This window comes from Streptococcus cristatus, from assembly GCF_001578775.1.
Classification (GTDB): Bacteria; Bacillota; Bacilli; order Lactobacillales; family Streptococcaceae; genus Streptococcus; species Streptococcus cristatus_A.
The window spans coordinates 1,479,933-1,537,603 of record NZ_KQ969062.1 but is presented as its reverse complement, the minus strand read 5'-3'; the positions used below and the strand labels follow the sequence as shown (position 1 = coordinate 1,537,603).

Annotated in this window: 50 protein-coding genes (1 of these 50 only partly in view); 39 read left to right on the top strand and 11 right to left on the bottom strand. The window is 42.9% G+C overall.

The genetic code is table 11. The features are described from left to right. The 3 genes from SCRDD08_RS07515 to SCRDD08_RS07505 form a co-directional block, all read left to right on the top strand. Nucleotides 1-53, top strand: the 3' portion of a protein-coding gene (locus tag SCRDD08_RS07515; RefSeq protein ID WP_061423084.1) for an HAD family hydrolase. It extends 709 nt beyond the left edge of the window; 53 of the gene's 762 nt are visible here — the last part of the coding sequence; the start codon falls outside the window, past its left edge; it ends in the stop codon at nucleotides 51-53. A gap of 158 nt (nucleotides 54-211) precedes the next feature. Next, nucleotides 212-970 (top strand): triose-phosphate isomerase, encoded by a 759-nt coding sequence (gene tpiA / locus SCRDD08_RS07510; RefSeq protein WP_061423083.1) that lies wholly within the window; start codon nucleotides 212-214, stop codon nucleotides 968-970. 64 nt (nucleotides 971-1,034) lie between these two features. Further along, nucleotides 1,035-4,550, top strand: a complete 3,516-nt coding sequence (locus SCRDD08_RS07505) for a GBS Bsp-like repeat-containing protein (RefSeq protein ID WP_061423082.1) — start codon at nucleotides 1,035-1,037, stop codon at nucleotides 4,548-4,550. A 32-nt stretch (nucleotides 4,551-4,582) separates the two neighbouring features. On the opposite strand, the gene SCRDD08_RS07500 is transcribed toward SCRDD08_RS07505, so the two are convergent. From SCRDD08_RS07500 to SCRDD08_RS07485, 4 genes are read right to left on the bottom strand one after another with little or no spacing between them, the layout of a single operon-like run. Further along, nucleotides 4,583-5,818 carry an aminoacyltransferase gene (locus tag SCRDD08_RS07500; RefSeq protein WP_061423081.1) on the bottom strand — a complete coding sequence of 412 codons (1,236 nt, stop codon included), beginning with the start codon at nucleotides 5,816-5,818 and terminating at the stop codon, nucleotides 4,583-4,585. Between the two features lie 14 nt (nucleotides 5,819-5,832). After that, nucleotides 5,833-7,047, bottom strand: coding sequence for an aminoacyltransferase (locus tag SCRDD08_RS07495; protein WP_061423080.1), 1,215 nt, complete (start codon nucleotides 7,045-7,047; stop codon nucleotides 5,833-5,835). Continuing rightward, entirely contained in the window at nucleotides 7,047-7,856 is an 810-nt protein-coding gene (gene yidA / locus SCRDD08_RS07490; RefSeq protein WP_061423079.1) for a sugar-phosphatase, read from the bottom strand. The genes SCRDD08_RS07495 and yidA overlap by 1 nt, the downstream gene beginning before the upstream one ends. 1 nt (nucleotide 7,857) lies before the next feature. Further along, on the bottom strand, nucleotides 7,858-9,159 hold the full coding sequence (locus tag SCRDD08_RS07485) for an HD domain-containing protein (protein WP_061423078.1): 1,302 nt from the start codon (nucleotides 9,157-9,159) through the stop codon (nucleotides 7,858-7,860). Nucleotides 9,160-9,288: 129 nt separating this feature from the next. Here SCRDD08_RS07485 and SCRDD08_RS07480 point away from each other — a divergent pair, with 129 nt between their 5' ends. The 3 genes from SCRDD08_RS07480 (at nucleotide 9,289) to SCRDD08_RS07470 (ending at nucleotide 13,449) form a co-directional block, all read left to right on the top strand. Then, on the top strand, nucleotides 9,289-9,681 hold the full coding sequence (locus SCRDD08_RS07480; protein ID WP_414162610.1) for a YwiB family protein: 393 nt from the start codon (nucleotides 9,289-9,291) through the stop codon (nucleotides 9,679-9,681). Nucleotides 9,682-9,872: 191 nt separating this feature from the next. After that, nucleotides 9,873-12,569: a cation-translocating P-type ATPase gene (locus tag SCRDD08_RS07475; RefSeq protein WP_061423076.1), complete on the top strand. Its 2,697-nt coding sequence runs from the start codon at nucleotides 9,873-9,875 to the stop codon at nucleotides 12,567-12,569. Between the two features lie 88 nt (nucleotides 12,570-12,657). After that, nucleotides 12,658-13,449, top strand: coding sequence for a DUF2785 domain-containing protein (locus tag SCRDD08_RS07470; protein ID WP_061423075.1), 792 nt, complete (start codon nucleotides 12,658-12,660; stop codon nucleotides 13,447-13,449). On the opposite strand, the gene SCRDD08_RS07465 is transcribed toward SCRDD08_RS07470, so the two are convergent. Continuing rightward, entirely contained in the window at nucleotides 13,443-14,303 is an 861-nt protein-coding gene (locus tag SCRDD08_RS07465; RefSeq protein ID WP_061423074.1) for a metallophosphoesterase, read from the bottom strand. The two genes, SCRDD08_RS07470 and SCRDD08_RS07465, sit on opposite strands and share 7 nt — an antisense overlap. Before the next feature lie 280 nt (nucleotides 14,304-14,583). Between SCRDD08_RS07465 and prfB the strand changes: the two genes are divergently transcribed. The 3 genes from prfB (at nucleotide 14,584) to ftsX (ending at nucleotide 17,345) form a co-directional block, all read left to right on the top strand. After that, nucleotides 14,584-15,679 (top strand): peptide chain release factor 2 gene (gene prfB / locus SCRDD08_RS07460; protein WP_155719770.1). Its coding sequence is split into 2 segments (ribosomal slippage): nucleotides 14,584-14,655 and nucleotides 14,657-15,679, totalling 1,095 coding nucleotides; the frame shifts between segments, so codons are not numbered across the junction. A gap of 54 nt (nucleotides 15,680-15,733) precedes the next feature. Continuing rightward, nucleotides 15,734-16,426, top strand: a complete 693-nt coding sequence (gene ftsE, locus SCRDD08_RS07455) for a cell division ATP-binding protein FtsE (protein WP_005589698.1) — start codon at nucleotides 15,734-15,736, stop codon at nucleotides 16,424-16,426. Continuing rightward, entirely contained in the window at nucleotides 16,419-17,345 is a 927-nt protein-coding gene (gene ftsX / locus SCRDD08_RS07450; RefSeq protein ID WP_061423072.1) for a permease-like cell division protein FtsX, read from the top strand. The genes ftsE and ftsX overlap by 8 nt, the downstream gene beginning before the upstream one ends. 89 nt (nucleotides 17,346-17,434) lie before the next feature. Here ftsX and SCRDD08_RS11675 read toward each other — a convergent pair whose 3' ends face one another. Next, nucleotides 17,435-17,632, bottom strand: a complete 198-nt coding sequence (locus SCRDD08_RS11675; RefSeq protein ID WP_081104290.1) for a hypothetical protein — start codon at nucleotides 17,630-17,632, stop codon at nucleotides 17,435-17,437. A gap of 186 nt (nucleotides 17,633-17,818) precedes the next feature. Beyond that, on the bottom strand, nucleotides 17,819-18,454 hold the full coding sequence (locus SCRDD08_RS07440) for an MBL fold metallo-hydrolase (RefSeq protein ID WP_061423071.1): 636 nt from the start codon (nucleotides 18,452-18,454) through the stop codon (nucleotides 17,819-17,821). Nucleotides 18,455-18,586: 132 nt separating this feature from the next. Between SCRDD08_RS07440 and SCRDD08_RS07435 the strand changes: the two genes are divergently transcribed. The 9 genes from SCRDD08_RS07435 to SCRDD08_RS07395 all read left to right on the top strand — a co-directional run bounded on the left by SCRDD08_RS07435 (nucleotide 18,587) and on the right by SCRDD08_RS07395 (nucleotide 30,302). Further along, nucleotides 18,587-21,031, top strand: coding sequence for a bifunctional DnaQ family exonuclease/ATP-dependent helicase (locus tag SCRDD08_RS07435; RefSeq protein ID WP_061423070.1), 2,445 nt, complete (start codon nucleotides 18,587-18,589; stop codon nucleotides 21,029-21,031). Nucleotides 21,032-21,146: 115 nt separating this feature from the next. Next, on the top strand, nucleotides 21,147-22,121 hold the full coding sequence (locus tag SCRDD08_RS07430; protein ID WP_061423069.1) for a YeiH family protein: 975 nt from the start codon (nucleotides 21,147-21,149) through the stop codon (nucleotides 22,119-22,121). 12 nt (nucleotides 22,122-22,133) lie between these two features. Further along, nucleotides 22,134-23,366 (top strand): FtsW/RodA/SpoVE family cell cycle protein, encoded by a 1,233-nt coding sequence (locus tag SCRDD08_RS07425; RefSeq protein WP_061423068.1) that lies wholly within the window; start codon nucleotides 22,134-22,136, stop codon nucleotides 23,364-23,366. Between the two features lie 36 nt (nucleotides 23,367-23,402). Continuing rightward, nucleotides 23,403-23,951: a DJ-1 family glyoxalase III gene (locus SCRDD08_RS07420; protein ID WP_061423067.1), complete on the top strand. Its 549-nt coding sequence runs from the start codon at nucleotides 23,403-23,405 to the stop codon at nucleotides 23,949-23,951. 122 nt (nucleotides 23,952-24,073) lie between these two features. Then, nucleotides 24,074-24,652 carry an HAD-IA family hydrolase gene (locus SCRDD08_RS07415; protein WP_061423066.1) on the top strand — a complete coding sequence of 193 codons (579 nt, stop codon included), beginning with the start codon at nucleotides 24,074-24,076 and terminating at the stop codon, nucleotides 24,650-24,652. Nucleotide 24,653: 1 nt separating this feature from the next. Beyond that, complete coding sequence (gyrB, locus tag SCRDD08_RS07410; RefSeq protein ID WP_061423065.1) at nucleotides 24,654-26,603, top strand: DNA topoisomerase (ATP-hydrolyzing) subunit B; 1,950 nt, start codon at nucleotides 24,654-24,656, stop codon at nucleotides 26,601-26,603. 85 nt (nucleotides 26,604-26,688) lie between these two features. Next, on the top strand, nucleotides 26,689-28,413 hold the full coding sequence (gene ezrA / locus SCRDD08_RS07405) for a septation ring formation regulator EzrA (protein ID WP_061423064.1): 1,725 nt from the start codon (nucleotides 26,689-26,691) through the stop codon (nucleotides 28,411-28,413). A gap of 99 nt (nucleotides 28,414-28,512) precedes the next feature. Beyond that, a complete protein-coding gene (gene serB, locus SCRDD08_RS07400; RefSeq protein WP_061423063.1) occupies nucleotides 28,513-29,160 on the top strand; it encodes a phosphoserine phosphatase SerB in 648 nt (215 codons plus the stop codon). Between the two features lie 8 nt (nucleotides 29,161-29,168). Further along, nucleotides 29,169-30,302 (top strand): glycerate kinase, encoded by a 1,134-nt coding sequence (locus tag SCRDD08_RS07395; RefSeq protein ID WP_061423062.1) that lies wholly within the window; start codon nucleotides 29,169-29,171, stop codon nucleotides 30,300-30,302. Nucleotides 30,303-30,432: 130 nt separating this feature from the next. On the opposite strand, the gene SCRDD08_RS07390 is transcribed toward SCRDD08_RS07395, so the two are convergent. Beyond that, complete coding sequence (locus tag SCRDD08_RS07390) at nucleotides 30,433-30,783, bottom strand: nuclear transport factor 2-like protein (protein WP_061423061.1); 351 nt, start codon at nucleotides 30,781-30,783, stop codon at nucleotides 30,433-30,435. After that, nucleotides 30,780-31,238 (bottom strand): DUF1694 domain-containing protein, encoded by a 459-nt coding sequence (locus SCRDD08_RS07385; protein ID WP_061423060.1) that lies wholly within the window; start codon nucleotides 31,236-31,238, stop codon nucleotides 30,780-30,782. The genes SCRDD08_RS07390 and SCRDD08_RS07385 overlap by 4 nt, the downstream gene beginning before the upstream one ends. A gap of 184 nt (nucleotides 31,239-31,422) precedes the next feature. On the opposite strand from SCRDD08_RS07385, the gene eno reads away from it, so the two are divergent. Next, nucleotides 31,423-32,727, top strand: coding sequence for a surface-displayed alpha-enolase (gene eno / locus SCRDD08_RS07380; RefSeq protein WP_015604660.1), 1,305 nt, complete (start codon nucleotides 31,423-31,425; stop codon nucleotides 32,725-32,727). Nucleotides 32,728-32,802: 75 nt separating this feature from the next. Continuing rightward, the gene (locus tag SCRDD08_RS07375) at nucleotides 32,803-33,387 is read left to right on the top strand and encodes a hypothetical protein (RefSeq protein WP_061423059.1); all 585 of its coding nucleotides are present in this window, start codon (nucleotides 32,803-32,805) and stop codon (nucleotides 33,385-33,387) included. A gap of 60 nt (nucleotides 33,388-33,447) precedes the next feature. Here SCRDD08_RS07375 and SCRDD08_RS07370 read toward each other — a convergent pair whose 3' ends face one another. Both SCRDD08_RS07370 and SCRDD08_RS07365 read right to left on the bottom strand, forming a co-directional pair. Continuing rightward, a complete protein-coding gene (locus SCRDD08_RS07370) occupies nucleotides 33,448-33,633 on the bottom strand; it encodes a hypothetical protein (RefSeq protein ID WP_061423058.1) in 186 nt (61 codons plus the stop codon). A 31-nt stretch (nucleotides 33,634-33,664) separates the two neighbouring features. After that, nucleotides 33,665-34,675 carry a lactonase family protein gene (locus SCRDD08_RS07365; protein WP_061423057.1) on the bottom strand — a complete coding sequence of 337 codons (1,011 nt, stop codon included), beginning with the start codon at nucleotides 34,673-34,675 and terminating at the stop codon, nucleotides 33,665-33,667. Nucleotides 34,676-34,912: 237 nt separating this feature from the next. Here SCRDD08_RS07365 and SCRDD08_RS07360 point away from each other — a divergent pair, with 237 nt between their 5' ends. The 19 genes from SCRDD08_RS07360 to SCRDD08_RS12220 all read left to right on the top strand — a co-directional run. Next, nucleotides 34,913-35,179 (top strand): hypothetical protein, encoded by a 267-nt coding sequence (locus SCRDD08_RS07360; protein WP_005592220.1) that lies wholly within the window; start codon nucleotides 34,913-34,915, stop codon nucleotides 35,177-35,179. 45 nt (nucleotides 35,180-35,224) lie between these two features. Further along, the gene (locus SCRDD08_RS07355) at nucleotides 35,225-36,472 is read left to right on the top strand and encodes an efflux RND transporter periplasmic adaptor subunit (protein ID WP_061423056.1); all 1,248 of its coding nucleotides are present in this window, start codon (nucleotides 35,225-35,227) and stop codon (nucleotides 36,470-36,472) included. Then, a complete protein-coding gene (locus tag SCRDD08_RS07350) occupies nucleotides 36,459-37,133 on the top strand; it encodes an ABC transporter ATP-binding protein (RefSeq protein ID WP_005589728.1) in 675 nt (224 codons plus the stop codon). The genes SCRDD08_RS07355 and SCRDD08_RS07350 overlap by 14 nt, the downstream gene beginning before the upstream one ends. 11 nt (nucleotides 37,134-37,144) lie before the next feature. Further along, nucleotides 37,145-38,362, top strand: a complete 1,218-nt coding sequence (locus tag SCRDD08_RS07345; protein WP_061423055.1) for an ABC transporter permease — start codon at nucleotides 37,145-37,147, stop codon at nucleotides 38,360-38,362. A 21-nt stretch (nucleotides 38,363-38,383) separates the two neighbouring features. Then, nucleotides 38,384-39,040, top strand: coding sequence for a response regulator transcription factor (locus SCRDD08_RS07340; protein WP_061423054.1), 657 nt, complete (start codon nucleotides 38,384-38,386; stop codon nucleotides 39,038-39,040). Continuing rightward, entirely contained in the window at nucleotides 39,037-40,413 is a 1,377-nt protein-coding gene (locus SCRDD08_RS07335) for a sensor histidine kinase (RefSeq protein ID WP_061423053.1), read from the top strand. Before SCRDD08_RS07340 ends, SCRDD08_RS07335 begins: the two co-directional genes overlap by 4 nt. Nucleotides 40,414-40,762: 349 nt before the next feature. Then, nucleotides 40,763-40,963: a F0F1 ATP synthase subunit C gene (locus SCRDD08_RS07330; RefSeq protein WP_061423052.1), complete on the top strand. Its 201-nt coding sequence runs from the start codon at nucleotides 40,763-40,765 to the stop codon at nucleotides 40,961-40,963. A gap of 33 nt (nucleotides 40,964-40,996) precedes the next feature. Next, nucleotides 40,997-41,710 (top strand): F0F1 ATP synthase subunit A, encoded by a 714-nt coding sequence (gene atpB / locus SCRDD08_RS07325; RefSeq protein ID WP_061423051.1) that lies wholly within the window; start codon nucleotides 40,997-40,999, stop codon nucleotides 41,708-41,710. 22 nt (nucleotides 41,711-41,732) lie between these two features. Continuing rightward, nucleotides 41,733-42,227, top strand: a complete 495-nt coding sequence (atpF, locus tag SCRDD08_RS07320) for a F0F1 ATP synthase subunit B (RefSeq protein WP_061423050.1) — start codon at nucleotides 41,733-41,735, stop codon at nucleotides 42,225-42,227. Next, nucleotides 42,227-42,763, top strand: coding sequence for a F0F1 ATP synthase subunit delta (locus SCRDD08_RS07315; RefSeq protein ID WP_061423049.1), 537 nt, complete (start codon nucleotides 42,227-42,229; stop codon nucleotides 42,761-42,763). Before atpF ends, SCRDD08_RS07315 begins: the two co-directional genes overlap by 1 nt. Before the next feature lie 15 nt (nucleotides 42,764-42,778). After that, the gene (atpA, locus tag SCRDD08_RS07310) at nucleotides 42,779-44,284 is read left to right on the top strand and encodes a F0F1 ATP synthase subunit alpha (RefSeq protein WP_061423048.1); all 1,506 of its coding nucleotides are present in this window, start codon (nucleotides 42,779-42,781) and stop codon (nucleotides 44,282-44,284) included. A 15-nt stretch (nucleotides 44,285-44,299) separates the two neighbouring features. Beyond that, nucleotides 44,300-45,178: a F0F1 ATP synthase subunit gamma gene (locus SCRDD08_RS07305; RefSeq protein ID WP_005589739.1), complete on the top strand. Its 879-nt coding sequence runs from the start codon at nucleotides 44,300-44,302 to the stop codon at nucleotides 45,176-45,178. A gap of 37 nt (nucleotides 45,179-45,215) precedes the next feature. After that, complete coding sequence (atpD, locus tag SCRDD08_RS07300) at nucleotides 45,216-46,622, top strand: F0F1 ATP synthase subunit beta (protein ID WP_061423047.1); 1,407 nt, start codon at nucleotides 45,216-45,218, stop codon at nucleotides 46,620-46,622. Between the two features lie 7 nt (nucleotides 46,623-46,629). Continuing rightward, complete coding sequence (locus SCRDD08_RS07295) at nucleotides 46,630-47,052, top strand: F0F1 ATP synthase subunit epsilon (RefSeq protein ID WP_005589741.1); 423 nt, start codon at nucleotides 46,630-46,632, stop codon at nucleotides 47,050-47,052. A gap of 87 nt (nucleotides 47,053-47,139) precedes the next feature. Beyond that, nucleotides 47,140-47,370, top strand: a complete 231-nt coding sequence (locus tag SCRDD08_RS07290) for a DUF1146 family protein (protein WP_061423046.1) — start codon at nucleotides 47,140-47,142, stop codon at nucleotides 47,368-47,370. A 68-nt stretch (nucleotides 47,371-47,438) separates the two neighbouring features. Continuing rightward, entirely contained in the window at nucleotides 47,439-48,719 is a 1,281-nt protein-coding gene (murA, locus tag SCRDD08_RS07285; RefSeq protein WP_061423045.1) for a UDP-N-acetylglucosamine 1-carboxyvinyltransferase, read from the top strand. After that, nucleotides 48,712-48,900 (top strand): DNA-directed RNA polymerase subunit beta, encoded by a 189-nt coding sequence (locus SCRDD08_RS07280; protein WP_005592154.1) that lies wholly within the window; start codon nucleotides 48,712-48,714, stop codon nucleotides 48,898-48,900. Before murA ends, SCRDD08_RS07280 begins: the two co-directional genes overlap by 8 nt. Nucleotides 48,901-48,971: 71 nt before the next feature. Continuing rightward, nucleotides 48,972-49,820, top strand: coding sequence for a DNA/RNA non-specific endonuclease (locus SCRDD08_RS07275; protein ID WP_061423044.1), 849 nt, complete (start codon nucleotides 48,972-48,974; stop codon nucleotides 49,818-49,820). Nucleotides 49,821-50,069: 249 nt separating this feature from the next. Beyond that, the coding region (locus SCRDD08_RS12220; protein ID WP_081104269.1) for a SpGH101 family endo-alpha-N-acetylgalactosaminidase at nucleotides 50,070-57,671 on the top strand (7,602 nt) is incomplete at its 3' end.

Genomic DNA, 57,671 nt, shown 5'->3' with positions numbered 1-57,671 from the left:
TGCAGGCTAGAGTCATTACGGATGTAGAAGAACTGCTGGAAAATAGGAAGTAAAGGATGCTACGAGGTCTTTGAATGGTTTATTCACAGCCAAAACTGTGGATAACTCGCAGAAACATTACGATTTGATGAAAAATTGTGGATAACCTTTATTAATTTGCTTACTTATGATATAATAGCCCATATAAATAAAAATAGAAGAGGTATGTGAAATGTCACGTAAACCATTTATTGCCGGTAACTGGAAAATGAACAAAAATCCAGAAGAAGCAAAAGCATTCGTTGAAGCCGTAGCATCGAAACTTCCTTCATCAGATCTTGTTGAAGCAGGTATCGCAGCTCCTGCAGTTGATTTGACAACTGTTCTTGCTGCTGCTAAAGGTTCAAACCTTAAAGTTGCTGCTCAAAACTGCTACTTTGAAAATGCAGGTGCTTTCACTGGTGAAACTAGCCCACAAGTTTTGAAAGAAATCGGTACTGACTACGTTGTTATCGGTCACTCAGAACGACGTGACTACTTCCATGAAACTGACGAAGATATCAACAAAAAAGCAAAAGCAATCTTTGCAAACGGTATGCTTCCAATCATCTGTTGTGGTGAGTCACTTGAAACTTACGAAGCTGGTAAAGCTGCTGAATTTGTAGGTGCTCAAGTATCTGCTGCTTTGGCTGGATTGACAGCTGAACAAGTTGCTGCATCAGTTATCGCTTACGAGCCAATCTGGGCTATCGGTACTGGTAAATCAGCTTCACAAGACGACGCACAAAAAATGTGTAAAGTTGTTCGTGACGTTGTAGCTGCTGACTTTGGTCAAGAAGTTGCTGATAAAGTTCGCGTTCAATACGGTGGTTCAGTTAAACCTGAAAATGTTGCAGAATACATGGCTTGTCCGGATGTGGATGGAGCTCTTGTTGGTGGAGCGTCACTTGAAGCTGAAAGCTTCCTAGCTCTTCTTGATTTTGTGAAATAAGAATAACAATAAATGGCTTGTTGCCTTAAAGGTGGCAAGCTTTTTAAAAGTTTGGAGATAAAAGGTGAAATCAAAGGAACTTATCTATTTAGCCAGTACAGCTATATTGCTAGCAGCAACGGCTAACGTAGTACAGGCAGAAGAAAATACGCCGACAACCACAGCCCCTGAAGTAGCTAAGGCAGAACTTCAAGTAGAAAAGGATCATCAACCTCAGCAGGTAGCCTTACCAGAAGCGGTATCTACTGACCGTCAAGTCAAACAAGAAAGCTCGGTCGCAAAAGCTGAAGCTAGTCCAGTATACAAGGCACCAGAAAATCTGGCAGCAGCTGCTAGTCTGGTCAAGGAGAATGTTCCAGAAAATAAAGCGAGTGAACAAGCAAAGGCAGCTGCTTCTGAAGCGATTCAGAATCCAGTAAAGGCTGAGCAGACTTCCCCAGCGATCAGCGCCAGTCCTGTATCTAAAAAAGGAAACACTTCTTTTTATAATGCGGCTTCTTCATCTGGACAAACAACGCGTGGCAATTCACAAGCAGAAATCAAGGGCTCTACCTTTGTGGATGTGAGTAGTCATAACGGCCATATCAGCGTAGCAGACTATCGCCAATTAGCATCCAAAGGTGTTGGCGGTGTCGTTGTCAAACTGACAGAAGGAACCCACTATACAAATCCTTATGCTGAGTCTCAGGTTCGAAATGCGCAAGCAGCTGGTTTGCAAGTGTCAACCTATGCCTTCTCGCATTATACAAATGATGCAGAAGCCAGGGCAGAGGCTCGTTACTATGCTGCTTTTGCTAATAAACTGTCCTTGCCTAAAAATACAGTCATGGTCAATGACATGGAAGACCCTAAAATGCAATCGGGGATCAACCAGCATACTCAGGCTTGGGCAGATGAAATGCGCAAGCAGGGATATGCAAATCTGATGTATTACACGAGCGCTAGCTGGGTTGACCAGAATAACCTACGCCACAAAGGTTCAATCAATACATCTCTCTTTGGCCTTGATAATTTTTGGATTGCTCAGTATCCAGCACCGAAGCTAAGTGCAAATGATGCTAAAAATTTGAAGTACAATAGCAGAGCAGGAGCTTGGCAATTTACTTCTCAAGCACAGCTGCTTTCTGGTAAGCATGTTTTCGACCAAAGTATTGACTACTCTGGTAGATTTACAGCTAGAGCTACTTTGGTCAAACAACCGCTGACAGGTAAGATTAGTATTCAAAATAATAATCCAAAAACTGGTACATTTGATGTCGTTGTTTCCGAAGTTTCCGCACCACATGGAGTTCAGGAAGTTAAACTTCCTACTTGGTCTAGTGAGCGTGGGCAAGATGATATTGTTTGGTACACTGCAACGAAGCAAGCCAACGGGACTTATAAGCTGACAGTGAATGCTGCCAACCATAAAGGCTCTACGGGCGAATACAATGTTCATTTGTATTACGTTCAAGGTGATGGCAAGTTGGTCGGCGTCGGTGGTACAACGACTAAGGTTAGCCTTGCTTCAGCTGCGAAACCAGAAGGCAAGCTGACTATTGCCAATAACAATCCCAAGACGGGTACATTCGATGTGATCGTGTCCGAGGTTTCTAGCCCGCAAGGTGTTCGTGAAGTCTTGCTTCCGACTTGGTCAAATGAGAATGGTCAAGATGACATCATTTGGCACAAGGCACAGAAACAGTCAGACGGTACATACAAATTCACCGTTCGTGCCAGTGAGCATAAGAACTCTGTCGGCGACTACAGTGTCCACTTGTACTATATTCAAAATGATGGCAAGTTAGTTGGTGTCGGTGGTACAACGACTAAGGTCTCCGTTGCGAAACCAGAAGGCAAGCTGACTATTGCCAATAACAATCCCAAGACGGGTACATTCGATGTGATCGTGTCCGAGGTTTCTAGCCTGCAAGGTGTTCGTGAAGTCTTGCTTCCAACTTGGTCAAATGAACAGGGACAAGATGACATCATCTGGCACAAAGCACAGAAACAGTCAGACGGTACATATAAATTTACCGTTCGTGCCAGTGAGCATAAGAACTCTGTCGGCGACTACAGTGTCCACTTGTACTATATTCAAAATGACGGCAAGTTAGTTGGTGTCGGTGGTACAACGACTAAGGTCTCCGTTGCGAAACCAGAAGGCAAGCTGACTATTGCCAATAACAATCCCAAGACGGGTACATTCGATGTGATCGTGTCCGAGGTTTCTAGCCCGCAAGGTGTTCGTGAAGTCTTGCTTCCAACTTGGTCAAATGAACAGGGACAAGATGACATCATCTGGCACAAAGCACAGAAACAGTCAGACGGTACATATAAATTCACCGTCCGTGCTAGCGAGCATAAGAATTCCGTTGGTGACTACAGTGTCCACTTGTACTATATCCAAAACGACGGCAAGTTAGTCGGCGTTGGTGGTACAACGACTAAGGTTAGCCTTGCTTCAGCTGCTAAACCAGAAGGCAAGCTGACTATTGCCAACAACAATCCCAAGACCGGCACATTCGATGTGATCGTATCCGATGTTTCTAGTCCGCAAGGCGTTCGTGAAGTCTTGCTTCCAACTTGGTCAAATGAGAATGGTCAAGATGACATCATCTGGCACAAGGCACAGAAACAGTCAGACGGTACATATAAATTCACCGTTCGTGCTAGCGAACACAAAAATTCTGTCGGCGACTACAGTGTCCACTTGTACTATATCCAAAACGACGGCAAGATGGTTGGTGTCGGTGGCACAACAACTAAGGTTTCCATTGCGACAGTGGAGAAACCACAGGGAAAAATCAGTATCCAAAATAAAAACAATGAAACTGGTGAATTTGATATCGTCGTTTCTGGTGTTGTAGCTCCAGAAGGTGTCAAAACAGTCTATTTGCCAACTTGGTCCAGTCAAAATGGACAAGATGATATTCAATGGTATACGGCGGAACGCCAAGCTGACGGTACTTATCGCAAGCATGTTTATGCAAGAGACCATAAAAATAGCCAAGGCGAGTACAATGTTCACCTATATTACTTGAATAATCGCAATCAGCTGCAAGGAGCTGGTGGAGAGAAAACTACGGTTTCTATTAAACATCCTCAAGCGTCTAGCAGTCAGCGTGATCGTGTTCTTGCAGCAGCAGCAGCGATGGTTGGCGTCAAGGGAGGCAGTGCTGAGCACCATCGTCTGGTTAATGACTATAATAGCGTTAGACCGCTACCAGTCGGTTATGCTGTGAAGAATTCAGATGACTGGTGCGATATTTTCACGACAGTTATTTTCCAAAGAGAAGGCTTGAGCGATCTTATAGGTCGCGAGTGCGGTGTTGAGCGTCATATTCACATCTTTAAACGTCTAGGTATCTGGAATGAAGATGGTAATTCTACCCCTAAAGCGGGTGATATTATCACCTTTAACTGGGATCAAAATAGCCAGCAAAACGATGGATGGGCTGATCATATCGGTATTGTCGAAAAAGTCGAAAATGGCATCATTCACACGATTGAAGGTAACAGTAACGACGAAGTTAAACGCAATACTTACCGTATTGGTCATGGAAATATCCGTGGTTTTGCATCACCTCGTTATAGATAAACACACAAAAAACCAAGGGAAACCTTGGTTTTTTAACGTCTTAGAATTTTTTTTATGAACTGAAGCAGCTTAAATTTGAGAGGGTTAGGATAATAACGGAAAGTCCCCATTTTTCGGATGATAAAGCCGTTAAAGTTCTGTTTGAAGCGCAGAACACCGTCAGAACCGTCGAAAATTCCCATGATGCCGAGGAAATTATAAAATGGAATGCCTCTCTTGATGCTTTCGGTCATAACGTATTCCTGCAGCAGGGCAGGGGCGTAGAATTTGTTAAACTCAGGATAGGAGCCGCTGAAAAGATAGGTCGCTTCCTGAGGAGTGTAGATAAAGAGGCTGGCAGCCAGGACCTGGTCTTGGTCGCCGTACTTGTCAATCAGCTCTTGGGCCTCTGCTTTGCGAGTTTCAAAGCTGTCAAACTGACTGGAAAGTTCTCGCAGCTGATTTTGCTTCTTTTCAGATTGAGGATTATTTTCCAAGTCCGCCTGCAGTTTTTGAATTTTCTGGCCCAGTTTCTCTTGATCCTTTTGTAAGTTTTGAAGATAGTCCTTGAAGTTAAGGGTAGCTATCATGAAGTCCGCTTGCTGACCAAAGCTATCATAAAAATCTTGATAGTAGTCTAGTGGCTTGTCATTGTATTCCCGCCGGTCAGAAGTGGCAGCTGTGATATCTTTGAAAACGCTGAGTTGGTCACGTTCTAGTCTTTTTAGCTTGATACCAAAGGTATTCGCCTTTTTGACAGTCGCCTTACCATTTTTACTGAAGGATTTGAGCAAGTTTTTCTCCGTCAGACTAGCTAAGTCTTTGACATAATGCCAATCAGGCTCTCCGCCTGGATAACCTGTCTGTAGGCCGTCAAAGTCAAAGCCCAAGTCAGTCAGTTGCTGGATAAGCTCGGCTTTTTCATTAGAAGTGGGCTGACCATTGCTGTCAAAAATCTGGTATGTTTCATAGGGCTTGATGATGAGCTCTAGAGCGCCTTCTTTTTTAGCATAGGCTTGCAAAGCTTGATAGAAGGGAGTCAGGTATTGAGCATCAGTAGAGACAGGACCGCAGTTGATTTCCATATGAAGGCCGCCAGTCATAGGCATACTGTAGAGGACAGCTGATACCACTACCTGTCCCTGCGGGTCAGTGTAGCCGACATACTGGGTACTGAAGCCCCGCTTGCTCAGCAGCTCTGCCATTTCCACGGTCTGCATAAAAGAGCGTTGGGAGCTAGCTGAGGTATGCTGGATAAATTCTTCTTGGCTGAGAAGTTTAAAGGTCATAGGCTTCCTTTCTGTTAATGCTTGCTGCGCAGTTTCTTTCTGAGAGTGTAGGCCAGATTAGAGAGGTGGTAGAGGGGATTAGTTGGCAGGTTAAACTCACCAGCAAATTCCTCAATGGTTGGATTGAACTTGGATTTAAAGCTGTAGAGTCCACCCTTGAGGTCATTTTCGATTCCACCCATATTTTGCCAATCCGCTCCGCGCTCAAAAGCATGTTTGGCCGTTTCGTACCAAGTGATGATAGCTGGTTGGTAACGACGGTATTCCTCGTCCATTCCTGCATAGATATTTTCAGAGGTCTTGCCGTATTCTAAGACCAGAGTGCCAGACAGGGGAACGACAGTAGCCCCTTGGCTGATTTTGTCCTGCAGAAAGTCAATCTCTTCTTGGAGGCGTTTCTGTTCTTGCTGGTTATTCTCAATCTTGCTAGGCTTGGTTTTCTCGGTAAATTTCTCTGCTTCTTGGAGTGTCTTGGTCAGCTGAGCCTGCAAGTCATCCAAGCGTGCCTTTAGATCAATGCTGGACAAGGTGATGTAGGAGTGATCAGGATAAGTATCCAAGAGTTTTTGATAATAGTCTTTGCCGCGCAGGTGGATGTTTTTCCTATTTTCCGTTTTCTTCATCAGGGCTGAAAAGTCATCCAGTAATTCAGCTCCACCAAATTGGATTTGAATGCCTTTGTTACGGGCAGTACGAATGGCTTGGCGAGTACTTTTAGAAAGCAACTCTTCGCTGAAATCTTCTTTATGGATATTGGCCTGCAAGCGAGGCTGGATGGTTTCGTCCAGAGACTCAGTCCGTCCGACCCAGACAGCTCCAGCTTGTTGCAGATCTTGAATCAGCTCAATCGTTTCTGCCTTGTCTTGCAATTCGCCGCCTACCTTGCTTTCTGCCAGAAAGAGGCTAGGGTCAAACTTGACAAAGAGCGCTTTTTTCTCCTTGGCAAATTTCTTGAGCGACGCCAAAACAAAGGTCAGCAGCTCTTTATCACTATAGTCCATGATGGGACCGCGCGGGATATAAAGCATGGTCATCCCTAAGGGCAGTGGCTTGATTAGGACACTGGCTGCAGCAACCAAGTGGCCGTCTTTATAGAAGCCCAAGCGTTCATTTCCCCAGTTGTCCTTGATTTGAGCCCAGACTGCGCTCTGCAAGAGATTGGCCTGTGGATGAGCCGTGACAAAATCGTCGTGTTCCTGAGCTGAAATTCCAATTTTGTAGCTAAACATTATTTTAAAACCCACTCTCTAATAGCGTGTGCTACGCCGGATTCGTCGTTTGATTTGGTGATATATTTGGCGATTTTCTTGAGTTCTTCCTTACCGTTTTCCATGACAACAGGGGAGCCGACTGCTTCTAGCATGGCGCGGTCGTTTTCTTCATCACCAATAGCCATGGTCTGCTCCTTGCTTAAGCCAAGTTTTTCAGCTAGATGGAGGATAGCAGCCCCTTTATTGACAGTTTTTTTGACAATTTCTAGATAGAAAGGAGCTGATTTAACTAGTGTATATTTTTTGGTTAATTCCAGTGGAAGCTTGGCAATGGCTGCGTCCAAAATTTCTGGCTTATCGACATACATGCACTTGACGATTTCTTTATTGGCCATTTCTTCAGGTGTGCGATAGAAGATCGGCATGTTGACCAAGTTGGACTCATAAACAGTGTACTTGCCAATGTTACGATTGGCTGTATAAATACCGTCCTTGGTGATGGCATGCATGTGAACGCCTAATTTTCGCCCGAGCAGCTCGATATCCAGATAGTCATCGTAGGTCAGTGTTTCTTTGATCAATTCTTGACCTGTGACAGTATCCTGCACCAGTCCGCCGTTGAAGGTAACGACATAGTTGTCTGGCTGATTAAGCTCTAGCTCCTCGAGAAGCTTTTGAACACCCGCAATAGGACGACCGGTTGCAATGACGATTTTAACGCCAGCAGCCTTGGCATCCTGAACAGCGCTAAAGACTTCAGGAGTGATTTCTTTTTGGTTATTTACAAGGGTGCCGTCAATGTCAACGGCAACTAATTTGATAGACATATTATTCTCCGTAGGTAAATTGGTCGTTTTTGATATAGTGCATAAAGGTCTGGTTTTTTTCGCTGAAAAGTCCTGTATCTGCCAGCATTTCCTTGGGGAAGTAGAAGCGATTATCGCCCTGTCTGGTCCCGGCTAGCGAATGAACGATAGGAGACAGGCTGGACAGTTCTGCTAAGCTGCCATCTTTTTGCAGGATTTCTATCTGGGTCCGGGGTTTTTCAACGTCAGGCCGGTAGAAATCGTAAGGCAAATCAAAATTACGATGGATAGCAGTATAGTAATCAGGGTCAAAACCAACCTGTCCAACTAGGTCTCGCATAATATCTAAATACCCTTCGTTTTCCTGAGAGAAGACGATAGACTTAAAGACCTTGCGGTTGATAAATCGCTGAGCCAAGTCAGATAAAATCTTGTCAGGACTCGTCATCCAAACTTGGAAATAGGTATTCATAACACCATCATCCAAGGCCAGATAATCCTGCAGGGTTACTCTGTTTTCAAAGAATGGAATGAGATTGGGCGATGACAGCGCAAAATAATCTTTCTGAGCCGGATAGAGAAATTTAGCCCGCTTGAGCAGATTTTGCAGCAGAACTTCCATAGCTCGGCTGGCCGGGTGGAAATAGACCTGCATGTACATCTGGTAGCGGCTGACTACGTAGTCTTCCACCGCATGCATGCCATTGCGCTTGAAGGCGATGCCGTTCTCTACAGGACAGATCACTCGTAAAATTCTGGTTAAGTCAAATTGTCCATAGGAAGCGCCAGTAAAGAAGGAATCTCGTAAGAGGTAGTCCATCCGATCCACATCAATTTGGCTGGAAATCAGCTGAACCACCTGCTTATTGGGATAGGTATGGTTGATGACGCTAGCCACCTTTTCTGCGAAATCCGGCGAAACCTGCACCAAGGCTTGATGAATCTCTGTCTCAGGACTGGTGATGATTTGCCGCGTAATGTCCTCATGATCGGTATCAAAGAGGCGTTCAAAAGTATGTGAATAAGCGCCATGTCCCAAGTCATGCAGGAGAGCGGCTGTCATGGTTAGCAGGCTTTCGTGACTATCCCAGACATCGCTATATTTTTCATTGAAAATCTTGGTGATGCGTCGGGCAATCTCATAGGCTCCCAGACAATGCGAAAAACGGCTGTGCTCCCCGCCGTGAAAAGTATAGCCAGAAGTGCCCAGCTGTTTGATGCGGCGCAGCCGTTGAAATTCTTTGGTATTGATTAAATCATAAATGACCTGATGATCCACATGCACATAATTGTGGACGGGATCTCGAAATACTTTTTCAACCATAGTCCTATTATATCATAAATGCTCAGTGGGCGACATTCAAAGCCCGAAGTAGAAAGGAAGAATTCTCAAGAAATTTTTGATAAAATAGAAGAAAGAAACAAGGAATGTGAGAAAATCATGAAAATTAGAATGAGAAATCAAATTAAACTAGATGAGCAAATGGAGTTGATTGACCAGGTCTATGATGTAGAATGGACAAAAAAAGGAAGCAATCACTATTTGGTTTATCAGAGCGAGGAGCAGGAAAAGGTCGTTCTAAAGTTTAATGAAGACAAGCTGACCATGACCCGCTTCTCTGAGCCGAAAACCATTCTTCATTTTATCAAGAATGGTCAGCATTTAGTATCTATCCCAACTCCGTTGGGTGCTCAACAGTTTGTGACGGATACTCAGCACTATCACTTAGATGCAGAAAATCAGGCTTTGGAACTTCACTATGATTTGAAAAGAGGCGACGACGATCAGCTTTTTGCTTCCTATCAGATGAAAATCGAATGGACGGAAGAAAAGTTTGAAAAATAACAGCTCTGCCTTGAAAAATACAAAAATTTTGGTATAATAAATACACTCAAGGGAGTAGCTAACGGTTTTACCGTTACAAGGTCGTCAATACGAAAGAAATTTCCGGCCTTGTATGAAATAGCGAGACTTGTTAATAGACAGGTCTCTTTTTTGTTTATTTTGAAAGAGGCCCATCAAAAGGAGGAGACATTTTGTCAAAAGAACAAAAGCGCCAAGTTTTTTATACTCAGAGTCCTGCGGAAGTTTTGCAAGCAATGGAAGCTTCCGAACAAGGGTTGACTAGCAGCCAAGCCCAGCAACGTTTGGCGGACTACGGTCGCAATGAATTGGAAGAAGGAGAGAAAAAGACTCTCTTGATGAAATTCATTGAGCAGTTCAAGGATTTGATGATTATCATCTTGTTGGTAGCGGCTATCTTGTCTGTCGTGACGTCAGGGGGTGAGGATATTGCGGATGCTGTGATTATCCTAGCCGTTGTCATCATTAACGCAATTTTTGGAGTTTATCAAGAAGGCAAAGCTGAAGAAGCCATTGCGGCTCTCAAATCTATGTCTAGCCCAGCTGCGCGTGTCCTGCGTGATGGCCATGTCACAGAAGTGGATTCTAAGGACTTGGTACCTGGTGATATTGTCAGACTGGAAGCTGGTGACGTTGTCCCAGCAGATATGCGACTTTTGGAAGCTAATTCCTTGAAAATCGAAGAAGCAGCTCTGACGGGTGAGTCTGTGCCAGTTGAAAAAGATTTGACTGTCGACGTAGCTGCAGATGCTGGTATTGGCGACCGGGTCAATATGGCCTTCCAAAACTCCAATGTCACTTATGGACGAGGAGTAGGTGTTGTTGTCAATACAGGTATGTACACTGAAGTCGGTCATATCGCAGGCATGTTGCAAGATGCAGATGAGACTGATACGCCACTCAAGCAAAACCTCAATAATTTGTCTAAGGTTCTGACCTATGCTATCTTGGTGATTGCTGCGGTGACCTTTGTAGTCGGTGTTTTCATTCAAGGAAAAGATCCGCTTGGTGAACTGATGACTTCGGTTGCTCTTGCAGTTGCAGCTATTCCAGAAGGTCTGCCAGCTATCGTTACTATCGTTCTAGCTTTGGGAACACAGGTTTTGGCCAAGCGTAATTCGATTGTCCGTAAATTGCCAGCAGTAGAAACACTTGGTTCAACTGAAATTATCGCTTCAGATAAGACCGGTACCCTGACCATGAATAAGATGACGGTCGAAAAAGTCTTTTACGACGGAGTCCTGAATGAAGCTGGCCAAGATATTGAACTTGGACTGGAGCTGCCGCTCTTACGTTCTGTTGTCTTAGCCAATGATACCAAGATTGACCAAGAAGGCAAGCTGATCGGTGACCCAACGGAAACAGCCTTCATCCAGTATGCCTTGGACAAGGGCTATGATGTTAAAGGATTTTTAGAGAAATATCCTCGTGTAGCTGAGCTGCCATTTGACTCAGACCGTAAGCTCATGTCTACCGTTCACCCATTACCAGACGGGAAATTCCTCGTGGCAGTCAAGGGAGCTCCTGACCAACTCTTGAAACGTTGTGTTGCGCGTGATAAGGCTGGAGATGTTGCAGAGATTGATGATGCTATTTCTCAGCTGATTAAGTCTAATAACTCAGAAATGGCTCACCAAGCTCTGCGCGTGCTGGCTGGTGCCTACAAGATTATTGATAGCATTCCAGAAAACCTCACTTCTGAAGAACTTGAAAACAACTTGATCTTCACTGGTTTGATTGGGATGATTGACCCTGAACGTGCCGAAGCGGCAGAAGCAGTTCGTGTTGCTAAAGAAGCGGGAATCCGTCCAATTATGATCACAGGTGACCACCAAGACACAGCAGAAGCGATTGCTAAGCGCTTGGGAATCATTGAAGCTGGAGATACGGAAGACCATGTCTTGACTGGTGCTGAACTCAACGAACTGTCTGATGAAGAATTTGAAAAAGTCGTTGGTCAATACTCTGTCTACGCCCGGGTTTCTCCTGAGCATAAGGTTCGTATCGTGAAGGCTTGGCAAAACCAAGGTAAGGTCGTTGCTATGACAGGGGACGGTGTTAATGATGCTCCAGCTCTGAAAACAGCCGACATCGGTATCGGTATGGGAATCACTGGTACAGAGGTTTCTAAGGGTGCATCAGACATGATTCTTGCGGATGATAACTTTGCAACCATTATCGTCGCAGTCGAAGAAGGACGAAAGGTCTTCTCAAACATTCAAAAGACCATTCAATACCTTCTTTCAGCTAATACGGCTGAAGTGCTGACTATTTTCTTAGCAACTCTCTTTGGTTGGGATGTCTTGCAACCAGTTCATCTGCTTTGGATCAACTTGGTAACGGATACTTTCCCAGCTATCGCCTTGGGAGTTGAACCTGCCGAGCCAGGTGTCATGACTCATAAGCCTCGTGGCCGTAAGTCTAGCTTCTTCTCAGGTGGTGTCATGAGCTCCATCATCTATCAAGGGCTATTGCAAGGTGCTCTGGTGTTGGCAGTTTATGGCTATGCTATTGCCAATCCTGTACATATTGGTGATGTAAAAGCGATCCATGCGGATGCCCTTACCATGGCTTTTGCAACTCTTGGTTTGATCCAGCTCTTCCATGCTTACAATGTGAAATCTGTTTACCAATCTATCTTTACAGTTGGACCGTTTAAGTCTAAGACCTTTAACTGGTCTATTCTGGTTTCTTTCATTCTATTGGTTTCAACCATTGTGATTGATCCGTTGGAAAAGATTTTCCATGTGACCAAGTTAGATGTGACTCAATGGGCTGTTGTCCTGATCGGCAGTTTCTCTATGATTATCATTGTTGAAATTGTGAAGTTCATCCAACGTAAATTGGGTATGGATAAAAATGCTATTTAACAGCAAAAAGTCATCTGCGGATGGCTTTTTTGCGTACAAGGGGTTATAATTATACAAAAAAGAAGCTAGCTGGAAGGCAGGTTAGATCATGTACCAAAACTTACAAAAGAAGTTGGAAGAAGAGACCCCTTTCTATTGTGAAGAAGAAATCTTATGGTTGCTGGATCATATTGGTCATCCAGAAGCGGCAATCCGTGATGAGTTAGTCTTTTCGTCCTTTGCAAGGGGACTTCAGACTGATTTGTTTTCAGTTGAACAGTTTCGTTTCTTGGCTCAAGAAGCAGTCAAAAGACAAGGACTTTTTTACAAGAGTGACGAAAATGGTCAAGCCACCTTAACACGTTCCTTCACGGCTTTACTTTATGCTAATCTCTTAAACTGCGATGGTAATCCAGACTCTTCGTATTATCAGGCTTTATCAGTGCAAGAAAGAACCTATTTACTAGATAAGGGGCTAACCTATTTATCAGTCGAAAGAGACACAAGGGGTTACTCCAGGAAATACGGTTGGGTTCATGCCTTCGCTCATGGAGCAGACTTATTGGCAGAAGTGGCTTGTTATCCGGACTTTCCCTCCAGTAGGATGCCAGAGATTCTAGAGGTCATTCATCAAGTTTTTAAAAGAGTTCCAGTCCGTTTCAGAAATGATGAGGACTGGCGCTTAGCCCAGGTGCTCTATCAAGCTGTTTTAAAGGAAAAACTGTCGCAGCATGAACTGAGACTGTGGCTTCAATCACAGAGTTTTCCACTGGAAAGCAACCAAGACTTCGTTGCTTTTTCCAATTTTCGTTCCTGTTTATTAGAAGTCTATGTGCAGTTGGACATCAAAAAACAGCTCTCAGATGAGCTGAGAACTGCTATTCAACATTTCCATTACTGAACTTCAATCACCGTTAAAGCATCTCGCAATTCGTCTACTAGGTGTTTTTTCTTATAGTCTCGAAATTCGACTAAATCTTTAACAGCATTATAACGCTTGTGCAGGCGATACATCTGGGGAATTTTATACTGAGGAAAGTCATTAAAAAAGTTTCGAGTCAGTTCCCATTCACGGATGTAGCCTAGAGGACGCATATGATAGCGAACGCCTTCAATGACACGGCTTTGGTGGCGGTGATGAAGATGGCCGAAAACAACCTCTTTCACCTTGTATTTGACAAAGAGCCGATGAAAAGCTTGGCTTCCTAGGAAGGCGTTGAAGCGCTGGAAGTAGGGATGGTCGTATAGAAAGTATTGATGGGGGACAAAATGCAGAGCGACAATAATGGGACCATCTAAAGTCATCAGCAGTTTTTCCAACTCTTGCAGCGTCTGAGCTGTAATGCTAGGGTCGTCGAGTTGACGCTCCAATCTGCGGTCAAACCAGAAATTGGTCTTGGTTCTCAGATGCTCTTCCTTGCTTTTTTCTGGAACAAAGCTATAGTCATACCAGCCAGAAAAGCTGACGAGCTTGGTTTGTCCGAACTGCTGGACCTGAAAATCGTGGTTTGAAATTTCTTGCTCAGAAAGTCCCAGCATATCGTGATTTCCAAGATTAAAAGAAAGGGGAATCTCTTGCTTCAAAGTTTCAAGAAAGGGCAAACTAATCTTGGTCAGGTCGTTGGACAGGTCCCCAGCGATGTGTAGGTGGTCAATCCCTTCCTCTTTTAAAAGTTGGCGAAGAGTTTGTTGCTCGAAATCTCCAAACTGATTGGAGTCCAGATGGAGGTCGCTCATAAATCCGATTCTTGTCATGATTTTAGTCTAGCATATTTTGCAAAACTTGAAAATATTTAAGCGTCTTATGGAGGGTATCACCTCTATTCGAATACCTAATAGATTATTAAAACCTTGTAATCCGGGATACTTCTTCCAACCCCATGTCATTATATTACTTTTTTAACAATTCCGTAACAAGCAGCTCCCATTCTTGCCTATCTACTAAAAATTGTATAAAATGAAGGAGCTTCATTATCCGATTAGGCAAATGTCTGAAAATGTGTTATAATAAAACGATGTATGAAAAGAGGTATTTATGGACATTTCAGAAATTCGTCAAAAGATTGACGCAAATCGTGAAAAATTAGCTTCTTTCAGGGGGTCTCTTTGACTTAGAGGGACTGGAAGAAGAAATTGCTATCTTAGAAAATAAGATGACAGAGCCTGATTTTTGGGATGACAATATAGCTGCCCAAAAGACATCTCAGGAACTGAATGAACTCAAGCAGACCTACGAGAATTTTCATCAGATGACAGACCTGTTTGATGAATCAGAAATTCTGCTTGATTTTTTAGCGGAAGATGATACGCTGCAGGAAGAATTAGAAGAAAAGCTGGCTGAACTGTCTGCAATGATGACCAGCTATGAGATGACTCTCTTGCTGTCAGAGCCTTATGATAATAACAACGCCATTCTTGAAATTCACCCGGGCTCTGGTGGTACAGAGGCCCAGGATTGGGGAGATATGCTGCTGCGTATGTATACACGCTTTGGCAATGCCAAGGGCTTCAAAGTAGAGGTCTTGGACTATCAGGCTGGTGATGAAGCGGGTATTAAGTCAGTGACCCTTTTCTTTGAAGGGCCGCATGCTTATGGTCTACTTAAGTCAGAAATGGGTGTTCACCGCTTGGTTCGGATTTCGCCATTTGATTCAGCGAAACGCCGTCATACTTCCTTTACTTCAGTAGAGGTCATGCCAGAGCTCGATGATACGATTGAAGTAGAAGTCCGTGATGATGACATTAAGATGGATACTTTCCGTTCAGGTGGAGCCGGCGGACAGAACGTCAATAAGGTATCAACTGGTGTGCGATTGACCCATATTCCGACAGGAATTGTCGTACAGTCTACCGTTGACCGGACCCAGTATGGCAACCGTGACCGAGCTATGAAAATGCTGCAGGCTAAGCTCTATCAGCTAGAGCAAGAGAAAAAAGCAGCAGAAGTCGATTCGCTTAAGGGAGATAAGAAAGAAATCTCTTGGGGCAGTCAGATTCGTTCTTATGTCTTCACTCCTTATACCATGGTCAAAGATCATCGAACCAGCTATGAAGTGGCTCAGGTAGATAAGGTGATGGACGGAGACTTAGACGGCTTTATTGATGCCTATTTAAAATGGAGACTCAACTAAAAACAGAGTGAAATCGCTAGATAAAAACTCTGATGAAAGGAATTGTACTAATTCATGTCAATGATTGAAATGAAAGACGTTGTTAAAAAGTATGACAACGGGACAACTGCTCTACGTGGTGTATCTATACATATCGAACCAGGTGAATTTGCCTATATTGTAGGACCATCAGGAGCAGGTAAATCAACCTTTATTAGACTCCTCTATCGTGAAATTAAAATCGATAAAGGGAACCTTGCTGTAGCAGGTTTTAACTTGGGGAAAATTAAGAAACGGGATATTCCAATGCTGCGCCGTAGAGTTGGTGTGGTTTTCCAAGACTATAAACTACTTCCTAAGAAGACCGTTTATGAGAATATTGCCTATGCTATGGAAGTTATCGGTGAGCGTCGTAGAAATATCAAGAAACGCGTCATGGAAGTTTTGGATCTGGTTGGCCTTAAGCACAAGGTCCGTTCCTTCCCTAATGAGTTATCAGGGGGAGAACAGCAACGGATTGCAATTGCGCGTGCCATTGTTAACAATCCTCAGGTTTTGATTGCTGACGAGCCGACTGGTAACTTGGACCCAGATAATTCATGGGAAATCATGAATTTGCTGGAGCGCATTAACCTGCAAGGAACTACAGTTCTGATGGCGACTCACAATAGTCAGATTGTAAATACCCTACGTCACCGCGTCATTGCTATCGAAAATGGTCGTGTGGTGCGTGATGAGGCGGAAGGAGAATACGGATACGATGATTAGAAGGTTTTTCCGTCATTTGATTGAATCGCTTAAGAGCCTTAAGCGGAATGGTTGGATGACAGTCGCAGCTGTGAGTTCAGTTACGATTACTCTCAGTTTAGTTGCTATCTTTGCCTCTGTTATTTTAAATACCGCAAAGCTAGCGTCTGATATTTCAAACAACGTTCGTATTGTTGTCTATATGCGTAAAGACATCGCTGACAACAGCGAAACAATCGTTAAAGAAGGTCAGACCGTTAAAAATAATGAATACCATAAGATTTATGACGCCCTAACTTCAATGGATCATGTCTCAAAGGTTACTTACTCAAGTAAAGAAGAACAGTATGAAAAGCTGACAGAGACAATGGGAAGTGAATGGAAGGTCTTTGAGGGGGATTCAAACCCACTTTATGATGCTTACATTGTCGACACGACAGAGCATAAATACGTAGATTCCGTTGCGGCAGAAGCCAAGAAGTTGGAAGGCGTTTCGGAAGTGCAGGATGGTGGAGCTAATACGCAAAAACTCTTTGCCTTATCTGATTTCATTCGAGTGTGGGGACTGGTAGGGGCAGGCTTGCTCATCTTTATTGCGATCTTCCTGATTTCCAATACCATTCGGATTACTATTATTTCACGGAGTCGTGAGATTCAGATTATGCGCTTAGTGGGTGCAAAAAATAGCTATATCCGCGGTCCCTTCCTATTTGAGGGCGCTTGGATCGGTTTGCTAGGTTCAGTTTTACCAGTAGTCTTAGTTTATTTTGGTTATAATATGGCCTATCAGACCATGAATAAAAATCTCGTTGCGCAAAATCTTTCCATGATTGAGCCACACTTGTTTGTCCCTGCTATGATTGGGGCTGTATCAGTCTTGGGAATCTTTATCGGTTCACTTGGTTCATCCATTTCTATGAGACGATTTTTGAAGATTTAATAAAAAAACAGCCTACAAAGGCTGTTCGGATTGAAAACAAACATCATTTGGTGTTTGTTTTTTTATTGTATTAAAAATATAAATTACTACTATCGCTTTGTTTTCGATAGGCCGAGGCTGATTATAATGAGGGTCAAAAAGAATGCAGACAAGAGGCCTTTTGTGGTACTGTTTAAAAAAGGCTTGTCAAAAACATAAAAATTATAAGCAGAAAAACCTAATCCAAGGAGAGTTAGTATAGCTGAAATAGCCAGCAGAATTAACCAAATTTTTCTTTTATCCATCATGAAGACCATCCTTTGTTTTCTATGAACTAAGTATATCATAATAAGCAAAAAGCGACATGACATGGATGACAGATTGTAGAGCAATATCCTACCTTTTTCTAAAAGCTCCTCTTTTCATTCTTACATAGAAATAGTCATTTACTAGATAAAAAATGAGGCAGTCTTGTTATCTACCTCACTATCAGTTTATTGGAAAAATGGATTGAAATTCTTTTCGTGGCCAATCGTTGTGTCATTTCCATGGCCGGGATAGACGCGATAGTCTTTGGGCAAGACAAATAACTCTTCGCGGATGCCAGCAAGGAGCTGGTCCATATTACCAGTTGGTAGATCTGTTCTGCCGATGGTTTCACGGAAGAGAGCATCACCAGTCAGAACGACCTGATCTTCTGGGAAAATAATGGAAACTCCTCCGATAGAATGACCAGGTGTCTGCACAGCATAGAAATGAAAGTCGTCCAGTTGGTAGTCTTGGTGATAGGCGAAATAATGTTCGGCAGATCTGAGAATGACGTCTTCCAAATCTGCATGGCGGTCAAGACCTGATAGATTATCAGTAGGAGTATAGAGCCAGCTTGCTTCGCTCTCCGCTACATAGACGGGCGGATTGGCAAAGTTATCTCGGACCTTATCCAGACTCATGATATGATCGTAATGCGTATGAGTCAGCAAAATAGCAGTGATGGGCTTAGCAATTTCTTCTAGCTTGCGTTGGATCTTCCGCCAGTCGCTGCCTGGGTCAACTACGATGACATGACGGTCATTTTCAAGGATATAAGTGTTTTCAAAAGCGATGAGATTGACAATTTTGTGAACTTTCATTGGGCTTCCTTTGCGTATGTTTTCTCAATAAAGAGTGTAACAAAAAAGCAGAAATTTTGCACAAAATTTATTTTGAGGCTCAGCTTATTTTCAGATGTTTCAAGCTGGCATTTGTGATATAATCATAGCAGTATGACACAATCGAACTATAAATATGCTGTCATCGACTTGGAGGCTACAAGTGCGAACAGCAATGCAAAAATTATTCAAATCGGCATTGTCATCATTGAAAACGGGGTGATTTGCCAAACTTATGAAACAGATGTGAATCCGCATGAGGACTTGGATGAGCATATTAAACAGCTGACAGGATTGGATGATCAGCGCTTGCGTCAAGCTCCAGACTTCTCACAGGTTGCCCGTGAAGTTTACGAGCTGATTGAGGATGCGATTTTTGTCGCCCATAATGTCAAGTTTGATGCCAATCTATTGGCAGAAGCTCTCTTTTGGGAAGGTTTTGACCTGCTGACTCCAAGAGTAGATACGGTGGAACTAGCTCAGGTTTTCTATCCGACTTTTGATAAATATGCCTTGGGGAACCTGTGCGAACTTCTGGAGATTCCTCTGGAAAATGCTCATACCGCTTTGGCAGATGCTCAGGCGACAGCTCAGCTATTTCTAAAAATCCAGAAAAAGATGACTGGACTGCCAAAAGCTTTATTAGAGAAGGTGCTTGAATTTTCCGATAGTCTTATCTATGAGTCACGGCTAGCGATCAAAGAGATTTTTCAGTCGATGCCAGAGGATTCTTGTCAGGCTTTGCAGGAAACTCACGGCATCTTTTTGAAAAGGCCGAGAATCTTGCCGCCTGAAAAGAAACTTTCGCAGGACTTTCTGACCAACCTTTATCTGCTAGGGCTGGACGAGCGTCCCGACCAGCTGAGATTTGCGCAGTATGTGACTGAGGCGCTTAGTCAGACTGCGGCTAGCTTTTTAGAGGCCCAGACAGGGCTTGGTAAGACCTTTGGCTATTTATTGCCTATTTTGGCTCATGGTAGGGAAAGAGTCTTGGTAACCGTTCCTACGAAGATTTTACAGGACCAGCTGATGCAAAAGGAAGGCCGACTCTTAGAGGAAGTCTTTCATATCTCCTTTCATAATCTCAAAAGTCCCGAAAATTATCTGAAATTAGATTATTTTTATCAAAGTCTCTCGGTCTTGGATGATAATCGACTTGTTAATCGTTGTAAAATGCAGCTTTTGGTTTGGCTGACAGAGACGGAGACGGGTGATTTAAATGAAATAGGTCAGGCTTATCGTTTCGAGTCTTACTTTAGCCAGATACGCCATGATGGGAAATTAAGCAAGCATTCGCTTTTTTATGAAGAGGATTTTTGGCGACTGGGGCAGGTCAAGACGGCTAGCAGTCGTGTCGTGATTACCAATCATGCTTATCTTTTGACGCGCCTAGAAGATGACCAGTCTTTGCTGGACAATCGGATGCTGGTGGTGGACGAGGCTCAAAAAATGTTTTTTGCCTTGGAAAGTTTTTCGCAGGCCAGTATCAATTTGACCAAACAATTGCAAACTATCAGTCAGGCTCTGCAGACAGAAAAACAGATTTTACAAGAAAGACTCTTGCAAAGCATCCAATTTGAATTGGCGGATGCTGCTGAAAAGCAGGGAGGCAAGACCAGTGAGTTGGATTCCAAGAAGATAGCCAAGTTACGTCAGGATGTGTCTGAACTGGATGAGAGTTTGCTGCCAGAACTCAGGGAATTGTTTTCAACTAAGTACCAATACTACTGGCTAACGAAAGAACAATTGACTGATCATCGTCTAATTAAGCTTCATGCTGGGCGCTCAGAACTGATGAGATTTAAGGATTTCCTGCCTGAGACAGTTAAGGTAATCTTAGTTTCTTCTACTTTGGAGATTAGTTCCAAGGTGAATTTGCCTCAATTACTAGGTTTTGAGGATTATCATTTTTATAAACTTCCTCAACAAAAGAAGCCCCTGCAGAAACTTTTCTTAGATCTAGATTTTCCAGATGTGGTGGAGTTATCAACGCAGGAATACGCTGAGAGGATTGTCGCAAGCTTGGAGAGTTTAGCTCTACTGGATCTGCCGATGGTGGTTCTCTTTACCTCCAAGGATTTATTGCTGGCCACTTCAGACCAGCTGATCTTGCCGCATTTGGCCCAGTATAAGAACGGCGAGCCAGCCAATATCAAGCAGCGCTTTGACAAGGGAGAGGCCTCTATCTTACTGGGAGCAGGCAGTTTCTGGGAAGGAGCTGATTTTGCTCAGCAAGAGCAAATCATTCAGCTCATCACGCGGATTCCTTTTGATAATCCCAAAGATTTCTTTGTGCAAAAAATCAATCATCATCTGAAGGCAGAAGGCAAAAATCCTTTTTACGATTATCAGTTACCGTCAGCTATTTTACGATTGAAGCAGGCCATGGGGCGAACCCGTCGCAATGAACACCAGAAGTCGGCGGTTATTCTTCTAGACAAGCGTATTTCAACCAAGCGCTACGGTCGGCAAATCCAGCAAAATCTAAATCAGCTGGCATCTCTAGAAATGCTGTCGCAGCGGGATATCGTAAAGGAATTAAAAGATTTTTTCGACTAAAACTGCTTGAAAACAGTCAATTTTATCTGGCTGTTTTTCTAAATGATTGCAAATTTTCTCGGCTACTGATGCCAAAAATCTGCTATAATGAAAAGAATAGGAAGAAGGTTGTGACGTGAAAAAAAATCTACTAGGAATTTCTCTATCATTTGCGATAGCGGTTGTTTCCATTTGTTTAGGAAATTGGTTTCCGCTGATTGGATCCAGTGTGTTTGCCATCGTTTTAGGAATTTTGCTCAGTAATTTATGGAAACTTCCAGATGCTTTTCAGCCGGGCTTGACCTATGCAGGAAAGAAACTACTTCAATATTCTATTATCTTTTTAGGTTTTTCTATGTCCATCGGCAAGGTTTCTGCGACGGGTTTATCTTCTTTGAAGATTAGTCTTTTAACCATTTTGATTGCTTTCTTAGCGGCTTATGCAGCTGGAAAGTTCTTCAAGATGAGACGTGTTTTAACCATTTTGATTGGCTTTGGAACGGCTATTTGCGGTGGATCGGCTATTGCAGCAGCTTCGCCTATTTTAGAAGCAGAAGAAGAGGATATCGCTCTTTCCATTTCAACCATCTTCTTTTTCAATATTTTAGCTGTTTTTATCTTTCCTTTTCTGGGGCATCTCATGCAGATGTCCGATGGATATTTTGGAACTTGGGCAGGGACGGCCATCAATGATACTTCGTCAGTCGTTGCGGCAGGTTATACTTACAGTCAAGCGGCGGGAGATTTGGCAACCATTGTCAAACTGAGCCGAGCCTTGATGATTGTACCCGCCTGTCTCATCTTTGCAGGCTATCGATATGTCCGAGATAAGCGGTCAGCTCAAAAAGTAGACCTCAAGAAAATTTTTCCCTGGTTTATTCTGTGGTTTGTCTTGGCTTCTGTGGTGAGCAGCTTGGGAATTTTTCCATCAAATCTAGTTCCTTACACAAAGCTGTTGTCCCAATGGCTGATGGCTATGGCCTTAGCCGGAATTGGAGCCAAGGTTTCATTCAAACAGTTCAAGGAAGCTGGAGCGGGACCATTATTAACCGGAGCTTTTGCTTGGTTCTGCGTCGCAGTCTCTAGCTTGATTATCCAATATTTTTTGTAAGAAAGGAAAATTATGCTTTCACAGCAAAGAACCTTTGAGTCGCGGATTGATTACAGCTTGCTTTTACCTGTCTTGCTCTTACTATCAATCGGAGTTACGGCTATTTATATAGCGGTTAGCCATGATTATCCAAATAATGTCTTGCAGATTGTTGGTCAGCAAGTAGTTTGGATTTTATTAGGCTTTCTGATTAGCTTTATCGTTATGTTTTTTAACACTAAGTTTCTTTGGAAGATGACGCCTTTTCTGTATCTTTTAGGCTTAGGACTTATGGTTCTTCCGCTTGTATTTTATAGTGAGAGCTTAGTGGCTTCTACAGGGGCAAAAAACTGGGTATCTATTCGTGGGGTTACTCTCTTTCAGCCATCTGAATTTATGAAAATTTCATATATTTTGATGCTGTCGCGAGTTGTAGTGAAGTTTCTGCAGCAAAATAAGAACTATGAGCGAACTATTGCTTTAGATCTCTTTTTGATTGTAAAATTAGCATTATATACCTTGCCGGTTTTGTTACTTTTGGCCTTGCAGAGTGATTTAGGAACAGCCCTAGTATTTGCTGCAATTTACTGCGGCATTGTTCTCTTATCTGGTGTTTCGTGGAAGATTATTCTACCAGTTTTCTTGACAATATCCCTTCTTTTTACTGTCTTTATGTTGATCTTTATTTCAAATGGTGGCCGTGCTTTTCTCCATGATTTAGGGATGCCGACTTATCAGATCAATCGGATCTCAGCCTGGCTCCATCCGTTTGAATATGCTCAGACAGTAACCTATCAGCAGGCACAGGGACAGATTGCTATTGGAAGTGGTGGTTTGCTAGGTCAAGGATTTAATGTCTCAAATCTTCTAGTACCTGTCCGTGAAAGTGATATGATTTTCACCGTGATTGCGGAGGATTTTGGTTTTCTTGGTTCGAGTTTGGTGATTGTTATTTATCTGTTTTTGATTCATCGTATGCTTCAGATTACTATTAAGTCCAACAATCAGTTCTACACCTATATTTCTACTGGTCTCATTATGATGCTGCTCTTTCATATTTTTGAAAATATTGGTGCTGTGACAGGGATTTTGCCTTTGACAGGAATTCCGCTTCCTTTCATTTCTCAAGGAGGCTCCTCCATCGTCAGCAATCTCATCGGAATCGGTCTCCTACTGTCTGTCTCTTATCAAAATAGCCTAGAAGAGGAGAAACATGCGGTGACTCTGCCTATTCGTAAAAAAATTGTACTTAGAAAAATAAAATAAGAAGTGGATACCTTGTATCCTAGAAAGGTGTTTTACATGAAAAAAGTAGCTCTCATGTTAGCCAATGGCTTTGAAGAAATTGAAGCCCTCACTGTTGTCGATGTCTTGCGTCGTGCAGGCTTTATCTGCGATATGATTGGTTTTGAAGAGGCTGTGACCGGCTCTCACCAGATTACTGTCAAAGCCGATCAAGTCTGGAATGGGAATCTATTTGCCTATGATATGGTTGTTCTTCCAGGGGGTATGCCAGGATCAACAAATCTACGAGATGACGACCGCCTGATGGAAGTTCTACAGGAATTTCAAGCAGAAGGTAAATTTGTCGCAGCGATTTGTGCCGCTCCGATTGCTCTTGACCGCGCAGGTCTGCTGAATGGCAAGAACTTCACTTGCTACGATGGAGTGGAAGCAAACATTGAGAATGGTAGCTATCAGAAGCAGACCGTTGTCGTAGATGGAAAGTTAATCACCAGCCGTGGCCCCTCCACAGCCCTGCCTTTTACTTATGAGTTGGTTCAACAGTTAGGCGGAGATGCGGACCAATTGGCAAGTTCTATGCTTTTTAAAGACGTTTTTGAGAAGTAAAAAATTCACTCGATTTTCGGGTGAATTTTTTCTGTCTAAGTTGGATGAAAAATCTATGAAAATATGCTATTTCATCATAAATAAAAGCCCTTTTTTTCAAAAAATATGATATAATAAAGGGCATGAATTATCAAGATTACATCTGGGATTTGGGTGGGACTCTCTTGGATAATTATGAGACTTCAACCGCAGCTTTTGTCCATACCTTGCAGGATTTTGGTCTGACTGGGAGTCATGATGAAGTGTACAAGGCTCTCAAGGTCTCAACAGATTATGCAGTCCGCCAGTTTGCCCCTAGAAATAAGGGATTTTTAAAGGCTTATAAGGCGAATGAAGCCAAGGAATTAGAACATCCGATCTTATTTGAGGGAGCTTCAGAATTATTAGCACAAATTATCCAGCAGGGTGGTAGAAATTTTTTGATTTCTCACCGAGATGATCAGGTGTTAGAGATTTTGCAGAAGACGCAGATCAGTGCTTATTTTACAGAAGTAGTGACGGCTACTAATGGTTTTAAACGCAAGCCAGACCCTGAGTCTATGCTGTATTTAAAAGATAAATACCAGATTGAGTCTGGGCTGGTTATAGGAGATCGGCCGATTGATATCGAAGCTGGTCAGGCGGCAGGATTTAGCTGCTATCTCTTTGATAATATGAGAAATCTTGAAGAATTTGTAGATATTGAACTAGAAAAGGAATAACATGACAGAAGAAAAGCAACAAGACATACAAGCGCAAGAGTATGACGCCAGTCAGATTCAGGTCTTGGAGGGGTTAGAAGCCGTTCGGATGCGTCCTGGTATGTATATCGGTTCGACCTCCAAGGAAGGTCTGCACCACTTAGTATGGGAAATTGTTGACAATTCGATTGATGAAGCCTTGGCTGGCTTTGCCAGTCACATTCAAGTTTTTATTGAAAAAGATAATTCGATTACAGTTGTTGACGATGGTCGAGGCATTCCGGTTGATATTCAGGAGAAGACAGGCCGTCCAGCTGTGGAGACCGTCTTTACTGTCCTTCACGCTGGAGGAAAATTCGGCGGTGGCGGATATAAGGTTTCAGGAGGTCTGCACGGTGTAGGCTCTTCCGTTGTAAATGCCCTGTCCACTCAGCTGGATGTCCGTGTTTATAAAAACGGCCAGATTCATTACCAAGAATACCGTCGCGGTCATGTAGTCGCTGATCTAGAAGTCATCGGTGAGACAGATCGTACAGGTACGACAGTCCACTTTACACCGGATCCAGAGATTTTCACTGAAACAGTAGAATTTGACTTTGAGAAGCTTAATAAACGGGTGCAGGAATTAGCTTTCCTCAATCGTGGCCTCAGAATTTCCATCACAGATAAGCGAGATGGAATGGAGCAGGCCAAGGATTACCACTATGAGGGTGGGATTGCCAGCTATGTCCAATACATCAATGAAAACAAGGATGTAATCTTCGAAACGCCGATTTATACTGATGGCGAAATGGACGACATTACGGTTGAAGTCGCTATGCAGTACACGACCGGCTACCATGAAACAGTCATGAGCTTTGCCAATAATATCCACACCCACGAGGGTGGAACGCATGAGCAGGGTTTCCGAACAGCCCTAACTCGGGTTATCAATGACTATGCCAAGAAAAATAAACTTCTCAAAGAAAATGAGGACAATCTGACTGGGGAAGATGTGCGTGAGGGACTGACAGCAGTTATCTCTGTTAAGCACCCAAACCCTCAGTTTGAAGGTCAGACCAAGACCAAGCTGGGCAATAGTGAAGTAGTCAAGATTACCAATCGCCTCTTCAGTGAAGCCTTCTCTGATTTCCTTTTGGAAAATCCTGCGGTGGCTCGAAAAATCGTTGAAAAGGGAATTTTGGCTTCGAAGGCCAGAATTGCTGCCAAGAGAGCTCGGGAAGTAACCCGCAAGAAGTCTGGCTTGGAAATCTCTAATCTGCCAGGAAAATTGGCTGATTGCTCGTCCAACAACCCACAGGAAACAGAACTCTTTATCGTGGAGGGAGACTCAGCAGGTGGTTCAGCTAAGTCTGGGCGTAACCGTGAATTTCAGGCTATTTTGCCGATTCGCGGTAAAATTCTCAACGTTGAAAAAGCCAGCATGGATAAGATTCTGGCTAATGAAGAAATCCGCAGTCTCTTTACTGCGATGGGAACTGGTTTTGGGGCTGACTTTGATGTCAGCAAGGCTCGCTATCATAAATTAGTCATCATGACTGATGCGGACGTGGATGGAGCTCACATTCGGACTTTGCTCCTGACTTTGATTTACCGCTACATGAAGCCAGTTCTGGAAGCAGGCTATGTCTACATCGCCCAACCACCCATCTACGGTGTCAAGGTCGGCAGCGAGGTAAAAGAATACATCCAGCCAGGTGCTAACCAAGAAGAAGAACTGCAAGCTGCTCTTGAGCGCTATAGCGAAGGTCGCTCTAAGCCGACGATTCAGCGTTACAAAGGTTTGGGAGAAATGGATGACCATCAGTTGTGGGAAACGACCATGAATCCAGAACACCGTCTAATGGCGCGAGTTTCTGTTGATGATGCAGCGGAAGCTGATAAGATTTTTGATATGCTGATGGGAGATCGTGTAGAGCCTCGTCGTGACTTTATCGAAAAAAATGCAGTATATAGCACACTTGATGTCTAAAAAGTTAGAAAAAACAACCATTACAAATGAATTTGTGATATAATCAATATGTTTGCTTTTTAGTAAAAGAATGAAGGAGTTTTATATGTCTAATGGACTGATTATTCTCATTATTGTAGTAGCAGCACTATTAATTTTAGGCTATTTTACTGCTATCTATATGAGAAAACGAAATGAAGCGAAGCTTCGAAGTTTGGAGGAGAAAAAAGAGGAACTTTACAATCTTCCTGTGAATGATGAAGTGGAAGAAGTTAAAAATTTACATTTGATTGGGCAAAGTCAAGTGACTTTCCGTGAATGGAATCAAAAATGGGTAGATCTCTCTTTGAATTCATTTGCTGATATTGAGAACAATCTCTTTGAGGCAGAGGGCTACAATAATTCTTTCCGTTTCCTCAAAGCTAAGCATGCGATCGAAAACATTGAGAGCCAAATTGATTTAATCAGTGAAGATATTCATGCGATTCGTCAGGCTTTAGAAGATCTGAAGAAACAAGAATCTAAAAATAGCGGACGAGTTTTACACGCCCTAGATCTATTTGAAAATTTGCAGCATACTGTGGCTAGCAATCCTGACGCTTATGGACGAGCTCTTGCAGAAATTCAGAAGCAAATGGAAAATATTGAGTCTGATTTCTCTCAATTTGTTACTCTCAACTCTTCAGGGGATCCTGTGGAAGCGGCAGAAATCTTAGACAAAACAGAAGATCGTATCTTGGCACTAACACAGATCGTCGAAAAAGTTCCAGCAATTGTAGAAGACTTGACTGAGAAATTACCAGATCAATTAGAAGATTTGGAGTCTGGCTACCGCAAACTATTGGAAACCAATTATCATTTTATTGAGACTGACTTAGAGGCCCGTTTCCAACAACTTCGTGCTAGTTTGAAACGAAATGAAGAAAATCTTGCAGCTTTGGAGTTGGATAATGCCTTGTATGAGAATGAACAAATTCAAGAGGAAATCGATGCTCTGTATGCTATCTTTACTCGAGAAATTGAAGCTCATAAAGTCGTTGAGAAGTTGGTGAACTACCTTCCTGAATATCTAGAACACACTAAAGAGAATAACCAACAGCTTCAAAGCGAAATGGAACGTTTATCACTTTCCTTCTTGCTGCCAGAGCCTGAAATAAATCATATCAAGGATTTGAAATCTGAATTATCTGCTCAAGAAGCAGTGGTTCACTCTTCACTTGAAGATACAGCTGAAATGAAGAAACCTTTCTCATTGGTTAGAGAAGAGTTGGAAGCTATTCAAGACCGATTGAAAGAAATCGAAGATGAACAGATTGAACTTGGTGAGCAGCTAGAAAAGATCGAAAAAGACGATGTCAATGCCCGTCAAAAGGTTACGATTTACGCTAATAAATTGCATACGATTAAGCGATTTATGGAAAAACGTAATTTACCGGGTATTCCAGAGTCCTTCTTAACAATTTTCTTTGGAGCAAGCGACTATATTGAGGAGCTGGCTAGAGAGTTGGAGGCAACTCGTGTGAATATTGAATCTGTGAACCGCTGGTTAGAGATTCTGGCAAATACAATGAGTGAGTTGGAAGAAGAGACATATCGAATCGTTCGAAATTCTACCTTAACAGAGCAGTTGCTACAATACTCTAACCGTTATCGTTCCTTCGATGATAATGTGCAGGCAGCCTTCAATGAATCCCTTCATGCCTTTGAAGTTGAATTTGATTATGCAAAAGCTTTGGAAATTATTTCAAAAGCCTTGGATATTGTTGAGCCTGGAGTTTCGGCTCGTTTTATCAATTCATATGAAAAAACACGCGAAAATATTCGCTTCTAAGAAAGTTCCTTCGGGGACTTTTTTCTTTGCAATCTAGCTTGTCTTGTCACTGAAAATCCTGTATAATACAACAAATCACAGAAAACTTGAGGTGAGTAGATGGGTCAGGTCAAAGGTTTATTGGTTATGGATGTAGATAGCACTCTTATTATGGAAGAGGGCATTGATTTACTGGGCGAGGAAGCAGGAGTTGGGCAGCAAGTGGCTGCTATCACTGAGCGAGCTATGCGCGGGGAATTGGATTTCGAGGCTGCCTTACGGGAGAGGGTTTCACTTTTGGCGGGACTTCCGGAAACTATCTTTTCTCAAATAGCTGATAAGATTCATTTCACGCCTGGCGCTAAAAAATTAGTAGATGAGCTGCATGCGCGTGGCTACAAGGTTGGCTTGGTTTCAGGTGGTTTTCATGAAACGGTGGATAGACTGGCTGAGGAGCTAGGAATTGACTATGTAAAGGCCAATCGCTTAGAAATCAAGAATGGGTTGCTTACAGGTCATGTGTTGGGAGCGATTGTTAGCAAAGATACTAAAGTTCAGATGCTGAAAGAATGGGCTCAAGAAAACAATTTGGAATTAAATCAAACCATTGCTATGGGGGATGGCGCCAATGATTTGCCTATGATTCAAACGGCAGGCATTGGAATTGCTTTTAATGCCAAGCCAATTGTAAGAGAGCAAGCGCCCTATCAAATCAATGTTTATGACCTCTATCAGGTAATGGATATTTTGGACGCTAAGGAAAAATAGGAGGAATGATGCATATCTTATTAGCACCAGATTCTTTTAAGGAAAGTTTGTCTACCGTTCAGGTAGCAGAAGCCTTGAAAGAAGGTTTTTCCCAAGCCTTGCCAGAGGCTACTTTTGATTTGCTGCCTATTGGAGATGGCGGCGAAGGGACTGTGGCTGCCTTGATTTCGGCTATGAAGCTAAAAGAGTTTCGCCACTGGGTAACTGGACCTTTCGGCCAGCCAGTCGAAATGAAATATGCTAGACAAGACCAGCTAGCCCTTTTTGAAATGGCAGATTTAGTGGGACTGGCTTTAATTCCTAAAGAAAAACGTGATCCCTTAGGCTTGGAAACGAGAGGTCTGGGGGAGCTGATTCTTCATTTGGTCGAACATGGAGTCAAAAAGATTTTAGTCGGTGTTGGAGGCTCGGCAACAAATGATGGTGGAATTGGTATGGCAGCAGGTCTGGGTTATGAATCTTTTGATGAAAATAATCATCGACTGCGGCCTGTCGGCTCTTCTCTGGGTAGAGTTGCCCGAATTTCTGCGGACCGTGTTACAACTTGCCTGAATGATATTGATATTGAAATTTTGACAGATGTCTCCAATCCTTTATGTGGGCAGCAGGGAGCGACTCAGGTCTTTGGACGACAGAAAGGCTTGTCTGAATGGCTTCTTTCATCTGTCGATCAGGAAATGAGGAAGTTCTATGAACTGGCCAATCCGCAGATTTTCACCCAAGCTGGTGCTGGTGCAGGAGGAGGCATGGCAGCAGGGCTGGTCACATTTGCCAAGGGGAAAGTCGTGTCAGGAATCGATACCTGTCTGGATTTGCTGGATTTTGACCGCATGGTTAAAGAAGCGGACTTGGTTGTTGTCGGTGAGGGGTGCATGGATAAGCAGTCTTTGGCGGGAAAGGCCCCAGTTGGAATCGCAAGGCGGACGCCAAAAGAGATTCCTGTTCTTGCGATCTGTGGCAGTTTGGCTGATGATTTGCCTCCATTTCCTAGGGAGAATATCCATGCAGCTTTTCCCATTATATCGCAAGTGGCGGATTTGGATGAAACCTTAGCTCAGGCGAGGGAAAATCTGGTTCGTACAGCTCGCAATATTGGCAACCTATTAGCCATCAAAAAAAGAGAGTGGGACAGAAATCGGTAATTGGTTAGAATTCGATTTCGTCGTCCCACCTCCGCACAGTTGAGCAGGGCTGTAAAAGCTGATGAAATCAGCGTAGTAGAGCCCGCTCAACCACTGCGTCTTGCTCGACAATCCAAAGACAATTAAGAGGCTAGGACTTTTGTCCCAGCCTCTTTTTCAGTAAATATTCGATTTCTTTGACGATTAAGCCGTTTGCAAATTCAAATAGATCGCAGGAAAGTTCCCCATGTTCATTGACCAAAATTGTTAGAATCCGACTTTGCTCGGCATTGGTGTGATAGTATTGGCAACAAAACTGTTCGGAACTGTTCTGATAGGCTTCCTGTATCCTGTGGAGATAGGCTTCTTTTCCCTGAATGATTTCTGGGGATTCTCCATGCAGCTCCCAGACGACATGCTCGTCTAAAAAAGTTTGATAAATGTCCCAGTCACGCTGATTTTCCGCCTCAAAAAAGGTAAATAATTTCTCTAAATTCGTCATTTATGAAACATTTTTTTCCAAAGGGAAGTTTTCTTGTGGGCAGACGATTTACTATCTGCTGGGTGGAGGACGTCGGCAAATTGCTTGCTCAAGTCCTTTTCTTCTATGGTCACAGGATGATCGCTATGGATTACCAAGCCAAAAGGAGAGGATTGGCAAAAAGCGGAGACAATGGTGGCCTCACAGCCTAAGTCTTTGGCGGTTTTTAGGTAGAAAACCTGCTGGCTGGATATGACTTCAGGCGATATTTTGACTGTGACGGGCTGGTAGCTTTCGGTGATCTTCTCAACCATTTCTTTAAAATGCTGCTTTAGAAGCGAGGAATTTGCATCCGAAATAGAGCAGTAAGCAATTACCCGCTCTTCAAAAGTTTCCAGAAATTTGCGTTGTTCATCAGGATTGAACTTAGCATTTCCCTGAGATTTTTCCATGATAATATTATTTAGATCTGTCATATTTCTAGTATATCATAAATAAAGGATTTCTGATTTTCAAACCATTAAGAAAAAGATAGTATGTAACCGATTGCATTTCAAAAATTGTGATTTTTCAAGCAAAGCTGCTGTTTTTCCTTGAAAAAAAAGCGCTTTTGAGGTATCATAGACTAGTAAATAATTTTAAACAATAAGGAGAGTCAAAATGTCAATTATTACTGATGTTTACGCTCGCGAAGTCCTCGACTCACGCGGTAACCCAACACTTGAAGTAGAAGTTTATACTGAATCAGGTGCTTTCGGACGTGGTATGGTTCCTTCAGGAGCTTCTACTGGTGAACACGAAGCAGTTGAACTTCGTGATGGTGACAAATCTCGTTACGGCGGTCTTGGTACACAAAAAGCAGTTGACAACGTGAACAACGTTATCGCTGAAGCTATTATCGGTTACGATGTTCGTGACCAACAAGCTATCGACCGTGCAATGATCGCTTTGGACGGTACTCCAAACAAAGGTAAATTGGGTGCGAACGCAATCCTTGGTGTGTCTATCGCTGTAGCTCGTGCTGCTGCTGACTACCTTGAAATCCCACTTTACAGCTATCTTGGTGGATTCAACACTAAGGTTCTTCCAACTCCAATGATGAACATCATCAATGGTGGTTCTCACTCAGACGCTCCAATCGCTTTCCAAGAATTCATGATCGTACCTGCTGGTGCACCATCATTCAAAGAGGCTCTTCGTTGGGGTGCTGAAATCTTCCACGCTCTTAAGAAAATCCTTAAATCTCGTGGTTTGGAAACTGCTGTTGGTGACGAAGGTGGATTTGCTCCTCGTTTCGAAGGAACTGAAGATGGTGTAGAAACTATCATTGCTGCTATCGAAGCTGCTGGTTATGTTCCAGGTAAAGACGTATTTATCGGATTTGACTGTGCATCATCAGAATTCTACGATAAAGAACGTAAAGTATACGACTACACTAAATTCGAAGGTGAAGGAGCTGCTGTACGTACTGCTGCAGAACAAATCGACTACCTTGAAGAATTGGTAAACAAATACCCAATCATCACTATCGAAGATGGTATGGACGAAAACGACTGGGATGGTTGGAAAGCTCTTACTGAACGTCTTGGTGGTAAAGTTCAATTGGTTGGTGACGACTTCTTCGTAACAAACACTTCTTACCTTGAAAAAGGTATTGCAGAAGGCGCTGCTAACTCAATCCTTATCAAAGTTAACCAAATCGGTACTCTTACTGAAACATTCGATGCTATTGAAATGGCGAAAGAAGCTGGTTACACTGCCGTTGTATCACACCGTTCAGGTGAAACTGAAGATTCAACAATCGCTGATATCGCTGTTGCAACTAACGCAGGACAAATCAAGACTGGTTCACTTTCACGTACAGACCGTATTGCTAAATACAACCAATTGCTTCGTATCGAAGATCAACTTGGTGAAGTTGCTGAATACCGTGGATTGAAATCATTCTACAACTTGAAAAAATAATTCATTCTATGGAGTGAAACAAATCCCTTGAGGTTAACTCAAGGGATTTTTAATAAATAAGGGGAGACTTTTGGAATGTTTTATTTCATTTTGTATATCCTAAGCAGAGAGTGGCTAGCTCTTACCGTTTTATTTATAGGCCTCTTTTTGGCTTATAAACGCAAATCAAGCTATCTGGCACTTTTGACAGTTCTTTTATTTCTTATAATCAGCAGTATATTCTGGTATCCTCAGTTTAGTCTATGGATTGCTTTTCCCTTTTTGTTTCTCGCTTTCTATTTATTGATCAAGAGATATAGGTGGCTTCTTTATCCTGCTCTTGCTTTAGGCTTGTTGCTATTGGCAGTTTCGCCTATAATTGGCTATCTTTTTAGAGTTTATGTTCCAGTGACTCAGTATGCCTATCTTGAGGAAAGAGGGCAGACAGTTGTGGTTAGGGAAGATTACTATGGAGCATTTTTTAGTGAAAGCGATATAGAAATCACGACCTATGTAAATGGTCAACTTGCTTATGAAAATAAGATGGTTTATGAAAAGGTTGACTTACATGATTTTAATAAGAATAAAGATGTTGATAAGGATATTTTCCTTGCTCAACCATTGACAAGGGAACGACTGGAAGAATTACATGATTTTATGAATCGGAAATGGACTAAATAAACCTTGATGAATCAAAATAGCTGTTGGATCAGACCTCCAACAGCTATTTTAAATAAGATTTTAGAAAATAGACTTAACTTTGTTGATGACGTCGTTGAAGCCTTTTGAATTTGCTACTAAATCTTTTGCCTTATCTAAGTATTCGCCTAGCTCATCTTTGTGGTCTTTGACAAACTTCTTAGCTGCATCAAAATCTTTCTTTTCGATCAATTCTTTGACTTGGTTAAACAATTCTACTGGATTCATCTTGAATGCTCCTTTGATAATTTTCTTTTGATTATTGGAAGGTCACGCAGACAGCTTCTGGCACATAGAAATCATGAGAAATTTCTGTTAATCGGCCTGTTTCAGGATCGCGTTTAAAGACAGTTGCATTGTCCGAATCTTGGTGGACAGCGATGAGGTAGTTTTGGTCAGGTGTGATATTGAAATCGCGCGGATTTTTACCCTTTGTTGGCGTGATTTCAACGAGCTGTAGACTTCCATCAGCTAGAATTTGATAAACAGCTATTGAGTCATGGCCGCGGTTAGAGCCATAGAGGAATTTTCCATCATCAGAGATGCGGATGGCTGCAGTGCCGTTAAAATCTGCAAATCCTGCTGGGAGAGTTGAGATGGTTTGCAGGTGTTCGAACTGACCAACTCCATCATAAATCAATACTTCGATGGTAGAGTTTAATTCGCAGATAAGGTAAGCAATCTTATAGTGATTATGAAAGACAATGTGGCGTGCCCCGGCTCCAGCAGCACATGTGTAGGTGGCCAATTTGTTCGGTTGTCCGTCTTCCGTCACATCGTAGGTAGTGACTTGATCTGTTCCGAGGTCACAAGTAATCAGATATTGATCGGGAGTCAAGTCAGCATAGTGGACATGGGCAGAGGCTTGATTGGCGTGAGGTCCTTGCCCGACATGAGTATCTGAATCAGCCAGTTTTAGACTGCCATCTTCTTGCTGCTTGTAGACCAGCACTTGTCCCTTGTGGTAGTTAGCTCCGTAGACAAGTCCTCTTTCATTATCTACAGCAACATAGCAAAGCGGCGCGCCTTCTTCAACCACATGATTGAGAAGATGTCTCTTTTGGTCATAGGCCGCAATCCCACCTTGTCCGTCTTTTGCACCAACGGTGTACAGATGACCAGCTTGGTCAAAGGCTAGATAAGTGGGACTTGGTTCTTCGGCTACTAATTCTAAGTTTGAGAGCTCTCCTTTTTTAGTATCAAACTCTGCCTTGTAAATTCCTTGGGAATCTCGTCGGGTGTATGTTCCAAAATAAACTGTTTGAGTCATGTTTCCACCTCATTTTTTAAAATCAATCTATTATACCATAAAACGACTTAAGAAGCTGTTTGGATAGGAAAAGTCCTGCATCTAGAGGAAAAGTCCAAATTTTATCAAAAAATAGATAAAAAACAGATGGTAGGTAGGAAGGGGATAGACCACTTTGATAGAATGGAATTGTTCAAAAAAACAAATACGATCAGGAAAGCTCAAAATTCCTGTTTTCTAAAACAAAGGAGAAATCAAATGAACGTAAAAAAATTCGCTATGCTTGTAACTCTTATCGGAATGTCTGTCTTCTTCCTAGCTGCATGTGGTTCTAAGAATGCTGACAATAAAGAAATTAGTGATGGAAAAAAAGTAGATTTTAAGAAAGATGCTGTTGATCAAAAAACGAAAACAGTAGACGGCAAGGAAGTGACAGAGTACACCATGCCGGACGGAAACGTGATTCAAATCCCAGCGGATGGAGAAGAATTACCAACAGATGAATCTGAATCAACTGATAAATAAAAGTTAGAACTTGTAGGTTGGAGGCAATATGTTTCAAATAAAAAAATGAATCGTAAAACCATTCTATTGGGAAGCACGGTCATTCTTGCTTGTGCAGGGCTGGGAGGCTATGTACTTCTTCATCAGGTTAATCAACAACAAGCCATGAAAATGGTCAATAATAAGATTGATTCACTGACGGTCCAAGATGCTGTTAATAACAGTAAAAAAACAAGCCTAGTTTTATCTGGAGAAGTAGTTGCTAACAATAGTAGTAAGGTCAAGATTGACCCATCAAAAGGTGAAGTTAAGGAAGTATTCGTTAAAAATGGCGATACTGTTACACAAGGACAGCCCCTCTTTTCCTATGTGACCTCTCAGGAATTGACAGCCCAGTCTGCTCAGTATGATGCTCAAGCTAAGGCCAATAGCATTACGGCGGCACAAACTAGCGCATCTATCAAATGGGAGACGTATAACCGAAAGCTGGCTAATCTCAATACTCTTAAGAATAAATACAATTCTAGTAAGGATGAGTCTTTGTTAGATCAAATAAAATCTGCTGAAGACGAGCTGGCTCAAGCGCTAAGTGACGCTAAGACTGCTGACAATGAAGTAACGAATGCTCAGATTGAGGCTGAAAAGGCTCAGGTGACAGCTCAGACGGAATCAGACCGTATGAAATATGATACTGTGACGGCTGATACAGCGGGAACCATTACCTCTATGAACGAAGATCTTCCAACTCAGTCCAAGGCTAAAAAGGAAGAAGAAACCTTTATCGAAATCATGGACAAGTCCAAAACTTTGATCAAGGGGAGTGTTAGTGAATTTGACCGTGAGAAGCTGAGTGTGGGTCAGAGAGTAGATGTTGTGGACCGCAAGGATCCTAAGAAACGCTGGAGTGGTACCGTGACGCAAGTCGGCACCTTGACAACTGCAAATACTGGAAATAGCAATGGTGGAAATAAACAACAGGAAAATCCCAACCAAGGCAAGTTCCCTTATACTGTCGAGCTGGACCAAGGCGGTGAAATGCCACTTGTAGGCTCCCATTCTTATGTCAATGTCGTAGAAAATGCTCCTGAGGCCGGTAAGGTTGTAGTCAATAAGGCCTATACTTTCAGTAAAAATGGTAAGACCTATGTCTGGAAGGTAGAGGGTAAAAAGGTAAAAATGAAGGAAGTTAAGACCAAGAAAGTCTCTGACCGTTTGGTAGAGATTACAGAAGGTCTGACTATGAAGGATACCATTTCGACGCCTAGAGAAGGCATGAAAGACGGAATGGAGGTAGGACAGAATGTTAAAGCTTAAGAACATCCACAAATCTTATCAACAAGGCAGTCAGGAATTTCCGATTTTGAAAGGAATTGATTTGCATGTGAAAGAGGGGGATTTTCTAGCGATCATGGGGCCGTCTGGATCAGGTAAGTCCACTTTGATGAACATTATCGGCTGTTTGGACAAGGCTAGCGCAGGTTCTTATCATATCGAAGGGACTGACGTCTCTGACCTGTCCGACAACCAACTATCTGATTTGCGTAATCAGAAGATTGGCTTTGTTTTCCAGAATTTCAACCTCATGCCTAAGCTGACAGCCTGTCAGAATGTTGAACTGCCTCTGACTTACATGAAAGTTCCTAAAAAAGAGAGACGCGAGCGCGCTTTGGAAATGCTGCGATTGGTCGGTCTGGAAGAAAGAAGCGACTTCAAGCCTATGGAGCTGTCCGGTGGTCAAAAGCAACGGGTAGCCATTGCGCGTGCCCTGGTGACCAATCCCAGCTTTATCTTGGGAGACGAGCCGACTGGGGCGCTGGATACCAAGACCAGTGTTCAGATCATGGAGCTGTTTAAGCAATTTAATGAACAAGGCAAAACTATTGTCATCATTACCCACGAGCCAGAAGTGGCTCAGCTTTGCAAGCAAACAGTTGTCTTGCGGGACGGTAATATAGAGACTCGGGCATTAGGATAGAAGGGGGCTATATGGAAGATATTTTTGTAGCTCTAAACTCCATCCTGTCCCACAAAATGCGCTCTATGCTGACCATGCTAGGAATTATCATCGGGATTGGCGCTATTATTGCTATCTTTTCCATCATTGAAGGAAATACAGAAAATACCAAGCGTCAGCTGATCGGTGGTAGCAATAATACCATCAAAGTCGTCTACGACAAGAAAAGCGCCATCGATCCCTCTATTCCAGAGAAATCCCAAGCGCAGAAGCCTTCCTATATTCCCTTCATGGGAGAGGATGTCTTGTCCAAAATCAAGGAAATTCCTGGAGTTAAAAATGCTTTGATGACCTATGGGGCGGACGAAAAGATTTACTATCTCAGCCAAAAGTCATCTAGCAAGGTTCAGGCAGTTTCCCAGTCGGTAGCTGATATCAAGCAGCAACGACTGTTGGAAGGGGAGGGCTTTGACTCTGAAGCCTTCAAAAATCAAGAGCAAGTAACTTATCTAGAAAAGTCTCTTTATGATACTCTTTTTCCTAAGGGAGACGGTATCGGTAAGTATGTAGAAGTCAAGGGCAATCCTTTTAAAGTTATTGGCGTCTTTGAGTCTACTGAGCAGAGTGGCCTAACCTCTGGTTCGGAAAAGGTGGCCTATATTCCTCTGCAACAATGGCATCGGGTTTTTGATACCATTAATGTCAGTCCAGAGGTCACCGTTCAGACCCACAAAGCCGATGATTTGAAGAAGGTAGCCAAGAAAGTTAGTGATTATCTCAATCAGCAGATGCCTCGGTCAGACTATATGTTTGGTGTGCTGAATCTGCAAGAATTTGAACGTCAATTGGATAACCTTAACCAGTCTAACTTTGTCTTGCTAGCGGGTATTGCCAGCATCTCCCTATTAGTCGGAGGTATCGGTGTTATGAATATCATGCTGGTTTCAGTGACAGAGCGGACGCGTGAAATCGGGATTAAAAAGGCTCTGGGAGCTCGGCGGAAGATTATTCTCAAGCAGTTCCTGATTGAGGCAGTTATCCTGACTCTAATGGGTGGTATTATTGGCGTAGTAGCAGGTATCGCCTCTGGTTTTGCTATTACCCAGTCTTTGGCCTACCCGTATATTTTATCCCTCTTTTCTGTCTTTGTAAGTTTGCTCTTTTGTTGTATAATAGGAGTAGTATTTGGGCTCTTGCCAGCCGTGAAAGCATCCAAGCTGGATCCAATTGAAGCCCTGCGATTTGAATAAATAAAGGAGAATCAAGCATATATGCACAAGATTTTAGTAGTGGAAGACGATACTACGATCAATCAAGTCATTTGTGAATTTTTAAAAGAAAGTAACTATGCAGTTACACCAGTCTTTGATGGAGGCGAGGCTTTGCTTCAATTTGAAGCAGAGTCTTTTGACTTAGTTATTTTGGACATGATGTTGCCAACCATGAGTGGACTGGATGTCCTCAAGGAAATTCGCAAGACTTCTCAGATTCCGGTCATGATCCTGACGGCACTAGATGACGAGTACACTCAACTAGTCAGCTTTAACCACCTCATCAGCGACTATGTGACCAAGCCTTTCTCACCACTAATCTTAGTTAAACGGATCGAGAATATTCTGCGACGAAATACGGTTGCGTCAGAGATTACTGTTGGTGATTTGACTGTTTCTATCGATGATTGTACCGTTTACTGGCAGGAAGAAAAGATGCCTCTGACCAAGAAAGAGTATGAGATCTTGCAGGCTCTAGCCAAGAGAAAGGATCATTTAGTAACCCGCGATCAGCTCATGAATACCGTCTGGGGCTACAGCGAGCTAGATAGCCGGGTGCTAGATAATCACATCAAGAACATTCGTAAGAAAATCCCAGGTATCCCTCTGAAAACCATCACAGGTATGGGCTATCAGCTTGGAGGAGAAGACACGTGAAGATTGTCAAAAAGAACTTCCTCTTGACGACTTTCATCATCTTTGTCGTTGTGACGATTGTTCTATCCACTCTCTATTTTGCCATGCCGGTTTATTACCAGCAGGTCAAGGGAGGAGAAGCCCAGCGTGAGTTTGCTCAGGTAGCCAAGCAGGTCAAAGGGAAGTCCAGCCAAGAAATCAGTGAGCTCTTGAGTAATTATAGCAAAAAAAGCAATCAGATCTGGTTCACCTTGCTGGCAAAAGACAATACAATTCTTTATCCAGCACTTGAAACGAATGGAGAAAGCTCTCTCCAGCTGACGATTGTTCCGACCATTGCCAATAGTAACTATGAAAGCAAGACTCTGTCAGAAAGTTTTCGGACATCAGATGGTAAAGAAGTGGTCTTACGAGGCGAGTATTCTCTGCAGCCCGTTTCGGATGCCAGTCGCATCTTGCTTAATCTTTATCCCTTTGTACTATTTTTGTCGCTGAGTCTGGGAGGGCTTGCTGCCTATCTCTATAGTCGGACCTCCAGTCAGCGAATTAAGGATATTTCCTCTAGCACTCGGCAAATGACAAGTCTGCTTCCAGATGTTTCCTGTCAGGTGAAAGGTCATGATGAGATTGCTGACTTGGCTCAGGATATTAATCACTTATATGCCAACCTCCTAGCAAGTATGGAAGCTCTGCGATTAGAAAATGAGAAAGTCGCAGAAAGCGAGCGCGAAAAGGCAGAATTTCTCCGAATGACTTCCCACGAACTCAAGACACCTATCACCAGCATGATGGGAATGATTGACGGGATGATTTATGGAGTGGGTGATTTTAAAGATCGGGACAAATACCTGCAGAAGTGCCGCGAAATATTGGAAGAGCAATCAGGCTTAGTTCAGTCTATCCTAGCCATTTCAAAACTAGAAATGACCATGGAGACAGAGCGAGAAATCTTCTCTCTCAAAGAGCTGCTTGAAGCAAATATCAGTACCTACAAGGTTCTGGCTGACCTCAAGCATTTTCAATTTAATGTCCAACTTTCAGAAACAAAAGTCCGAGGAAATAAGACCTATTTACTGAAAGCTATTAAAAATCTGATTGATAATGCCTTCCATTATACAGTAGAAGGCGGAGAAATCTTGGTTCGTTTAGAAGATGGGGTATTAATTGTAGAAAATGAAGCTGAGCGAGTGTTGGATGAGTCACAGATTCAGCAGATTTTCCAGCCATTTTATCGACCGGACTACAGTCGCAATCGTAAGGATGGTGGTACAGGACTGGGACTCTTTATCGTGCAGCAAATTTTGGAAAAGCACCATCTCACTTATCGCTTTGAAGCAGTTGAGAATAGGTGGATGCGCTTCACGATTTTTTTACCTCAAATGGAACAGATATGAGGCTGGGACAAAAGTCCTAGCCTCTTAATTGTCTTTGGATTGTCGAGCAAGACGCAGTGGTTGAGTGGGCTCTATTACGCTTATTTCATCAGCTTTTACAGCCCTACTCAACTGTGCGGAGGTGGGACGACGAAATCGAATTCTAACGAATTACCGATTTCTGTCCCAATCTCATTTTTGCTTGGATTTCTATAGGATAAATGTCAAAAAAAGCTATTTATCTAAGGAATGTTCTTAATTTAAAAGAAAAGTGCGAAAAACGCTTACAATATTACAAAACAATTGACTATTAACTTTATTAGGAGTAAACTAATGAAGTACATTTAAAAATATAAAAGGAGAATTCATCATGAATTTAACGTTTTTTGGACTTTGTTTTGCCTGCTTTGGCGTCTCATTAGCTGAAGGTTTGATTATGAGTAATCTGTTTAAAGCAGTTTCACGTCAGCCAGAAATGGTCGATCAACTAAGAAGCTTGCTCATCATGGGTGTCGCTTTTGTTGAAGGTACTTTCTTCGTTACTTTGGTTATGTCCTTCATTATCAAATAGTTTTTTCTATTTTAGAAAAGGGGGTGTCAAACCTTGGAAGAAAGTCTTAATCCGACTATTCAGCTAGGCCCAATATCCTTTGATTTGACCCTGCTTGCTATGTCACTTGTGACCGTTTTGATGGTCTTTGGTTTTATCTACTGGGGCAGTAGAAAAATGTCCATCCGACCTCAAGGAAAGCAAAACTTATTAGAATATGTCTATGATTTTGTCATTGGTTTTACAAAAGATAATATCGGAGAACGGTATATCAAGGATTATTCTTTGTTTATGTTCTCTCTATTTCTCTTTATTGCAGTTGCCAATAATATCGGTTTGATGGCTAAAGTTCAGACCACCAATGGCTATAATCTCTGGACTTCTCCGACGGCAAATTTGGGCTATGACTTAGCCTTATCCTTTATCATTACATTGATTAGTCATGTTGAAGGAATCCGTCGTCGTGGTTTTAAAGATTACTTAAAAGCTTTTGCAACACCTGGATTTATGACTCCAATGAATATCTTGGAAGAATTTACCAATTTTGCTTCTCTGGCTCTGCGGATTTTCGGAAATATCTTTGCAGGGGAAGTTTTAGCTAGCTTGTTGCTTACCTTGTCACAACAAGCATTTTATTGGTATCCAGCTGCTTTCCTAGGTAGTATGTTATGGACAGCCTTCTCGATATTTATTTCATGTATCCAGGCCTATGTCTTTACCATGCTGTCTTCGATGTATATCGGCAAGAAAATAAACGGTGAAGAATAGTAAGTAGAAAGGAAGAAAAGGAATGCACGTAACTATCGGTGCCATTATTGGTGACTTTATTCTCATCGCTGGTTCCTTCCTTTTATTAATTTTTTTAGTAAAGAAGTTTGCCTGGGGCAATATTACCAGTATCTTAGAAGCACGTTCTAAAAAGATTACGGATGATATTGACGGGGCTGAGTCAGCCCGCAAAAAGGCTGAGGGACTTGCGCAAAAACGTGAGAATGAACTAGCAGGAAGTCGTCAGGAAGCAACGACGATTATCGAACATGCTAAGGAAACAGCTGAAAAAAATAAGGCTGGAATTTTAGCGGATGCAGCTGAAGAAGCTGGACGTTTGAAAGCAAAAGCCAATCAGGAAATTGCTCAAAGCAAGGCAGAAGCCTTGAATAGCATTAAAGACGATGTGGCTGACCTAACAGTAAGTCTTGCAAGTAAGATCTTGAGCCAGCAGCTTGATACAAAAGCACACAGTGAGCTTATTGATCGTTATATTGATAAATTAGGAGATGCTTAATGGACAAAAAGCACTATGCGGTAATTGAAAAATATACCTTGCCTTTTGTTCAATTAGTATTTGAAAAAGGTCAGCAACAAGATGTTTTTGAAAAACTAAGCCAAATTAAGGCTGTGTTTGAGGAAACAAATCTTGCTGACTTTTTATCACATATTGGCGTCGATGAGGGAGAAAAGGAGAAGGCTCTTCGACTTTTTCAAAACTCAGATTCACAGCTGATTGATAACTTTATCGAAGTCGTTATTCTCAATCATCGAGCAGATTTATTCTACGATATGTTGATAGAAATTCAGCATCAGATTGAGAAAGAAAGCAATGAATTTGAAGTGACGGTTAAATCTGTTCAAGCATTGACAGACAGTCAAAAAGACAGATTGAAACCAATGATCGAGCAAAAAATGGGCCTCAAGGTTCGCTTGCTCAAGCAGGAATTAGATGCTAGCCTGATTGGTGGCTTCGTCATTTCAGCCAATAATAAGACAATTGATGCAAGTATAAAACGTCAATTACAACTCGTAAAAGAAAATTTGAAATAGAAAGTGGTGTGAATTTTGGCGATTAACGCACAAGAAATCAGCGCTTTAATTAAGCAACAAATTGAAAATTTCCAGCCAAATTTTGACGTCACAGAAACTGGGGTCGTCACTTATATTGGTGATGGAATCGCTCGTGCTCACGGTCTTGATAATGCCATGAGTGGCGAGCTCTTGATTTTTGAAAATGGTTCTTATGGTATGGCCCAAAACTTGGAGTCAACCGATGTCGGAATCATTATCTTGGGTGATTTTACAGATATTCGTGAGGGTGATACGATTCGCCGTACGGGTAAAATCATGGAAGTTCCTGTTGGAGATGCTTTGATTGGTCGTGTCGTAGATCCGCTCGGTCGTCCTGTTGACGGCTTGGGTGAGCTTGCTACAACTAAAACACGTCCGGTAGAAGCACCAGCTCCAGGAGTTATGCAACGGAAGTCTGTATCAGAACCATTGCAAACAGGTTTGAAAGCTATTGATGCCCTTGTACCGATTGGTCGTGGTCAGCGGGAATTGATTATCGGTGACCGTCAGACTGGTAAAACTAGTATTGCCATTGATGCTATCCTCAACCAAAAAGGGCAGGATATGATTTGTATTTACGTTGCCATTGGGCAAAAGGAATCTACTGTCCGTACACAGGTGGAAACTCTTCGCCAGTATGGAGCCTTGGATTATACTATCGTGGTAACAGCGTCAGCTTCTCAGCCTTCTCCTTTGCTTTTCTTGGCACCTTATGCCGGTGTAGCAATGGCTGAAGAATTTATGTACAATGGCAAGCACGTCCTCATCGTTTATGATGACTTATCAAAACAAGCGGTAGCTTATCGTGAGCTTTCCCTCTTGCTTCGCCGTCCGCCAGGTCGTGAAGCCTTCCCAGGGGATGTTTTCTACCTTCACAGCCGTCTGCTTGAGCGTTCAGCTAAGGTTTCTGATGAGCTGGGTGGTGGTTCAATCACAGCCCTACCATTTATCGAGACACAAGCAGGAGATATCTCAGCCTATATCGCAACCAACGTGATTTCAATTACGGATGGTCAGATTTTCCTTAGTGATAGCCTCTTTAATGCAGGTATCCGCCCAGCTATTGACGCCGGTTCTTCTGTATCTCGGGTAGGTGGGTCTGCACAAATCAAGGCCATGAAGAAGGTTGCAGGAACTCTGCGTATCGACCTTGCGTCATATCGCGAGCTGGAAGCCTTTACCAAGTTTGGTAGTGACCTCGATGCAGCAACTCAGGCTAAGTTGAACCGTGGACGCCGTACGGTAGAAGTATTGAAACAGCCAGTTCATGAGCCACTGCCAGTTGAAAAACAAGTTGTGATCCTTTATGCACTGACCCATGGCTTCCTTGATACAGTACCAGTGGATGAGATTCTTCAGTTTGAAGCAGAGCTTTTCGCTTACTTTGATGCTCATCATGGAGACATTTATGAAACCATTCGTCAGACAAAAGATTTGCCGAGCGAAGAAGTGCTGGACGCCGCTATTACTGAATTTATTAATCAGTCTAACTTCAAATAAGAATAGAGGTGTCAAATGGCAGTTTCATTAAATGATATCAAAAATAAAATTGCATCCACAAAAAACACCAGTCAAATCACAAACGCGATGCAGATGGTTTCTGCATCTAAGTTGGGAAAGTCCGAAGAAGCAGCAAAAAACTTCCAAGTTTATGCTTCTAAGGTTCGAAAACTCTTGACCGACCTTTTGCATGGTCATGAGGAAGAAAATGTTAGCCATCATCCACTGCTAAAGAGCAGACCAGTTCAGAAAACGGCTTATATTGTCATTACATCTGATCGTGGTTTGGTCGGTGGCTACAACGCAACCATCCTCAAATCCATGATGGAATTGATTTCGGAATACCACGAAAAAGATGACTATGTCATTATTTCGATCGGAGGAATGGGAGCGGATTTCTTCCGAGCACGGGGCATTCAGCCAATTTATGAATTGCGTGGCTTAGCCAATCATCCGAGTTTTGATGAAGTTCGGAAAATCATTTCCAAAACCATTGAAATGTATCAGAATGAGCTTTTTGATGAACTTTATGTGTGTTATAACCACCATGTCAACAGTTTGACCAGTCAGATGCGGGTAGAGCAAATGTTGCCAATCGTCGACTTGGATCCTAGTGAAGCGGATGAGAACTATATCCTCAATCTAGAATTAGAATCCAGCCGAAACGCGATTTTAGATCAGCTCTTGCCTCAGTTTGCTGAAAGTATGATTTACGGGGCTATTATTGACGCAAAAACTGCTGAAAATGCTGCTGGTATGACAGCCATGCAGACAGCAACGGATAACGCTAAAAAAGTTATCAATGATTTGACCATTCAGTACAACCGTGCTAGACAAGCAGCTATCACGCAGGAAATTACTGAAATTGTGGCGGGTGCAAGTGCACTGGAATAGTGTCACAGAAAATAAATAGTATAAAGAGGAGAAAAGAATGAGCTCAGGCAAAATTACTCAGGTTATCGGACCGGTTGTAGACGTAGCGTTTGCAGCTGGCGACAAGCTACCTGAGATCAATAATGCACTTGTAGTCTATAAAAATGACGAAAATAAATCAAAAATCGTCCTTGAAGTAGCTCTTGAGCTTGGTGATGGAGTGGTTCGGACCATCGCTATGGAATCAACGGATGGGTTGACTCGTGGCATGGAAGTGCTAGATACTGGCCGTCCAATTTCTGTGCCAGTCGGCAAAGAAACACTTGGTCGCGTCTTTAACGTTTTGGGAGATACCATTGACTTGGATGCTCCTTTTGCGGATGATGCAGAGCGTCAGCCAATCCATAAGAAAGCTCCAACCTTTGATGAGTTGTCTACTTCATCAGAGATCTTAGAGACAGGTATCAAGGTTATCGACCTTTTAGCCCCTTATCTGAAAGGTGGTAAAGTCGGACTCTTCGGTGGTGCCGGAGTTGGTAAGACCGTCCTGATTCAGGAATTGATTCATAACATTGCCCAAGAGCATGGCGGTATTTCTGTATTTACCGGTGTTGGGGAACGTACCCGTGAAGGGAATGACCTTTACTGGGAAATGAAGGAGTCTGGCGTTATCGAGAAAACAGCCATGGTCTTCGGTCAGATGAATGAACCACCAGGAGCACGTATGCGGGTTGCTTTGACTGGTCTGACGATCGCAGAATACTTCCGTGATGTGGAAGGTCAAGATGTCTTGCTCTTCATTGACAACATCTTCCGTTTCACGCAGGCAGGTTCTGAAGTTTCTGCCCTTTTGGGTCGGATGCCGTCAGCCGTTGGTTACCAACCAACACTTGCGACAGAAATGGGGCAATTGCAAGAGCGTATCACATCGACTAAGAAGGGTTCTGTAACCTCTATCCAGGCCATCTACGTGCCAGCCGATGACTATACTGACCCAGCTCCAGCAACGGCTTTTGCCCACTTGGACTCTACAACCAACTTGGAACGTAAATTGGTTCAATTGGGGATTTATCCAGCCGTGGATCCGCTTGCTTCAAGCTCTCGAGCTCTTTCTCCTGAGATTGTTGGTGAAGAGCACTATGCAGTGGCTGCCGAAGTGAAACGCGTATTGCAACGTTATCATGAATTGCAGGATATCATTGCCATCCTAGGTATGGATGAGTTGTCAGATGAAGAAAAGACTTTGGTTGCGCGTGCGCGTCGGATTCAATTCTTCCTATCTCAAAACTTCAACGTTGCGGAGCAATTTACTGGCCAGCCAGGATCTTATGTGCCTGTAGCTGAGACGGTTCGTGGCTTTAAAGAAATCCTCGAAGGCAAGTACGATAAGTTACCAGAAGATGCCTTCCGTGGTGTCGGTTCGATTGAGGATGTCATTGCTAAAGCGGAAAAAATGGGATTCTAAGAGGTGAATGATGGCTCAAATGACAGTACAAATCGTTACACCGGATGGTCTGATTTATGACCACCGTGCTGCATTTGTTTCCGTAAAAACGATTGACGGAGAAATGGGGATTTTGCCTCGCCATATCAATACAATTGCTGTTTTGGAAGTGGATCAAGTCAAGGTACGCAGAATCGATGATGACAAGCATATTGACTGGATTGCGGTCAACGGTGGCATCATAGAAATTGCTGATAATGTGATTACAATTATCGCGGACTCAGCTGAGCGTGAGCGTGATATTGATATCAGCCGTGCCGAGCGAGCTAAGCTGCGTGCTGAGAAAGAGATCGAAGAAGCCCAAGACAAGCATTTGATTGACCAAGAACGACGCGCTAAAATCGCCCTCCAGCGTGCCATCAACCGTATTAACGTTGGAACAAGAATGTAATGAAAAAAGAATGGAGTTTCCATTCTTTTTTATTGTCCCATACTCCTTTTTGCTAGAAACAGCTTTTCTTATGGTATAATAAAATCTATGATAGAATTAATGTTTCGATTATGCAGTCACCTGCTCTTTATTTTTGTGTCTTTTCACCTTTTGGCGACAGTGGTCAGTTGGGAAAAATTTTTAAAAGTAAATGCTGATAATGCCATCAAAATTCGTTTTTTGATTTTATTGCTAAGTATTGCCTTGGGCTACATGGCTAGCCTATTTTTTATCGGTATTTATGACATGAGTCGGGCAATTTTTAAAGGAGCTTTATAAGGTCAGATTGTTGATTTTATGATATGATAATAAGGATGAATTTTTAAGATTTGGAGTAACTAGTTAGTATGGAAAAAATTATTATTCAGGGTGGAAATAACCGTCTGGTTGGCAGAGTTAGGATTGAAGGAGCTAAAAATGCGGTGCTTCCGCTGTTGGCAGCAACTGTTTTAGCCAGTGAGGGAAAAACAACTCTTAAAAATGTGCCAGTTCTTTCGGATGTTTTTACCATGAACAATGTTGTTCGCGGCTTGAATACGCAGGTAGACTTTGACCAAGATGAAAATACTGTAGTTGTAGATGCGACTAAACCATTGACAGAAGAGGCTCCTTATAAGTATGTCAGCAAGATGCGGGCTTCGATTGTTGTATTGGGTCCCATTCTTGCTCGTAATGGGCATGCTAAAGTGTCCATGCCGGGCGGTTGTACGATTGGTAGCCGACCTATCGATCTTCATTTGAAGGGCTTGGAGGCAATGGGTGCTCAGATTACGCAGACTGCAGGATACATCGAAGCCAAGGCAGACCGCTTGATGGGGGCGCATATTTACATGGACTTCCCAAGTGTTGGTGCGACACAGAATATTATGATGGCAGCGACTTTGGCTCAAGGCACCACTGTTATTGAAAACGCTGCTCGAGAACCTGAAATTGTCGACTTGGCCTTACTGTTAAATAAAATGGGCGCTAAAGTCAGAGGGGCAGGAACGGAGAATATAACAATCATCGGTGTTGAAAAACTTCATGGAGCTGAGCACAATGTCGTGCAAGACCGTATCGAAGCTGGTACATTTATGGTTGCCGCTGCTATGACAGGCGGTGACTTGCTGATTGAAGATGCGATTTGGGAGCACAATCGTCCGCTTTTATCAAAAATGCAAGAAATGGGAGTAGAAGTGACGGAAGAAGACGAAGGAATTCGCGTCCGCTCAGATGTTTCAAAGTTAAAAGCTGTTTCTGTCAAAACTCTACCTTATCCAGGTTTCCCAACAGATATGCAGGCTCAGTTTACTGCCTTGATGGCGATAGCCCAAGGAGAGTCTGTCATGGTTGAGACGGTCTTTGAAAACCGCTTCCAGCACTTAGAAGAGATGCGACGGATGGGCCTTCATTCCGATATTATGCGGGATACCGCTCGGATTTGGGGCGGTAGCAGCCTGCAAGGAGCAGAAGTGATGTCGACAGATCTTCGGGCTAGTGCGACCTTGATTTTGATGGGCTTGATTGCTGAAGGGGAGACAAAAGTTAGCAAGTTAGTTCATTTGGATCGTGGCTACTATAAATTTCATGAAAAGCTGGCAGCTCTTGGTGCCAACGTCAAACGCGTAAAGGAAGAAGATGATGAGTGAAAATTGGAAATATTTGGCTAGACAATTAGGCATCATTGCCTTGGTGCTGGTAGTCGCTTTTATCATTTTTTGTCTTGGTCTAGTTATCGGATATGGCGTGATTGGAAATGCAGACAATCCTTGGTCTATCTTATCGCTAGATACTTGGAATGAACTTGTTTCTAAGTTCACTGGTCATTGATCTGCTAAGATGTCCGAAAATTTACCGACTGTGTAGAATCTTGCGCAGTCCTTTTAAATGGAAAAGGAAAGATGCCAAAAAGAAAGAAATTACAAAAAAAGAGCACTAAATCTACTCAGACTATAGCTGGGCTTCTGGTTGCTCTGACTTTATCACTGGGAGCCTATTTTTTTGGAAATGGCACTCAGTCACCAGCAGTAAATACACCTGCAGTTGTCAGTAAAAATAAGGATACCAGCACACCAGATCAAGCGCTGGCTGAGAGTGTTCTCACTGACTCAGTACGTTCTCAACTTGGTGGAAAAATCGAGTGGAATGGAGCTGGAGCTTTCATCATCAATGGGAATCAAACGAACTTAAATGCCAAAGTGTCGAGTGCCCCTTATGCGGATAATAAAACGAAGATGGTTCAGGGGCAGACGGTTCCAACAGTTGCTAATGCCTTACTTGCCAAATCGACCCGTCAATATAAATCAAGGGAAGAAACGGGAAATGGTTCCACTTCTTGGGTTCCTGCTGGTTGGCACCAAGTCAAACATCTATCAGGTGAATACAACCATGCAGTAGATCGCGGGCATCTCTTGGCTTACTCTCTAATCGGTGGCTTAAAGGGTTTCGATGCCTCTACTAGCAATCCAGCCAATATCGCAGTCCAAACAGACTGGGCCAATCAGGCCAATAAAGACAACTCGACAGGGCAGAACTACTATGAAACTCAGATCCGTCGTGCCTTGGATCAGAATAAGCGAGTTCGTTATCGTGTCACCTTGATCTATGCTTCAGAAAATGATCTGGTGGCATCTGGCTCGCATTTAGAAGCCAAGTCCAGCGATGGAAGTTTGGAATTCAATGTTTTTGTCCCAAATGTCCAGTCAGGAATTGTCCTTGATTATCGCACTGGCAGAGTGAGCATTAGATAAATGTATTTTAAAAAATATTATCCATTTGAAGTTAGCAGCTAGGATTGATTGTAGATTTCAAATGGATTTTTCTATCTTTCTTCTAAGAATAATCTACATTTCTACTGTAAAATAATTTGACACTTCTTAAAATATTTGATATATTAAAAAAGAGTATATTAACATAAAATAAGAAAGGGATAGAAGGGGTTTATAACAGCCTAAAAATTTTAAGGTTTATTGTAAACGCTTACTATTGGTGGTTGTCAAATGGATAGAGATTTATTTGATAAAAGATGTAAGTTTGGGATTCGCAAGCTAACTTTAGGTGTTTGCTCTGTTATAATCGGAGCAATCTTGTTTGGGGTCAATCAAGTATCGGCTGACAGTCTAGCAGATACAACAACTAGCCCAGCAGGAGTAGTTGCGGTATCTCAACCAAGTGTGGCACCTCCTGCTACTGAAGTTACGGGAGAGACAACATCTTCTGAGGTAAATGGGAAAGTAGAAAACGAGGATAAGCCTGCAGCAGCAACTGCTACTGCACCAGTATCTACAGAAAATGTAGCTACACCCGTATCTCCATCAACAGATACAGGTACCACTTTAGAAAAACCTTCTGATGCAACTGCTGAGACAGAAGAAACGGTTGAAAGAGACTATTATTCCCGTTCTTTAAAGAATGTCAAGCCTGTCTTGGAAAAAGAAGATATTACGATTAACAAAACAGATCACGCCAAAGAGGATCTATCCAGCGAGCTAGATAAAGTAAAAAAATTAAAGAATGCAACGGTTCATTTGGAGTTTAAGCCAGATGCAAACTCACCAAAGTTTTATAGTGTATTCTCTGCTTCTAGCTCCACGCATGTCAACGAATACTTTACTCTTGCGGTCAATAATGGAACAGCAGTTGTCGAAGGTCGTGATCGCAATGGGCAGCAATTCTATGAAAATTATAACACTGCCCCTTTGAAAGTAACTGCGGGTCAATGGAACTCCATCACCTATACAGTAGAAAGACTAAAACCAGATTCGCCAGAGGGTCGCGTGCGCCTCTATGTCAATGGGGTTCTATCAAGAACCAGCTATCAGTCAGGGAAATTCCTGAGTGACATGCCGGATTTGACCAACATGCAGCTGGGTGCTACAGTGCGTGGTAAGCAAAACCATTGGCCAGGAACGTTTGCCGTTCGAAATCTAACTATTTATGACCGCGCTCTTTCGCCAGAAGAAGTAGCTCAGCGTAGCCAAATTTTAAAACGGAAAGAACTCGAAGGACAGCTAGCTCCTGGTGCCTCCCTGAGTGAAAAGGCAGATGTATTTGAGAGTGGAGCTGGCGGTCAGGCTAATAGTCAAGGAATTAAAAGCTATCGAATCCCAGCCTTGTTAAAGACTCAGAAAGGCACCTTGATTGCAGCTGCGGATCAGCGCCGCTTGCATGCGTCAGACTGGGGAGATATCGGCACAGTTATTCGCCGTAGTACAGATGGCGGCCAGACTTGGGGGCCAGAAAAGACGATTGTCAATTTGCGCAATAATCCCAAAGCAACGGATCCGAATCAGGGCTCTCCTGTAACGATTGATGTGGCTATGGTTCAGGATAAAGACGGAACCATTCATGCCATCTATGATATGTTTACAGAAGGGCGGGCTGTTTTTGACCTGCCTGCTAAAAACAAAGAAGCCTATACAACGATTGATGGCAAGGTTTATCAGATTCTTTATCACGAAAATGGTCAAAAATATACAATTCGTGAAAATGGAACAGTCTATGATGCAAACGGTGTAGCGACAACCTATCGTGTAGTGGTCAATCCACAGGAAAAAGACTATCGAGATAAAGGTGACCTTTATGACGGAGACCGCCTGATTGATAATATTTATTTCACGATCAAGAAAGATTCGCCTTTCCGTGTCGCTCGGACTAGCTATCTATGGACATCAGTGAGTAAGGATGATGGACTGACTTGGTCTGCTCCGCGTGATATCACTCCTATGGTCAAGGAAAACTGGATGAAGTTCTACGGGGTCGGCCCTGGTACAGGCATTCGTCTTCATACAGGCCCGCACAAGGGACGTTTAGTTATTCCGACTTATTCGACTAACGAATCTTCCCATTTACATGGTTCTCAGTCTTCTCGGGTTATCTATTCAGATGATAATGGACAAACTTGGCATTCTGGAGCAGCAGTTAATGATGGTCGCAGAGTGAATAATACAGAGATTCAATCCAGCACCATGAATCATCCTTCGGCTCAAAACACTGAAGCAACCATCGTGCAGTTAGCAAACGGCCAGCTAAAAATGTTCATGCGTGGATTGACGCGAGACCTGCAAGTTGCAACCAGTGAAGATGGAGGTGCTACTTGGCTTCCTGAAGTGAAACGCTACAAAGATGTGCCTGATGTCTATGTACAAATGTCAGCGATTAGCACAGTCAAAGATGGACAAGAATATGTGATTTTGGCGAATGCAAGCGGGCCTGGCAGAAATAATGGTCATGTTCGAGTTGCCAGAGTGGATCAGGCTGGCAATCTGACTTGGATTGCTCATCGAGAAATCAATAAAGGAAAATTTGCCTACAACTCTCTGCAACAAATCAATGATCAAGAGTTTGGCTTGCTTTATGAAGGAGCGGAAGGGAATAAAAATGACTATACTCTCTCCTTCAAGAAGTTTAACTGGGATTTCTTACTGAAAAACAGTGTTTATCCGACAGAGGCTAAGGTAGTCAGCGCGAAAAACACAGAAGAAGGACTCGTTGCCCTGCGTTTTGATCACGAAGTGATTGTTAATGAAGCGCCAGTATTTGAGCTAGAAAATGGCAAGGAAGCTACCTTTGTTACTCAGGCAGACAGTAAGACACTCCTGTTTTACGCAGATGATGATTCGGCTGGTCAGAAGATTACTAAGATAAAATCAGGCAACATCGAAAGTATTCATAATTTGGCTGTTTCTGTAATCGGAACGAGACTTCCAGCCGCAGGTTCGACTCCAGAAGCAGTCACACCTTATATTGCACCAACACCAACAGTTCCAGATCCTGATTTAGTTGCAAGATTTGCAGCTAAGAAGACAGCTGAGTGGACTCCTGTCGGAACAACAGAGCAGCATGGAACAGTCGCTACGGTTGAGAAGAACGGTGTACGCTATAACCAGCTCTCCTCAAAATCTACTCATGATAACAACCAAAACCCAGCTCTCTTCCAGAAAGAAGGCTTGCAGGTAGATCAAGAAGGAAATGCTAGCGTAAACTTAACTTTTGTAGAAAATTCTGAAACAAACCATGGTCGCTTTGGTGTCTTTATGAAATATAAAGATACATCAAACAATGTCTTTGTCGGTTATGACAAAGAAGGCTGGTTCTGGGAATATAAAACGCCAGGCAATGGCAATAGTGCTTGGTATCGTCAGACTCGTGTACCAGCACCGAAAAAAGGTTCAAGCAATAACTTGGTGGTAACTCTGAAAGCAGATGGTCAGCTCAATGCGACCAATAATGGCGAGCAACTCTTTAATACAGTGACCTTACCAGCTGCAGTCAAGGAAAATCTCAAGAATGAGCGCAAGATTTTGGTCAAGGCCGGTACTTATCAGGGCACTGAACTGACTTCTGTTTTGATAAAGACAGATAACCAAGAAGGCATGACCCCAACTCAGCCGACAGGAGAAAAGGAAATAGGTCCTGTTGTAGATGACTCTAAAGTGACTTATGATAAGATTCACTCAGCAACGATGGAAGTGCTGATTGATAAGGCCTTTCCGCGTGTCAAGAGCTACACAGTCAACAAGCACACACTGACAGGTCAAGTCAAACAGCTGGATCAAGTCACTATTAACTCACATGCTATCAAGCCGAAAGTGACTTACCGCAAGGTTGATGAGCAGACAGCTGAGTATGATTTGGTCTTGAAGGATCCAGAGCATTTGATTGATGCAGAAATGACCGTTCGCTTGAAAGTAGTGGACAACCAGTTGCACTTTGATGTGACAAGAATCGTCAACCACAATCAAGTCGAGGCTGGTAAGCCAGTCGATGATGTTAGAAAATTGATTTCTTCTATCAACTTTGCAGATAATGCTTTAGTATCTGTATCTAGCGAGCAGGCAGGTGCTAAGTTTGATGGAGCGACCATGTCCAACAATACCCATGTCAGCGGAGATGACCATATCAATGTGACCAATCCGATGTCGGATTTGCGCAAGGGCTACATGTACGGATTTGTCTCAACAGACAAGCTGGCGGCTGGTGTATGGAGTAACTCTCAAAACAGCTTTGGCGGTGGATCAAACGATTTTACACGCTTGACTGCTTACAAGCAAACAGTGGGTAACGCTAACTATGTCGCAATCAAGAGCTCACCATGGCAATGGCAAAAGGAACATAAAGGAATTGTTTACCCAGATTATACTTTGGAATTGCCAAGTGCTAAGGTGGTCGTGACCGAAGATGCCAACAAGGATAACCAAGTAGACTGGCAGGATGCTGCTATAGCTTATCGTCAAATCATGAATAACCCACAGGGCTGGGAAAAGGTCAAAGACATTACCGCTTATCGGATTGCCATGAACTTTGGCTCTCAAGCACAAAATCCATTCCTGATGACTCTGGATGGTATTAAGAAAATCAATCTTCATACCGATGGACTTGGCCAAGGTGTCCTCTTGAAGGGATATGGAAATGAAGGGCATGACTCAGGTCACTTGAACTATGCAGATATTGGTAAACGAATCGGTGGAGTTGAAGATTTCAAAACTCTGATCGCCAAGGCTAAGGAATATGGTGCTCACATCGGTATCCACGTCAACGCATCAGAAACCTATCCAGAATCCAAATATTTCAAAGAGGAAATCCTACGCAAGAATCCTGACGGTAGCTATAGCTATGGCTGGAACTGGCTGGACCAAGGTATCAATATTGATGCTGCCTATGACCTCGCTCATGGTCGACTCAAACGCTGGCAAGATTTGAAAGAAAAACTTGGCGAAGGATTAGACTTTATCTATGTTGATGTCTGGGGTAATGGTCAGTCAGGTGATAATGGTGCTTGGGCAACTCACGTCTTGGCAAAAGAAATCAACCAACAAGGCTGGCGCTTTGCGATTGAGTGGGGCCATGGTGGTGAGTACGACTCTACCTTCCAGCACTGGGCAGCTGACTTGACCTATGGTGGCTATACCAACAAGGGGATTAACAGCAGCATTGTCCGCTTTATCCGCAACCACCAAAAAGATTCTTGGATTGGTGACTATCCGTCCTATGGCGGCGCAGCCAACTATCCGCTGCTTGGTGGTTACAGCATGAAGGATTTTGAGGGCTGGCAAGGACGGAGTGACTACAATGGCTACGTGACCAACCTCTTTGCTCATGATGTCATGACCAAGTATTTCCAACACTTCACTGTCGCAACATGGAAGAATGGTAATCCGGTTACCATGAATGATAATGGCGGCAGCTACAAGTGGACACCAGAAATGGAAATCGGTCTAACAGACAAGGACAACAATCAAGTTACTATTCGCCGTAAATCAAACGATGTGGCAAATCCAGGCTACCGTGAGAGAACAGTTACGCTTAATGGTCGCGTGATTCAAGACGGCTCAGCTTATCTAGTACCATGGAATTGGGATGCCAACGGTAATAAGCTGGAAAAAGCTCAAGAGAAGATGTATTATTACAATACAAAAGCAGGCCAGACAACTTGGACACTGCCGAGTGATTGGAATGATAAGGTTTACCTCTATAAGCTGACCGACCAAGGTAAGGTTGAAGAGCAAGAGCTGACAGTGACGAATAATCAGCTGACGCTGGATCTTTTGGCAAATCAGCCATACGTTCTCTATCGTACAAGACAGGTCAACAAGGAAATGTCTTGGAGCGAAGGAATGCATATCTATGATCAAGGCTTCAACAGTGGTAAGCTGGATCATTGGACAATTACAGGCGACAAGTCTAAGGCTGAAATTGTCAAGTCACAGGGTGCCAATGATATGCTCCGTATTCAAAACAATACAAGTACTGTGACTCTGACTCAGAAATTAACGGGTCTCAAGCCAAATACTAAGTATGCTGCTTATGTCGGAGTCGATAATAGAAGTGATGCTAAGGCAAGTATCACAGTCCAATCAGGTGACAAGACGATTACCAACTATACTAATAAATCTATTGCTCAAAACTATGTAAAGGCATATGCTCACAATACAAATCGTAGCAATGCGACAGTGGACAACACCAGCTATTTCCAAAATATGTATGTTTACTTCACGACAGGTGATGACGTGTCCAATGTGACTCTGACCCTGAGCCGTGAAGCAGGTGAAAAAGCAACTTACTTTGATGAAATTCGAGTCTTTGAGAATAATTCTACAATGTATGCCGGCGGTCATGATAACCAAAAAGGTGTCTTCAAACAGAACTTTGAAAATGTCGGTCAAGGGATCTTCCCATTTGTTATCGGTGGTATCGAAGGTGTTGAGGACAATCGGACTCACTTATCAGAAAAGAACGCACCATATACACAACGTGGCTGGAATGGTAAGAAGATTGATGATGTTATCGAGGGCGACTGGTCACTCAAGACCAATGGTTTAGTTAGCCGTCAACGCATGGTTTACCAAACTATTCCGCAAAACTTCCGCTTTGAAGCAGGTAAGACTTATCGAGTAACCTTTGACTACGAAGCGGGCTCTGATGGCACTTACGCCTTTGTCAGCGGCAATGGTGAAGTAACTTGGAAGCAAGCAGGTAACCAATGGACTAGTGATTTGGGCAATGCACAAGTGCATGAGCTACCAAACACTTGGAAAGGCTCTCAAAAAGCCAAAAGAGCGACCTTCCTCGTTACGGGAGCGCCAGATGGCAATACTTGGATTGGTATCTATTCTACTGCTAGAGGTGGGAATACAAATGGTGATGCAGGCGGAGATGCAAACTTCCGTGGCTACAATGACTTTGTAATGGATCGTCTACAAATTGAAGAAGTCGAGCTGACAGGTAAGATGCTGATTGACGAAGCAGTGAACAACTACCTGCCACTAGTTGCCAGAACGAATTACACTACTGAGTCTATGAATGCGTTGAAAGATGCGGTTTATAATTTGACTCAGCAGGATGATGACATCTCAGTTGATGCTGCTAGACAGGCAATCGCTGCAGTGGATCACCTCAAGGCTGCCTTGGTAGAGAAGAAGACTTCCCTCAAAGCAGCAGACTTTGAATCTCTGGAAGCACCTGCACAGCCAGGAGAAGAGTTAGCTAAAGCCTTTGATGGTAACCGCTCTAGCCTGTGGCATACACCGTGGTCTGGTGGTGGTGCTAATAAACCGGCTACTATGGTCTTGAGAGAACCAACTGATTTGACAGGTTTGACTTATGTACCACGTTCTTCAGGATCAAATGGTAATCTCAAAAATGTAACTCTGGTGGTAACGGATGAAGCAGGTCAAGAACACCGTTTCTCAGCCAATAATTGGCCAAATAATACAGCAACTAAAACTATTGACTTTGGTCGGGTTATCAAGGCTAAGAAGATTGTCTTGACAGGTACTCAGACTTATGGCGATAGCGAAAATGAATACCAATCAGCGGCGGAACTAGTCTTTAATCTACCAACAACAAGCGAGGCTGCTCTGGACACAAGTGCTTATGATAAGGCTCTTGCGCGTGCTAAGACGTTGACAAGTCAGGCTAATCGTGAAGCAGTAGAAGAGTTCTTGCAGGTGGCTGCTTACGTGACAAATAACCACTTGTTAACTCCGACTCGCTTGGCAGAATTTACAACTTATCTCAATAGTTTAGAAGATACACCAGCTACACCGCCAGTTCACAAAACGACTCCAGACGAAGGTGTTAAGATTCAGGTAGTCGAGCAA

Bases quoted from the DNA above. Each gene is read 5' to 3' on its own strand.
- tpiA (WP_061423083.1), top strand. From the start codon at position 212: ATGTCACGTAAACCATTTATTGCCGGTAACTGGAAAATGAACAAAAAT.
- SCRDD08_RS07500 (WP_061423081.1), bottom strand. From the start codon at position 5,818: ATGACCTTTAAACTTCTCAGCCAAGAAGAATTTATCCAGCATACCTCA.
- SCRDD08_RS07495 (WP_061423080.1), bottom strand. From the start codon at position 7,047: ATGTTTAGCTACAAAATTGGAATTTCAGCTCAGGAACACGACGATTTT.
- yidA (WP_061423079.1), bottom strand. From the start codon at position 7,856: ATGTCTATCAAATTAGTTGCCGTTGACATTGACGGCACCCTTGTAAAT.
- SCRDD08_RS07485 (WP_061423078.1), bottom strand. From the start codon at position 9,159: ATGGTTGAAAAAGTATTTCGAGATCCCGTCCACAATTATGTGCATGTG.
- SCRDD08_RS07480 (WP_414162610.1), top strand. From the start codon at position 9,289: ATGAGAAATCAAATTAAACTAGATGAGCAAATGGAGTTGATTGACCAG.
- SCRDD08_RS07470 (WP_061423075.1), top strand. From the start codon at position 12,658: ATGTACCAAAACTTACAAAAGAAGTTGGAAGAAGAGACCCCTTTCTAT.
- SCRDD08_RS07465 (WP_061423074.1), bottom strand. From the start codon at position 14,303: ATGACAAGAATCGGATTTATGAGCGACCTCCATCTGGACTCCAATCAG.
- ftsE (WP_005589698.1), top strand. From the start codon at position 15,734: ATGTCAATGATTGAAATGAAAGACGTTGTTAAAAAGTATGACAACGGG.
- ftsX (WP_061423072.1), top strand. From the start codon at position 16,419: ATGATTAGAAGGTTTTTCCGTCATTTGATTGAATCGCTTAAGAGCCTT.
- SCRDD08_RS11675 (WP_081104290.1), bottom strand. From the start codon at position 17,632: ATGATGGATAAAAGAAAAATTTGGTTAATTCTGCTGGCTATTTCAGCT.
- SCRDD08_RS07440 (WP_061423071.1), bottom strand. From the start codon at position 18,454: ATGAAAGTTCACAAAATTGTCAATCTCATCGCTTTTGAAAACACTTAT.
- SCRDD08_RS07435 (WP_061423070.1), top strand. From the start codon at position 18,587: ATGACACAATCGAACTATAAATATGCTGTCATCGACTTGGAGGCTACA.
- SCRDD08_RS07425 (WP_061423068.1), top strand. From the start codon at position 22,134: ATGCTTTCACAGCAAAGAACCTTTGAGTCGCGGATTGATTACAGCTTG.
- SCRDD08_RS07420 (WP_061423067.1), top strand. From the start codon at position 23,403: ATGAAAAAAGTAGCTCTCATGTTAGCCAATGGCTTTGAAGAAATTGAA.
- SCRDD08_RS07415 (WP_061423066.1), top strand. From the start codon at position 24,074: ATGAATTATCAAGATTACATCTGGGATTTGGGTGGGACTCTCTTGGAT.
- gyrB (WP_061423065.1), top strand. From the start codon at position 24,654: ATGACAGAAGAAAAGCAACAAGACATACAAGCGCAAGAGTATGACGCC.
- ezrA (WP_061423064.1), top strand. From the start codon at position 26,689: ATGTCTAATGGACTGATTATTCTCATTATTGTAGTAGCAGCACTATTA.
- serB (WP_061423063.1), top strand. From the start codon at position 28,513: ATGGGTCAGGTCAAAGGTTTATTGGTTATGGATGTAGATAGCACTCTT.
- SCRDD08_RS07395 (WP_061423062.1), top strand. From the start codon at position 29,169: ATGCATATCTTATTAGCACCAGATTCTTTTAAGGAAAGTTTGTCTACC.
- SCRDD08_RS07390 (WP_061423061.1), bottom strand. From the start codon at position 30,783: ATGACGAATTTAGAGAAATTATTTACCTTTTTTGAGGCGGAAAATCAG.
- SCRDD08_RS07385 (WP_061423060.1), bottom strand. From the start codon at position 31,238: ATGACAGATCTAAATAATATTATCATGGAAAAATCTCAGGGAAATGCT.
- eno (WP_015604660.1), top strand. From the start codon at position 31,423: ATGTCAATTATTACTGATGTTTACGCTCGCGAAGTCCTCGACTCACGC.
- SCRDD08_RS07375 (WP_061423059.1), top strand. From the start codon at position 32,803: ATGTTTTATTTCATTTTGTATATCCTAAGCAGAGAGTGGCTAGCTCTT.
- SCRDD08_RS07370 (WP_061423058.1), bottom strand. From the start codon at position 33,633: ATGAATCCAGTAGAATTGTTTAACCAAGTCAAAGAATTGATCGAAAAG.
- SCRDD08_RS07365 (WP_061423057.1), bottom strand. From the start codon at position 34,675: ATGACTCAAACAGTTTATTTTGGAACATACACCCGACGAGATTCCCAA.
- SCRDD08_RS07360 (WP_005592220.1), top strand. From the start codon at position 34,913: ATGAACGTAAAAAAATTCGCTATGCTTGTAACTCTTATCGGAATGTCT.
- SCRDD08_RS07355 (WP_061423056.1), top strand. From the start codon at position 35,225: ATGAATCGTAAAACCATTCTATTGGGAAGCACGGTCATTCTTGCTTGT.
- SCRDD08_RS07350 (WP_005589728.1), top strand. From the start codon at position 36,459: ATGTTAAAGCTTAAGAACATCCACAAATCTTATCAACAAGGCAGTCAG.
- SCRDD08_RS07345 (WP_061423055.1), top strand. From the start codon at position 37,145: ATGGAAGATATTTTTGTAGCTCTAAACTCCATCCTGTCCCACAAAATG.
- SCRDD08_RS07340 (WP_061423054.1), top strand. From the start codon at position 38,384: ATGCACAAGATTTTAGTAGTGGAAGACGATACTACGATCAATCAAGTC.
- SCRDD08_RS07330 (WP_061423052.1), top strand. From the start codon at position 40,763: ATGAATTTAACGTTTTTTGGACTTTGTTTTGCCTGCTTTGGCGTCTCA.
- atpF (WP_061423050.1), top strand. From the start codon at position 41,733: ATGCACGTAACTATCGGTGCCATTATTGGTGACTTTATTCTCATCGCT.
- SCRDD08_RS07315 (WP_061423049.1), top strand. From the start codon at position 42,227: ATGGACAAAAAGCACTATGCGGTAATTGAAAAATATACCTTGCCTTTT.
- SCRDD08_RS07305 (WP_005589739.1), top strand. From the start codon at position 44,300: ATGGCAGTTTCATTAAATGATATCAAAAATAAAATTGCATCCACAAAA.
- atpD (WP_061423047.1), top strand. From the start codon at position 45,216: ATGAGCTCAGGCAAAATTACTCAGGTTATCGGACCGGTTGTAGACGTA.
- SCRDD08_RS07295 (WP_005589741.1), top strand. From the start codon at position 46,630: ATGATGGCTCAAATGACAGTACAAATCGTTACACCGGATGGTCTGATT.
- SCRDD08_RS07290 (WP_061423046.1), top strand. From the start codon at position 47,140: ATGATAGAATTAATGTTTCGATTATGCAGTCACCTGCTCTTTATTTTT.
- murA (WP_061423045.1), top strand. From the start codon at position 47,439: ATGGAAAAAATTATTATTCAGGGTGGAAATAACCGTCTGGTTGGCAGA.
- SCRDD08_RS07280 (WP_005592154.1), top strand. From the start codon at position 48,712: ATGAGTGAAAATTGGAAATATTTGGCTAGACAATTAGGCATCATTGCC.
- SCRDD08_RS07275 (WP_061423044.1), top strand. From the start codon at position 48,972: ATGCCAAAAAGAAAGAAATTACAAAAAAAGAGCACTAAATCTACTCAG.